The organism is uncultured Winogradskyella sp. (assembly GCF_937958655.1).
Lineage (GTDB): Bacteria > Bacteroidota > Bacteroidia > Flavobacteriales > Flavobacteriaceae > Winogradskyella.
Genome location: NZ_CALGNH010000025.1, coordinates 115,343 through 173,013, shown reverse-complemented (window position 1 = coordinate 173,013; position 57,671 = coordinate 115,343). Strand labels below are relative to the sequence as shown.

Genomic DNA, 57,671 nt, shown 5'->3' with positions numbered 1-57,671 from the left:
AAATACTGCTGTAAGGTCATTTTTTGAATCAAAGAATTCATTAGAACTAAGGTTTTTAAAAACCAAATTCTTAAAGCTTCTATTATTATCAAATAATAAACTATCGATTGTTTTAATTGACAGTTTTTTCAATAATTTATTAGGTGGACATTGCGCACTTAGCTTATATGATATTTCTTCGACTGTTATGATTCTATTTTTTTTAATAAAAAAGATAAAAGAAGGGTATAAAATAACAGCTTCTTTGGTCAAATCAGAAATATAATAAATATTGGATTCGTTTATAGAATACTTTTTATTTGAATATTCAAGATATTCCTCTTTGTCTGAAAATTCAATACTGCTTTGTCCATAAAAATTTATCATAAAAGAAAGACAAAGCAGTAAAGTGAATATAAATTTAATTCTCATAAATATACGGTACATCATACTTAAAATAGGCGCCATCAACAATCTTTGGATATGAACCACCAGTTAGTTTATAATTGTTACTTATGTAAACACCATCTTCTACAACAAAAATGTCAAAATCAGAAGGTATATTATCTGACGAATTAATAACATCACTACTAAAATAGAAAGTTATTTTTTTGTCTTTTAAATTTTCAACTGCAACTACGTCAATTTCATTTCCGTCAGAGTTAAATTTTATAGCATTAGAGTCAGGTGTATTATTAATAGTGTTTCTTACACAATCAAAAGTAAATACCGCATCAAGGCCAAAACAGAAACCAAAACCTTTATTACAAAATGGTTTAGGCTTTTTAAATAACCTTATAGGAGTATCTGTTAATGCCCATTCCAAATGATAACCAGGCCCGCAGAAAAAGTCTTTTGCTTGTATTATCTCATTTGATGATTCTTCTTCTATCGTATTAAAGTCCTTTTCTTCTTGTGAACAAGAAGACAAAGCAAATACAATAATAAATATTCCCAATAATTTCTTCATAATTTTAAAGTTTAAAACTATCTATATTTTTCAGATAGGTAGATTAATAATTGTCTTAGTGCTAACCAAGACTTTCAAAAAGGAAACTGTTTAATAGAAGCTATTTATGTATTTTATGTAAGGGAAAAAGAAACGGAAACTAATCTTGGAAGCTGTTTGTGCGCTATTATTCTTAAGGGATTAAAAAATAAAAAGCTTGCGCAAGCTGCATGTTTAAACATTTTGTTAATTACAATATCACAAGTAGCTTCCATACATCTTGATCATATTGTAAAGAACAATATAAAATTACTAAAAAAAAAAGCGAAATCAGCAAAGTCTTTTGGCACCAAGCCTGTTAAATATCTGTTAACTGTGGAAAAACCGTAATTAGCACTTCTGTTCATATAATTTTTAACACTTATAGAGCTATTTTACAAGCAGTATTTGATTTTCAACAAAAAACCTATATTTACACTATGAAACCATTTTGGCAAAACATAAAACTTCATCTACATTTCCTTATAAAAAGGAACCAGAGTGATATCTATCATCCTGAACTTGTTTCATGATCTTTTTCATCATTAACTATCATTTTTTGTAACTTTAAGCGGTATTCGATTTATACAAAATAAACGATTATATCATTCAAAAATTAAACAAACTAAAAATGCCATTTTATCATAAACTTGGAAATATACCACCAAAGCGCCACACGCAATTTAAAAAACCTGATGGTAACTTTTATTACGAGCAATTGTTTGGTACTATTGGTTTTGACGGCATGTCAACAAATAGTTACCACGAACAACGACCGACTCAGGTGAAAGAAATAAAAAGACAATACAGTGTTTCGCCAAGGGTTGCAAAAGCTAATAACATGCAATCCTATCGTTTGCATGGTTTTAAAGTAAAATCTGAAAACGATTATTTAAAGAGCCGAAAAATAGTATTAACAAATAGCGACTGTAATATTATTCTTGCTGCACCGCAATTATCAACGGAAGATTATTTTTATAAAAATACGGATGCGGACGAGCTAATTTTTATTCATAAGGGTACTGGTAAATTAAGAACGCATCTAGGAAATTTAGATTTTAAGTATGGTGACTATTTATTAGTCCCAAGAGGTATCATCTATAAACTAGATTTTGACACAGAAGACAATAGATTGTTTATTGTAGAATCCTACAGACCAATCTATACACCAAAACGTTACAGGAATTGGTTTGGGCAGTTGTTAGAGCATTCACCGTTTTGTGAGCGTGATTTAAGGCAGCCACAAGAGTTAGAAACTTATAACGAGTCAGGAGATTTTTTAATTAAAATAAAGAAGCAGGACGAAATTTTTGATATGGTCTATGCGTCGCATCCTTTTGACGTCGTTGGGTATGATGGCTATAATTATCCGTATGCGTTTTCAATCCATGATTTTGAACCTATTACAGGTCGTGTGCACCAGCCACCACCAGTACACCAAACCTTTGAGACTGATGCCTTTGTGGTGTGTAGTTTTGTGCCACGTTTGTACGATTACCATCCATTAGCAGTACCAGCACCTTACAATCATAGTAACATAGATAGCGATGAGGTGTTGTATTATGTAGATGGTGACTTTATGAGCAGAAATGACATTGAAGCAGGTCACATTTCTTTGCATCCAGCAGGTATTCCACATGGACCACATCCTGGCGCCATGGAGCGCAGTATTGGTAAAGTAAAAACCGACGAACTAGCCGTAATGGTAGATACTTTTAAGCCCTTAAAAGTTACGGAAGAAGCAATGAAAATTGCAGATGAAGATTATTACAGGTCGTGGTGCCCATCCTAATCTTCCCAGAGGGAAGGAACAAATGAGGGTAAAAAAATGAATTAATTATAAAACAAACTCTTTTAGCCTAATACTAAGAGTTCTTCTTCTTAGGGGAAGTTAGAAGGGACTTCTTTTAATTATGAGCAAGATAGAATCAGTAAATTACGGACTAGAAAAAATATTTGAAGGAGCGCAAGACTTTTTGCCACTTCTAGGAACAGATTATGTAGAATTTTATGTAGGCAATGCCAAACAAGCAGCGCACTTTTACAAAACCGCATTTGGTTTTCAATCGCATGCGTATCGTGGATTAGAAACTGGGTCTACGGATTCTGTGAGTTACGTCTTAACGCAAGATAAAATTAAGTTGATGCTTACAACACCATTAAACAGTAAATCACCAATAAACGATCATATCGTAAAGCATGGAGATGGTGTAAAAATAGTGGCGTTGTGGGTAGATGATGCTAAACAGGCTTATAAAGAAACAACCTCTCGTGGTGCAAAATCTTATATGGAACCAAAAGTAGAAACAGACGAGTTTGGGGAAGTGGTACGCTCTGGCATCTACACTTACGGAGAAACAGTACATTTATTTGTAGAACGTAAAAACTATAATGGAGCATTTTTACCAGGGTTTGTAAAATGGGAATCCGATTACAATCCGCCAGCAGCAGGATTAAAGTATATTGACCACATGGTTGGTAATGTAGGTTGGAATCAAATGAACACTTGGGTAAAATGGTACGAAGATGTTATGGGTTTTGAGAACTTTTTATCTTTTGATGACAAACAGATTCATACAGAATATTCTGCATTAATGAGTAAAGTAATGTCTAATGGTAATGGTAGAATTAAATTTCCTATAAACGAACCTGCAGAAGGAAAAAAACGGTCTCAAATAGAAGAATATCTAGACTTTTATGAAGGTGCTGGTGTGCAACATATTGCCGTAGCAACTGATGATATAATAAAAACAGTATCACAATTGCGTAAAAATGGTGTAGAATTCTTATCTACACCACCAGAAGAATATTACAGAGCTGTACCAGGACGATTAGAAGAATTTAGCCACGAGCTAATAGAGGATATCGAAACACTAAAACGTTTAGGTATAATGATTGATGCTGATGAGGAAGGTTATTTATTACAGATTTTCACCAAGCCCGTAGAAGATAGACCAACCTTATTTTTTGAGATTATTCAGCGTATGGGAGCCCGTGGTTTTGGAGCTGGTAATTTTAAGGCTTTGTTTGAAAGTATTGAACGCGAGCAAGCAAAACGAGGCACCTTATAGTATTGATTTACAATATTTTAATTATATTTAACAAACTAAATCCGTTATTATGAAGTTAAAATTATTTTACCGTTTCTCTCTCTCTCTCTCTCTCTCTCTCTCTCTCGACTCAATGTAATTTTTCTATTTTCTTTTTTGTTTATGACCTCATGTTATGATGAACCCATTGATGAATCATTAAAAAATGGTGCTAATCAAAATCGTTATGAAGGTGGTATTCAATTAGAAAACCCTTATGCCACTGTAAATATGAAAATAGCCTTAGACACTATCAAGGCCAAAGTAGAAAGAGGTATTTAATTTTTAAATGCAGATGGAGGACAATTTAGAAAAAATTCTAACATTGTAGATCAGCTAAATATAAGAACCACTCATAAATACATAAAATTTATGCCTCAAACAGAAGAAGAATTGGCACTGTTAAAACAAGATTCTACACTAATATTATCTGATCATCCGTTAGATTATGAATTTGATGATGCATTTCATGATACTAGACCACAATTAAGTGAAGGGCAGATACCCGAGTACTTTACTACCGTACCAATAGCTCAATCTTTACCTAGTGTGAACCATGAAGAATTGGCTCAATTGTATATACCAGAGGAAGATATATTTTTTAATCCCCCAATAGAAAAACCAGTTACTACAAAGACACAGATAAATAATGAAGAAGATTTACTTCATCATCTTTTATTTGAAGCTTATGTATTGGTGGGTAAAGAGCAAGAGTTGTTAAGTGAGAATGGGGAAATCATAGACCCAAATACCTCTCAGGCAAAATGGATTTTTGGTCGTAAATGGAGGCCTTCGGGCACTATAACGCTATGGGATGGTATTGCTGGCACTACACCAGGAGGCCAATTTTGTCAATATACAGTAGTTGAGGTTGATTATTCGGGTTGCACAGACAATGATGGTACATTTACAGATTGCCCAGAATATGTATATGGTACAGTATGCATTGACCTGGATGATATCCAAGGGTCTTATGTTCCATTACGTGGTGCACAAGTATTAATGAGGCAATGGTTTACTGTAAGGCAAGGTATCACAGACGCTAATGGTAATTTCTCAACAAAATCCTTGCGAGGTAGAGCAAGGTATGTAATTCAATGGGAGCGTTACCATTATAGCATAAGAAAAGGGTCTCTATTTCAGGCTGAAACAAGAGGGCCTAAAGTAAAAGATAGGCCTTGGTTTAAAAATATAAGAGGAGATGATGATGAATACCACGGGATGATACACACAGCCGCACATGATTATTATTACGGTGATAGATTCGGTCTTTTTACACCACCTGAGAATGGTGGACTATTTGTTCCGCAATTAAAAATTGCAGCAAGAGAGACAGCTCCTTGGGGAGTGCCATCTTCTTTTTCTCATATTAGGGCAGAACTGACATTTGGTTTATTAGCACAGATTCATATAAAGGCCTATGGAAGAGATTCGGATGAGATCTATGGCACTACAATACATGAATTAGCACATGCCGCTCATTGGTATTTAGACCCAATTAATTACGATGATATTGTACAAGATTCATTTTTAGGTTTTACGGATTTAGGTTTTACAGAGGGTGTAAGGGACAATAATAGAAGATTGTTAGAAACATGGACTACAACTGTGGAAACACTTTTCACAAGAAGGCGCTATTTGCAGCAGTTTAATGTAGCTACCTATGCATATAGGGGTGATAACTTACAAAATCAAACTTTAGCAGAAGAGCACTATACATCAGCAGGTATAGATATGGTAGAAGGGAATTATGGACTACCAATTAATAATCAAAGTTTATTTCTCCCGCAGAGCCCTATCGATAGAGTTAATGGATATACTTTAAATCAACTTGAAGATGCATTAAATGGTTCAAATTCTTGGGGTGACTGGAGAAATAGGATATTTAACATAGATCTAAATAATCCAACACGCAATAATCTTGTTGAACTCTTTAATAACTGGCAATAATGAAGATTCGTAATAAAATTTTATTGTTAGCATTTTTTGCATTGATGAGTTGTCCGTCCGAGTCTGAGATGTGGGAAAGAACTTATCAGGTAAGAAACGATACAGTTTATGTAGTAACTATCCGTGCCTTTGAGAGCTTCGAGGGTATAGGCTTCTTTGAAGATGTGAGTTTATCAAACAATGAGATATATGCGGGCAACAAAGCTTTTGGCTCAAATTTCAGTATATTAAATGACTCAAATAATGTTATCCCAGCTTCATCTTTTGGTCGTTCTAGATTTATTGTCGTATTTGATGATGAGAGATTCATGATTCATTCATTGAATTTAGATGAAAATGGAAATACTGTTTTTTCGGAACCAATTAACAGAAACCTATTAAGAGGAGGAAGCTATACCCACATAGGCAACGATTTCTTCGAGTTTGTATTAACCGAAGAAGACTACAATAACGCCATACCTTGTAATGGTAATTGTTTAGATTAATAGCTCTACGGGGATTTTTATCCTCATGCATATAAGTACAAAAACCGTTTGAAACTTTTTATAATTGGTAATATGAAAATTAATAAAACAGTTCTATTTATATCATTTTTTGTATTAATGAGTTGTCCATCTGAGTCACCAATGTGGGAAAGAACTTATCAGATAAGAAATGATTCTGGATTTGATACTGTAATTAGGTTTTATGATATCTTTAATAATGAAATATTCCAAGATATTATCGTTCTTGATAATCAGTTTTTTAGAGGAGATACAATTGAAGGAAGCAATTTTGATGCTTTAAATGATACTGAGAGCATAAGACCTGGTCAATCATACGCATCATTTAGACTTATTATTGTATATGAAAATGAAAGAAAAATGGAGTACACACGCATTGATAGCGATGATGACGACATTCCAGACTCATTTTCAGGGCCAATTAACGGAAACCTTTTAAGAAGTGGCAACTATACGAATATTGGCAATAACATCTTCGAATTTGTATTAACTGATGAAGACTACAATAACGCCATACCATGCAACGGTAATTGTTTAGATTAAAAGTCCATTTAACAAGAAAATGACGTTATTTCTTGCAATAATCTGTCTAAGCGTTTTTAAGCAAATTAATAGCCAAGAATTTAATAATTGAGAAGTAAAATGTTTAAATAATTTTGGTATTGTATTAAGTGATTATAATCTCAAAAGCTTAGAGGTTAAAACTGATTTTAAAGATATATTGTATGATTACAAAATGTGTGTAGCCAAAACAGTTGTCATTATTTTACCTTGCTATCGGCAACTTTAATTACCTTAGGCATATATGATAAACATTATAAATCTTAAGAAATTAGTTAAAGTATAACTTTAACGATAAGTCTTTGGTGTTAATAATGCTAGTGAAAGTATGATATATAACCTAAGAGTGCACAAAATCAGAAGAAGGGAGGTTTGAAACTTTCAGACTATTAAAAATTAAAATAGAATTAAAATGAAAAAAATTAATGTATTATATCTGTTACTTTTTGTAATTATTACATCTTGTGATTCAGACGACGGTGATAATGTAATCACAGATAGTATAATTGGACAATGGCAATTAAATAGCATAGTTTTTGGCCTTGGGCCAGATGAGGAACCGTTAGATGAATGTGAGCACTTACAGATTTATGAGTTTAAACAAAACAATACATTAAATCTGTTTTTTGATCCATCTACGTTTTGCGATACCAATACAATTACTCTTAATTATGCCTTAGATGGTAATATTTTAACCACTGAAAATGACTTAGGAGGTGAAACCTATTCTGTAACAAATAATATACAGATACTCAACAGTACTACGTTAAAATTTATAGCTGTTTCTAATAATATTGATGGTGATTTACCACCTTCCAATAGAGTGACTTTTACATATACTAGACTAGAATAAGTTAGCCACAAGCTAAGAGAGGATATCCAAACACTAAAACGTTTAGGTATAATGATTGATGCTGACGAGGAAGGTTACTTATTGCAGATTTTCACCAAGCCCGTAGAAGATAGACCAACCTTATTTTTTGAGATTATTCAGCGTATGGGCGCCCGTGGTTTTGGGGCTGGTAATTTTAAGGCTTTGTTTGAAAGTATTGAACGCGAGCAGGTAAAAAGAGGTACCTTATAAGATAAAAGCGCGTTTGGCTCCCAAGTTCTAACCACGCTAACAAAAAAACCAACCTTTATTCATGGCAATCTAAGCCTATTGTGTAAGTAAAAAATTGTTTTGCCGATTAATACCATTATACCATCAGTAAGTTTTTAGAATGTGAGCAGTCAGTGATAAAAAAATAAAATGAGTATGCTTTTTTCAGTTTGTGTTTTCATGTTTTAATACATTTGGAATAGTAATTGTATTTAAGATAATTGTAACAAAGATTTTACGTTATATTATTTACTTTTACGACAAGGATTATGAAACAGATATTTACTATATTAACTTTATTAATAGGTTTTCAGGCTTCGGATACTAAAACAGATACAGCCTTTAAGGATGGGGAATGGTTTGAGTTTGAAATGAGCTACAGTGGTTGGCTAAAGGCTGGCGAAGCTACATTAAAAGTCAATGAAAAAAAATTAAACGATAAACCAGTTTACCATGTTGTTGGAAAAGGAAAAACAACAGGTGCGGTAAACTTATTCTTTAAGGTTAGAGACAGATACGAAAGCTATTTTGATAAACAGACTGGTGCACCCTATAAATTTATAAGAAAGATAGATGAAGGTGGCCATACCAAGGATATAGAAATAGATTTTAATCACCAGAACCAAACGGCTGTTGTTAACAACAAAAAGCACAAAAAGGTAAAAACATTTTCTACTGAGAAAGATGTTCAAGATATGGTGTCTATGTACTATTATCTAAGAAATAGCATAGATGTAGCATCACTAAAAAAAGGTGATGAAATACAAACAAACATGTTTTTTGATGAAGAAAATTTTGGGTTTAAACTAAAGTATCTTGGTAAGGAGACTATTAAAACCAAAATCAACGGATCTAGAGTAAAAATAAAAACACTTAAGTTTAGACCTTATGTTATGGCTGGTCGTGTTTTTAAAGAGGAAGAAAGTTTAACATTATGGGTAAGTGCAGATAAAAATAGGATTCCATTAAAAATTAAAGCAGATTTAGCTGTAGGATCTCTGCGTGCAGACCTTGTAAAATACAAAGGATTAAAACATTCTTTAAAATTAGTTTTTGACGATTAAAAATTCATGCCTAAAAAAATAGATTATCACAATATTATTGAACAACTTCAAGACAAGTATGCTCAAATAGACCAAGATACGGACGATCATTTATACGGCTTGCTATATAGTAAGCCGATTACATATTGGGACTATATACAGACCGATGCGTTGTTAAATCTTCAGATACAACGAACAACGCTGCCAGACGAGATGGTTTTTATAGCCTATCATCAAATTAATGAGCTCATATTTAAGATGATACTCTGGGAAATCTCCCAAGTTGCTGAAAAAGAAGACTTAGATGCTGTTTTTTTTGAAACTAAAATAATGCGTATTAGTCGTTATTTTGATATGCTTACAACCTCTTTTAATATTATGAGAGAAGGCATGGAGGTAGAGCAGTATATGAAGTTTCGTTACACACTTACACCAGCAAGTGGATTTCAGAGCGCGCAATACAGACTTATAGAGTTTGCCTCTACAGAACTCATTAATTTAATTGACTATAGGTTTAGAAAAGATATTGATAGAAATACTCCTTACTTACATGCTTTTGAGCATTTATATTGGCAAGCAGCAGGAAAAGACCATAAAACAGGAAAAAAATCAACGCTTTTGGTTAATTTTGAAAAACGATACAAAGATGAATTCTTAAGATTTATGGAAACCTATAATACTAAGAATTTATGGACGCGCTTTAAGGAGTTGCCAATTGAAGATCAAAAAGATAAAGATTTGATAAAGGCCATGCGCCATTTTGATTATACGGTTAATGTTACTTGGGTTATGGCACATTACAATGCTGCCGTACATTATATAGAAAGTGGTATGGGTGATGGTGAAGCAACGGGAGGTAGCGATTGGAAAAAGTATATGCATCCAAAGTATCAGAAACGTATTTTCTTTCCAGATTTATGGACAGAACAAGAATTAAAAAATTGGTGAAATAATATATAATTAGTAGCATTAATGCCGTTAAAACGACTAGGAGTACTTATATTAATATTAGCACTTACATTTGCATGTAAGGAAGATAATTCAGTAGAGAAAGCTTATGAAAAAAAGATTACTGAAATTGTAGAAGAGGAAAAAATCCTAGAGTTTGGGTTTGACCTTAAAAATTACGAATTCAAAAGAGATACTGTAAAAAAAGGTGACACTTTTGGTATTATCTTAGAGCGAAATAATATCGAGTATCCGGCGATTTATCAAATAGCAGAAAAGGCGAAAGATACCTTTGACATTGCTACAAGATTGCAAGTTGGTAAACCTTATACCTTATTGTTTTCAAAAGAAAATAAAGAAGACAGCATTCAAAAACCTACAACGTTTATTTACCAGCAGAATTTAGAAGACTATGTAGTGATAGATTTCAAAGATTCTATACAAGCATACAAAAGAACAAAACCAATAACGTATATTGAGAAAACAGCTACTGGTGTTATTGAAAATAATATTTCTTTAACTTTAGAGGAAAAAGGACTGAGCCAAGTATTGGCAAATAAATTAGCAGATGACATCTTCGCTTGGACCATAGATTTTAGAAGGCTTCAACCAGGAGATAGATTTAAGGTTATTTATACAGATAAGTATATAAATGATACTGTTTATGCAGGAGTACATGATGTAAAAGCGGCTTATTTTGAGCATAACGGAGATTCACTCTATGCGTTTAGATTTCAAACAGATTCTTTAAAAAATATTGTAGATTATTTTAATGAAGATGCTAAAAATTTGCGTAGAGCATTTTTAAAGATGCCAGTAAAATTTGGCAGATTATCATCTCGGTACAATCTTAAAAGACGTATTGCGTATTATGGCTATAAGCTAAGGCCACATAAAGGTACCGATTTTGCTGCACCTGTTGGTACGCCTATTATGGCAACTGCAAATGGTACTGTAGTAGAATCTACACGTCGTGGAGGTAATGGAAAGTATGTAAAGATAAGGCACAATGATACCTACACAACACAGTACTTGCACATGAGCAGGCAGGCTGTAAAAAAAGGACAATTTGTTAAGCAGGGTGATGTTATTGGTTATGTGGGTATGACTGGTAATTCTGGCGGACCACATGTATGCTATCGTTTTTGGAAAAATGGTAGACAAGTAGACCCTTTTAAACAAAAGCTTCCTGAAGCAAAACCAATTTCAGATAGTCTAAAAGGAGATTATTTAGAATATATGAAGCCTGTTAAGCAAAGATTAGATAATATTTTCTTTCTTGAAGCAGAACCAATAAATGTAGAGAACACAATAACTGAGGACCGAAATACAGACATACAATAATGGCATTAAAAGCAACCAACCCAACTAAAACCCAAACTTGGGAGCAACTTACATCACATTTTAATTCAATTAAGGATAAACATTTAAATGAGTTATTTAACTCAAATAAATTAAGAGCAGAACAACTTTCTTTAAAATGGGACGACTTTTATGTGGATTTTTCAAAAAATAGAATTACACAAGAAACTTTAGATTTATTGATTCAACTGGCTAATGAGGTAGATCTTAAAGATGCAATTTCTAAATACTTTAGTGGAGATATTATTAATGCTACAGAAAAAAGAGCTGTTTTACACACAGCCTTACGAGCTCCAAAAGATGCAGAGGTTTTTGTGGATGGTGTTAATGTAATTCCAGGAATTGAGGATGTAAAGCAAAAAATTAGAAATTTCACAGATCGTATAGTTGGAGGAGAACACAAAGGGTATACAGATAAGGCTATAACAACGGTCGTAAACATAGGAATTGGTGGGTCCGATTTAGGGCCTGCAATGGTTGTAGATGCGCTTCAGTATTATAAAAATCACCTTAAGACCTATTTTGTAAGTAATGTAGATGGTGATCATTACCAAGAAATAATTAAGAACCTTAATCCAGAGACCACACTATTTGTTATTGTTTCAAAGACGTTTACGACACAAGAGACGTTGTCCAATGCCAAGTCAATTAGAGCTTGGTTCTTAGAGAGTTTACCAAAAGAAGCGGTTTCTAAACACTTTGTGGCGGTATCTACTAACATTGAAAGTGTAAAGACTTTTGGTATAGATGAGCAAAATATTTTCCCTATGAAGGATTGGGTAGGTGGGCGCTTTTCGCTTTGGAGTGCTGTAGGATTATCTATTAGTTTGGCTGTGGGTTATGCCAATTTTGAAAATTTACTTAAAGGTGCAGGTAAAATGGATGCCCATTTTAAATCCACCAGTTTTGATAAAAATATACCTGTTATATCAGCACTTTTAACCATTTGGTATAATAACTTTTTTGATGCTGAAAGTGAAGCGATTATTCCTTATACACAGTACCTTAATCAATTTGCAACATACCTTCAGCAAGGCATTATGGAAAGTAATGGTAAGTTTATTGATAGGGCAGGAGATAAAGTTAATTACCAAACTGGGACTATAATTTGGGGAGAACCAGGCACCAATTCACAACATGCTTTTTTTCAATTAATACACCAAGGGACTAAATTAATACCTGCAGATTTTATAGGTTTTGTTAAATCCTTACATGGTAATAAAGACCACCACGATAAATTAATGTCTAACTATTTTGCGCAAACAGAAGCCTTAATGAACGGAAAGACTAAAAAGGTGGTATTAGCTGAACTTAAGTCTCAATCCATGTCTGATGCAGATATAGAGACTTTACTGCCATTTAAGGTCTTTGAAGGTAATAAGCCTACAACGTCTATACTTATTCAAAAGTTAACACCAGAGAGTTTAGGAAAGTTAATTGCCATGTACGAGCATAAAATATTTGTTCAAGGTATTATTTGGAATATTTTTAGTTATGACCAATTTGGTGTAGAATTAGGTAAGCAACTGGCTAAGACAATACTTGGTGAGTTAAATTCTGAAAAACCATCGGTAATACATGATGAGTCTACGCAGCGCTTAGTAGATTATTATAAGGAAAATCGTTAAAATAAATTAGCTGATTGTTATTTACCGTTAAATAAATTCATAGTATTACTTACACCTGCTAATACAAATGATTTTATAAGATCTACGGACACGTTTAGGCGTTCGTCTAGTTTTGTGCTTTCTTCAGCATTCCATTTACCAAGCACATAATCTACTTGCCTGCCTTTACTAAATGAAGCACTTATGCCAAATCTAAAACGATTGTATTTGGTGGTTTGTAATTTATTCTGAATGTCTTTTAATCCGTTATGGCCACCATCACTACCTTTAGTTTTTAGTCGTAACGCACCAAAAGGTAAATTGAGATCGTCGGTAACAATTAAAAGATTATCTAAAGGAATTTTTTCTTTATCCAGCCAATATTTAACGGCTTTACCACTAAGGTTCATGTAAGTACTGGGCTTAAGGAGAATTAATGTTCTTCCTTTTAGTTTTAGGGTTGTAATATCACCAAGCTTTGCGGTTTCAAAAGTAATGTCTTGTTTTTTGGCTAAGAAATCAAGGATTTTAAAACCAATATTATGTCTGGTGTCGGTATAGTCATCACCAATATTTCCTAGTCCAACAATTAAAAATTTTTTCATTTGATCTTCGTCATTTTGTAAAGTTTCTTTGCTAAAACCAAGCCATTTTTTTAAAAATCCAAACATCCTTTTGTATTTATGTAAAAATAAAAAAAGCATCCTTATTAGTGGATGCTTTTAATTATTTGAAATACGTTAATTTATTCTTGAACCGCTTCTGGTGCTGCATCTGCTCCACCTTCTACTGCTTCATCTTCATCTTCATCTTCGTCATCAACAACTGCTAGTCTACTACGTCTTACTTGGCAAACTACGGTGTTATCAGGATGTAAGAATTTATAATCTTCATTTTCTAACTCAGTAATATAAAGTTTACTACCTATTTTTAAAGGAGTAATATCTACCTCTATAAAATCTGGTAATTTAGAAGGGATGGCTTTTACTTTTAGTTTACGGTAAGGTCTTCTTAAAACACCACCGTTTAAGACACCTTTAGAAGTACCTACAACTTGTACAGGTATTTCCATAGTAATTTCTTTGTCTTCAAACGTTTGATAGAAGTCGATGTGTAATATTCTATCCGTTACTGGGTGAAATTGAATATCTTGCATAACTGCATTGTAAGTTTCACCATTATCTAAGGCAATCACAACTGTATGCGCATTGGGCGTGTATACAAGTTTAGAAAATGCCAACTCAGGTGCTGAGAAATGCAATGACTTGTCTCCTCCGTATATAACGCAAGGAACCTGGCCAGCATTACGTAAGGTTTTAGTCGAAGACTTACCTACGCTTTCTCTTTGAGATCCGTTGATTGTAATTGATTTCATTTTTTTGAAATTGTTTAAATTATTTTTAATGACCTCATTTTGAGGCTTTATCCTTTTAAGCATAATTTTGCCTTAAAGGGCTGCAAATTTAAACATATAATAGAAAAATACTAGCCTTTTGAGACTATTTTTTGAGCCTAGGGTAATTTAAGACGTTGATTTGGGTTTTAATTTACGTACAAGGAATGGGTTGTAGGTTAGAGTAGCCTTAATTACATTACAAATTTATTGCTTATAGATTGGTTATGGTGCACGTTATGCATTACCTCAGCAAAAAGTTCAGCGCAGCTTAGAACCCGTAATTTTTCACTTTTTTGTTTTAGAGGAATAGAATTGGTTACAATAAGTTCTTCGAGTTTAGATTTTTCTAAACGTTTATAGGCACTACCAGATAAGATAGGATGTGTACAAATGGCTCTAACACTTTTTGCACCACGTTCTATCATTAAATCGGCAGCTTTAGTTAATGTTCCGGCTGTATCAACCATATCATCTACTAAAACCACGTTTTTACCTGTAACGTCACCAATAAGCTCCATATGCGAAATTACATTAGCTTTTGCACGTTGTTTATAGCAGATTACGACATCGCTCCCTAGAGCTTTAGAATAAGCATAAGCACGCTTAGAGCCACCCATATCTGGCGAAGCAATAGTAAGATTATCTAAGTTTAAGCTTTTTAAATAAGGTAAAAAGATGGTAGATGCAAAGAGATGATCAACAGGTTTTTCAAAGAATCCTTGGATTTGGTCAGCATGCAAATCCATAGTTATAATACGAGTAGCACCTGCAGCCTCCAACATTTTTGCTATAAGTTTAGCCGCAATAGGTACTCTCGGTTTGTCTTTTCGGTCTTGTCTTGCCCATCCAAAATAAGGCATCACAGCAGTTATATGTCTTGCAGAAGCACGTTTAGCAGCATCTATCATTAATAACATCTCCATTAGGTTTCTAGGTTCAGGATGCGTAGATCCTATAATAAATATACGTTTACCTCTAATAGATTCTTCATAAGACGGTTGAAATTCCCCATCGCTATACGTAGAGGTTATAACCTTTCCTAATTCTACTCCATACGCAGCAGCAATTTTTTCTGCTAAATCTTTGCTTTGAGTACAGGTAAAAATTTTAGCTTCTGGTATATTATTGGACATAGGAATAAAAATTAATTAAGGTTGTATAGTTGTGCTTTAGACCGTGTCAAATTTAGAAAAATATTTAATCGCAAAAGTATAAAACCTATGTATTTTTGGTGTGTTGGCAAAAAATATTTTCTATTTTTGTTGTCCATTATTGCTCAAGTGGCGGAATTGGTAGACCTGTCTGCCGACAGGCAGGCGCGCAGGGAAGATTAAGTTCTTAATATGTTTTATGTTTACGCGATTTCAAGTCTAAAACGAAACTATATCTATGTTGGTATGACAGAGAACATTGATGATAGAGTTTTAAGACATCATTCAGGTAGAGAAAAAACAACTAGAGCGTATAGACCTTTTGAACTGATTTATAGTGAAACTATAAAAGGATCTAGGCAAGACGCAAGATCGAGAGAGAAATATTGGAAATCTGGAATTGGTAAGGAGAAACTAAGACAGATTAGAGATAATAAATAAGCCTTGGTGGCGGAATTGGTAGACGCGCTGGATTCAAAATCCAGTTTCTTCGGAAGTGTGGGTTCGATTCCCACCCAAGGTACTAACCTAACGGCATTGTTTTTTTTATAAGTAAGAGTTAAGCTAATGCGTGTAGACCTGTCTGTCGACAGGCAGGCGTGCTGGATTCAAAATCCAGTTTCTTCGGAAGTGTGGGCCAGCCTACCGTCAGGCAGGTTCGATTCCCACCCAAGGTACTAACCCAACATTACTGTTGGGTTTTGTTTTATCAAAGAAATATTTAGAGTATTAATTATGGTCTGAGTTCTGCTGACTTAACGATATCAACTTTAGCACAGAAAATTAAATAGCAAGCGAAATTAAAAACGCTTGCTTTTTTTGTTTTGGTGCGTTTGCGTTTTAAGGATTTGGTATATTTTTTGTGGCTTTAAGAGGGTTAACTAACTGTAAATCAAATTTATTATGACTCAAAAGTTATCCTTGTTATATCTAATGTTAATTCTTGGCCTTAGCACAATTTGTGCTCAAAAGGAGATGGAATGTAAAACCAAACTTTCACTATTACACCAAGATGTAAAAGTGAAAAACTATGATAAGGCCTATGAGCCTTGGCTTTTTGTGTATAAAAATTGCCCAGAGTTAAATAGAGCTATTTATGCCGATGGAGAGAAAATACTGGAGCATAAAATTAAATCTACTAAGGGCGATGTAAAATTAGACTTTATTAATATGCTATTAGAGTTATGGGAGAAAAGAAAGCGTCATTTCTCAGATACTACACCAAGCGGTGAATATGCGGCTAAGGCTTGTCAATTATTATATCAACATAAGGATAAATTGCAAACAAATGAAACAGCTTTATACAACTGCTTTGATATAGCTTTTAAAAATGATTCTCAAACCTTTACGCATCCTAAAAGCCTCTACACCTATTTTTCATTGATTATTGATTTGTTTGATGAAGGTAAAAAAACAGGTTCAGAATTATTTAATAGTTATGATGATATTAATGACAAAATTGATAGTGAAATTCAGAACTATTCAGAAAAGCTTAATGCTATAATAAGAGAATTTGAAAAGACAGGAAGTCTAAATAAAAGCGAGCAAAATAAAAAAAGAGCCTACGAAAGTTATCTTAAAAATTATACGCTTATCCAAAACAATATTAAGGCTTTAGTGGATAAAAGAGCTAATTGTAGTAATTTAATTCCGCTTTACACTAAAGACTTAGATGCATATCAAAATGATTCTATTTGGTTAAAGCGTTCAGTGAGTAGATTATATCATAAAAAATGTACAGAAAATGAGCTTTATGAAAAACTTGTAAGACAATACGATGAGGTTTCACCTTCAGCTGATACCAAGCTCTTTGTAGCTACAGTATTATTCCAAAAGGGAAAAGATGAGGAGGCTTTCAAATATTTAGAAGAAGCTTACGAATTAGAAACTAGACCTTACAAAAAATCGAATATGGCTATTCGTATTGCTGATATTTATAAAGATAAAGGCAGATATTCTGCGGCAAGAAAATATTTACTACAAGCCTTAAGGTTAAATCCATCCAATGGTAAACCTCATATAGTGATCAGTCAGATGTATGCTAAAAGTGCTAAAGACTGTGGTAAAGACAACTACCACAAAAGAGCAGTATTTTGGTTAGCGGCTAAAGAGGTAAAAAAAGCATCTAAAGTTGATCCTACACTCCAAGAAATAGCCAACCAGTATGAAGCTAATTATTTAGCCAAAGCACCATCAAAAGAGAAAGGATTCATCTTGGGTACCATTGGAAAAACCATTAAAATAGAATGTTGGATTAACCGATCTATCGTGGTTCCAGATTAAATAATTTATAGTTTTGTTAAAAAATAGCTTACAGAACTAATACGGTTTTTTTTGATATTTAATCGTAACTTTGAGACATCCCAAATGATTTAATTATGTTTGAAAACTTTTGGTTTAATGTAGAATATGGCATTAACCACGTCCTAGACCCAAAGGCTTACGATCACGTACTTTTTTTAATGATTTTAGCTGTTCCTTATGTGTTTAAAGATTGGAAACGTGTACTTCTCTTAGTTTCTATGTTTACTTTAGGGCACACCTTGTCTTTAGTTTTAGCAGCGTACGGTGTTGTAAATGTAAATGGAAAGCTTGTAGAATTTTTAATTCCTGTAACCATCCTAATAGCGGCAATTTATAACGTATTTACGGCTGGCAAAAAGGATAGAGGTCAAAAGGTAGGCTTATTATTTTTTGCAACCCTGTTTTTTGGAATTATACATGGACTGGGATTTGCCAGAGCGTTTAAAATGTTTGCTGGCCAATCTGAAAATATATTAGAAATACTAATTGAATTTGCACTAGGTATTGAAATAGCACAAGTTGTTATTGTATTTATAGTTTTATTTTTAGGCTTCTTGTTTCAAACACTATTTAGATTTTCACGTAGAGATTGGGTTATGGTACTTTCTGCAATAGTTATTGGTTTAGTAATACCTATGGTTATGGCTAGCAATCTGTTAAGCGTTTCCTAAATTTGTAAAACTTTAATGGCAAGTAAATTGCTTATACAATTCTATCGGTTTATATTCGTTACTTACTTTGTACAATAAGTTTTAATGGCTAATAAAAAACAATTACGGTATGATAAAGCCTACCTCCGTATGGCAGAAGAGTGGGGAAAATTATCACATTGTAAACGCAAACAAGTAGGAGCTATTATTGTTAAAGATCGTATGATTATTTCAGACGGTTACAATGGGACGCCTACAGGTTTTGATAATTATTGCGAGGATGATGAGGGTTATACAAAGTGGTACGTTTTGCACGCAGAAGCTAATGCTATTTTAAAAGTTGCAGCTTCAACACAATCTTGCAAAGGAGCTACACTATACATAACACTATCTCCATGTAAGGAGTGTAGTAAACTAATTCACCAAGCGGGTATCGTTAGAGTTGTTTATTCACAAGCTTATAAAGACAATTCTGGCCTAGATTTTTTAAACAAAGCTGGTATTAAATTAGATTTTATTGAAGATTTAAAGGCTTAAAACTAAACGCCTTATTTCTGTAAAAATAGCATGGCAACAAAAAATAAATACATACCGTTAATCATAGGAACTGCAATTGCGGTAGGTGTTGCTATAGGTGGAAAATTAAATTTCACCGATACATCGGATAATTTATTCTCAACAAACAGTAAAAAAGATAAACTCAACAGATTAATTGATTACATAGATTATGAGTATGTAGACGATGTGGACACTGATAGTATTGTAGATGTAACCGTTAATGGTATTTTAGATAATTTAGACCCACATTCTACTTATATTCCAAAAGAAGATTTGCAAAGAATTACCGAAAACATGAAAGGTGATTTTGTTGGTATTGGTATTAATTATTATCCGTATAGAGATAGCATAGCCGTAATAAAACCAACAGAGGACGGGCCCAGTGAACGTGCTGGGATTATTGGTGGAGACCGAATTCTATTGGCTGATGGCGATACTATTTTTGGAAAACAAATTACTACAGACCTCATTTCAAAAAAGCTAAAGGGAGATAAAAACACTAAAGTTAAATTAACCGTTTATAGAAGAGGTGATGATGAGCTGTTAGAGTTTGAAGTAAAGCGTAAAGACATACCAATTAAAAGTGTTGAATCCGCCTATATGCTTACAGACGATTTAGGCTATATAAAAATGAATCGCTTTGCAGAATCTAGTTACAAGGAGTTTAAATCTGCTCTAGATTTATTGCAAGACCAAGGTGCCACGAAGTTAGCCTTAGATTTAAGAGATAATCCAGGGGGATTTTTAGGAGTTGCAGAACAAATAGCTGATGAATTTTTAGAAGACGATAAACTTATTTTATTTACTAAGGATAAAAAAGGGCGAGAGGAACATACCTATGCTACACGGCGTGGAGATTTTGAAGATGGCGAAATTTATGTTTTAATAAATGAGAGCTCAGCCTCTGCAAGTGAGGTGATTGCAGGTGCTTTACAAGATAACGACAAAGGAACCATAATAGGAAGACGATCCTATGGTAAAGGTTTAGTGCAAAGAGAAATGGCCTTAGGAGATGGAAGTGCCGTCCGTTTAACGGTGTCTCGTTATTATACACCAACTGGGCGTTCCATACAAAAGCCCTATGCCAATGGGGATAACAAATCGTATTATAATGATTATTACAAGCGCTTACGAACTGGCGAATTAGTAGATGAAGATAACATACAGGTTGACGATTCCTTAAAATTTACAACACCTAAAGGAAAAGTGGTTTATGGTGGTGGTGGTATTATACCAGATATTTTTGTACCAGTTGATCGCTCTTTTGATAACGAAACTATAAATTACCTGCGTAGACGAGGGCATTTTGGTTACTTTGTTTTTGAAGAACTAGATAAGGATAGAACTATTTATAATACTATTGCAAAGTATGATTTTATAAATAATTTTGAAGTTAGTGATGATATTGTAATTCGCTTTCAAGATTATGTAAATGTAAAAGAGCGAACCAATATTACATTTGTGGCTTACAATGATCAAATAAAGCGATTGATTAAGGCAACTTTAGCCAAACAATTATTTGATGATAATGCTTTTGAAGAAATACTTAATAAGGACGATGTTATGGTACAAGAAGTTATTTTATTAAGCACTCAGTATTCAGATGCTAAACAGTAATCTTGTCGTGTACCTTAGTGTGTTTACCATTATTCCAACGGGTTAAAATATCGGTTGCCACATGAGACCCACTGCCACAAGCAATAGCAAACTGACTACGCCAGCCCGCTAAAGTACCAGCAACATATAAATTAGCTTCTATGAGGTGATCATTGTTTTTTAACCAAATTCTATCTTTTTCAATAGCTGCTCTTGGGTGAGGCTCTATAAATTTTTCGAGACCTTTAATAGTCATAAGACTCGTGTAGCCGACAGCAATCACAACGATTTTAGCTTGGTATTTATTTTTGTTGGTTAAAACAGTATAACCACTTGCCAGAGGCTTTACACAAGTTGCTTTTTCTTTGTCAATTTGTGTAATATGAGGATAAAGTGTTTTAAGTTGTTTTGTGCCTTGTATTAAAATATCTCGTCCTAGAGTGCCTGGTTTTAATCCCAATACATTATTAAATAATGCGTTTTGTAGATGCGATGTTTTTTGATGTGTTAATATACCAATAGACTTAGTTTTAGCAAAGGGTTTGTCTATTGCGGAACCCAATACCAAGGCACAAGATAGACCTGCGGCACCACCACCTATAATTAAAACATCAAAACTCATTACTGTTTTTTGCTAAGTGTGTCTATTTTTTTAGATAGTCTCAGAATTTGTAATAAAATAATTGCACACAAACCAGCAATAATGGTAAGTACGGCACTATAACTTTCGCCTTTAAATAAGGCGTTAAAATCTAGTTTGGTAGCATTGTAAATAACAAGTCCAACGGCAATAATAGTAAGAATCCAAGTGAAAATTTTCATAGTGAATCTATTTTAAATAAGTAAAGCTTTAATATTGGTAGCAAATAATTTAACAGCTATTGCAAGCAAAATTACGCCAAAAACTTTTCTTATAATATTAATACCATTAGAACCTAAAATACGTTCTATTCGTGTAGATGTTTTTAAGACTATGTAAATAAAAATAACATTACAAATAATGGCTACAATAATATTTTCTGTAGCAAACTCTGCACGCAAAGATAATAGGGTAGTTAAGCTACCAGGACCTGCAATTAAAGGAAAGGCTAAAGGAAAAACGGAAGCTGTTATTGCGTTGCTATCTTCTTGCTTATATAAGGTAATACCCAAAATCATTTCTAAAGCAATAAAAAATAAGATAAATGCACCAGCAACTGCAAAAGAATTAACATCAATACCAATAAGATTTAGTAAACTCTTACCAACAAATAAAAATACAATCATAATAACACCTGCAATAAGTGCAGCCTTTTCGCTTTGGATATGACCAACTTTTTTACGAAGATCAATAATAATAGGGATGTTGCCAATAATATCAATTACAGCAAAAAGAACCATAAAAGCAGTGAAAATATCTTTAAAAACTAATTGCATAACACTTATTCTTTAAATTTCACGGCAAAGGTGAGATTTAATTAGGAATTTTCAATATTAAATTACTGTAAAGTTTAACTATTTTTGTGCTATGTTTCAACTAGGAAAAACAATAGTTTCAGAGGATATTATAGATAAAGATTTTGTCTGTAATTTATCTGCATGTAAAGGCGCTTGTTGTGTAGAAGGTGATGCAGGTGCGCCATTAGAGAAAGAGGAGGTAAAAATTCTTGAGGACATCTATCCTAAGGTTAAACCATTTTTAAGAAAAGAGGGTGTCGAGGTTATAGAAGCAGCAGGTACGTCTGTAAAAACAGCTTTTGGTGATTTAGAGACACCTTTAATAAATGGGGCTGAGTGTGCGTATGTTATTTTTGATAAAAAAAATACAGCGCTCTGTGGTATAGAAGAAGCTTACAACCAAGGCGAGATAAATTGGAAAAAACCCGTGTCTTGCCATCTTTACCCAATACGAGTTAAGGACTATTCTGAATTTTCTGGAGTAAATTATGAAAACTGGGACATCTGTGATGATGCCTGTGCTCTTGGTAAAGAATTACAAGTTCCTGTTTATAAATTTGTAAAGGAAGCACTGATAAGAAAATTTGGTGAAGACTGGTATGCGGAGTTAGAGAAGGTGGCACAACAAAATTTTGGTAAATAAAAGGCTAAACCGGAATGTTGAGCGTAACACTTGTGCCACTAGGTGTCTCACCATCGTATAAATCATCAATAGTTAGTGTATAAGAATTTTCAAATGCTTTAGAAAAATTAGCAAGGCGCGCTTTGGTAATACCAATACCTAGAGATTTTCGCTTTAGCTTTTTACTATCGTTAATTCTCTTTGAGGCAAGTCTGCCTATGCCGTTATCAACAATTTCTACGGTGATATAATCATCGGAATATTTTAACACATTAAGGTTTATTTTTTTGTTTTTCTTTTTTGAAGATAAACCATGCCAAAGTGCATTTTCTAAAAAGGGTTGGAGTATTAAAGACGGTACTTTTTTTACTTCTGTATTAATCGTTTTATCAATATGAATTGTAAAATCTATCTGATTGTCAAATCTAATATTTTCTATATTCATGTATAACTTCATGGTCTCTAATTCGTCTTTGAGGGTGGTTTCCTTTTCTTTTGAAGCAATTAAAATTTTACGAATTAATTTTGAAAATTTATTGAGATAATACACTGCATTTTCCTTGTCATTGTTAATTATATAAAGTTTTATAGAATTAAGAGAGTTGAAAATAAAATGCGGATTCATTTGGCTTTGCAGCATGTCTTGCTCTAGCGTTAGAATATGTTTATCGCGTTTAAGGGTTCTATTTCTGTTGAGAATAAATAATGTAATACCTGTGGTGACCAATGCTACTAAGGAGTACCAAAAAATGCGTTTGTTTCGCTCTAAGCGCTGTCTAACTTTTTCATTTTCAGAAAACAAAGCCTTTATTTGGTTGTTTTTGTTTTCGTTTTCATACTCTATGACAATATCATTTACATACTGTAGATTTTTTTCTGTGAGAATGGTGTTTTCTATAGCTACAGCATTTTGATAATACGCTAATGCAACTTTATAATTTTCTTTTTTAGCATAGATTTCGGAGAGTAATTTGCTTGCAGAAGCAATCGATGATTTTAGACTGTAGGTGTTGGCGACTTCTAGCCCTTTATTAAGATTTTTTTCGGCATCAGAATTCTGATTAAGCGCTAATTCTAATTGGCCTAAATTGATGTATGAAGACGCTATGTAGAACTGATCATTTAGTGTTAGCGCCTTTTTTAATGCGTCTCTAATTATAGGTTCGGCCTTTTGGTAGTCTTCTTTTTTAAGGTAGATACTACCTATACTATTGGCACATATCATTCTGCCAATTTCAGAATCTATAGCTTCATTATACTGTAATGATTTTTTATAGTTAGTTAGCGCCAAATCTAAATTTCCTTTACCTTCTTCTGCATAACCAATGTTGTGGTAGTTGATGGCTAAACCTAGTTTGTTGTCTGTTTCTTCTTCAATCTTCAGTGATTTTTTAAACTGAATTAGAGCAACATCGTACTGATTTAGAGCTAAATAAATATTACCAATGCTATTTTGTGATACGGCTATATTATAACTTATGGTGGGTGATGGATTTTTAACTTCATAAGCAATTTTTAGAGCTTGTGTGTGGTGGTCTAGTGCATATTTTATTACATCCATGCGTCGGTAGGCTACGCCTATCATATTTAAACTTATAATTCTAAGCTCATCATTATTGGCTTTATCTGCATAGATTTTAGCTTCTTTATGAAGTTTAATAGACTTTTGGTAATTAGAGAAGTTTCTATTTATAATGCCGAGGGAGTTATAAGTATAGCTCACCCCTTCATTCAATGCATTTAGTTTTAGAGCTTCTAAGACCCGTTTCATTTTTGTACTATCCTTTTTAAACGGCTTTAAAATACTATCGATACCAGTATAGGTATTAGGTCTATTAAGGGTTAGTTGGTTAATGGCATTTTTAAGATCTAAATCTTGAGCATTGCACGTTATACTTGCTAACAGAAGTATAAAAAATGTAGTAAACCGGTATGTGATTTTTAAATCCAACGCTTTATTATAATTTTTCTAAAAAATCTGATTTTCGTTGGCGAGCTACGGGTATTTTATGGTTGCTATCCATTACAACATAGCCTTCATTTTTTATAAAAGCTTTTATTTTATTAAGGTTAATAATGTATGAATTATGTATTCTAAAAAAATAATGCTCTGGTAAAATAGCGTCAACTTCTTTTAATTTTTTAGTTACTACTATTTTTTTCTGATCTTTAAGAAATAAAGTACTATAGTTACCATCAGATGCTACATAAATAACATCATCTACGTCTAAAAATAATAGTTTTCCATCGGTATTTATTGTAATCCGTTTTTTATCAAACTTAGAATTAAAATTTAATAAAATACTTTCTAATTGAGCGGTGGTTATTTGCCGATTACCATATTTTTTAATTTTAGCAATTGTATCTCTTAAGTCGTCAGAATCTATTGGTTTTAATAGATAATCTATAGCGTCATGTTTTAGGGCTTTTATGGCATACTCATCGTAAGCTGTTGTTATAATTACGGCAAAATTAATATCGTTTAGACGTTCTAAAAACTGAAATCCGCCAATAGTGGGCATTTGTATATCTAAAAACAGACAATCTGGTGTTGTGTCTGCTAGATATTTTAGAGCATCTTCAGGACTTGTAAATGACTTAATAACTTCAATTTCTTCTTTAAAATTACTAAGCTCCCAAATTAAGCTTTGTATGGCCTTTGGCTCATCGTCTACAATTACAGCTTTTAACATAAATAAAATAATTAATTATAAATATATGTATAACTTAAATGGGTTGTAAATTATATTGTATAGCATGTTGTTTTTTTTGTGTAAAATGCTAAACTCATATATTTCGTTTTTTTCCGATTATACAATTTTTAGTGCCAACCATACATGGCTCAATCTATCGGTCAAATAAATACTGATATTTAATGTATAAAAAGATCATTAATACTGTAAATAGGGGGTTTACATTTATGATCTAAACTATTAAATAAGGTAGAATTTTATTTGTTAATTGTTTCGATAGAATTCTAAAGTTAATTTGTTACTAGCAATTTATCTAGCTTATTCATTATTTAGTTAGTTATTAGGAAGAAAAGAGTGCTGAAGGCACTCTTTTTTTGTGATACTATTTTGTCAATAGGTACAGCTTAAATCTTCAATAAATACGCTTGCTAGCTATATTTTTCATAAGACAATACTTACAAGTAATTTTTCAGAAAATTTCATTAAACACCTTATAATCAATAATATAGGTCTAAAAAACCCATAAGTAGTAGGTTTTATAGGCTATACAGGTATTTGTTAAAAACTTGTTGATATTGTTTATTATGAAGGCTTTTTATTTTAATAACAATTATCAATCTTTGTTCAGGGCGAAGTAAAAAATAGAATTTAATAGCGGCTTTTTACATCCCATTTAAGAGCCTCTGTTTTTTAGAAGATTTCAGGTCCTTTTTTATCCTAGCATTAATTAGGAAACACAACACAATTATAGCATTAGCTAAATAAGTTTAGAGTAATTATTTAATTATTCTCTAGCCTTCTTAGCCTCAAAACTAAAGATATATTATGGAAACACAACAGTTAGAGATTACAGAAATTATTAAAAGAGATTATGAAACAAATCCGTTTGTTTTAAATAAAATTTCTAATGCTGTAGAAAAGGCAATGATGTCTGTTGGTAATGGCACCAAAGAAGATGCTAATACAATTGCCGTAAATGTAATGCAAGAATTATTAGATAGAAAAGGCAAGGATTATAGATATGTGCCAACTGTAGAAGAAGTGCAAGATCTTGTTGAAATTAAATTAATGGATAGCCAGTTTTTAGATGTTGCTAAAGCGTACATCCTTTACAGAGACGAGCAGGCTAGAAGCAGAAAGACTAACATTTTTGAAAAACGAATTAATTTAAAACCCTACGAGTACCCAGCGTTGAATGAATATGTAGATGCTATTAGACACTCGTATTGGATTCATTCAGAATTTAACTTTACAAGTGATATACAAGATTTTAAAACCAAGCTTACCATCGTAGAACAAAATGCTATAAAAAATACAATGCTTGCAATTTCTCAAATTGAAGTTGCTGTAAAATCATTTTGGGGAGACATCTATCAGAAAATGCCAAAACCAGAAATAGGATCTGTAGGAGCAACATTTGCAGAAAGTGAAGTGCGCCACCACGATGCGTATTCACACTTATTAGAAATTCTAGGTCTTAATAATGAATTTAAGAGACTAAAGAAGAACCCTGTAATAATGAGAAGAGTTCATTATTTAGAGACCGCTTTAAAAAATGCAAAGAGCGACGATAAGAAAGAATATGCAGAATCTATTTTATTATTCTCTCTCTTTATAGAGCATGTGTCATTATTCTCGCAATTTTTAATCATAATGGCATTTAATAAACATAAGAACATGCTAAAAGGTATTTCTAATGTTGTTGAAGCTACCTCTAAGGAAGAGCAAATACATGGCGATTTTGGTATTGATGTTATTAAAATTATTAAAGCCGAAAATCCAACATGGTTTGGTGAAGAGCACCACACCATTGTAAAAGTGATGTGTGAAGAAGCCTTTGAATCTGAAAGTAAAATTATCGACTGGATTTTTGAAGCCGGTGAGTTAGATTTTCTTCCAAAGAATGTTATAAATGAATTTATAAAAAACAGATTTAATAATTCCCTCGAAAGTATTGGCATCGATAAGATTTTTGATGTTGATCATAGCTTACTAGAGCAGACCGAATGGTTTGATGATGAAATCATCGGTACTAAGCACGGAGATTTCTTTGTAAAGCGCTCAATTAACTACAGCAAAAGAACTAAAAGTATAACCAGCGACGACTTATTTTAAACCATGAACAACGAAACTAAATTTAACCTCGAAAATCAAGTAGTAAACCCTCAAACTGCAAAAACTTCACCACAAGATGAATTAATAAAAGCCAGAAAAGAAGCCATTAAAGAGGTTAATAAAGAGCCAGAAATTAAATGGTTAACCGAACATAGTCGTAAATTTTTATCCTCTGGTTACCTTACAGAAGGCGCAACACCAGAAGCAAGAATTAGAGAAATTGCTGATAATGCTGAGAAAATTTTAAAGATTTCAGGTTTTGCTGATAAGTTTTATGGCTACATGGCAGAAGGCTTTTACTCTTTAGCATCGCCAGTTTGGTCTAATTTTGGTAAAAAGCGAGGTTTACCAATTAGTTGTTTTGGTTCTCACATTTCTGATGATATGGGAGATATTCTCTACACACAGTCCGAAGTTGGGATGATGTCTAAGCTAGGTGGTGGTACATCGGGTTATTTTGGTAAGCTGCGTCATAGAGGAGCGCCAGTAAAAAATAATGGAGAGTCTTCAGGAGCTGTACATATTATGCAATTGTTTGAAAAAATGGTTGATGTCGTAAGCCAAGGTTCTGTGAGACGTGGTCGTTTTTCCCCTTACCTACCTATAGAACATAATGATATAAACGAATTTTTAGAGATCGGTACAGAAGGTAATCCAATACAAGAGTTAACCCATGGTGTAACTGTTGGCAACGAGTGGATGCAAGAAATGATTGATGGCGATACCGATAAAAGAGCTATATGGGCAAAAGTATTACAACGCAGAGGGGAAATAGGTTACCCTTACATCTTCTTTAGAGATAATGCTAATAATACAGCACCAGAAGTTTACCAAGAGAACAAGCACGAAATTTATGCAAGTAATCTGTGCTCTGAGATTATGTTACCAACTAATGACAGATGGTCGTTTGTTTGCGTATTATCTTCAATCAACTTATTACACTATGATAAGTGGAAGGATACAGATGCCGTAGAAACAATGGTCTATTTCTTAGACGCTGTATTAGAAGAATTTGTAACAAAGTTAGAAGTTTACAGAGACTCTCCAGATAGAGATGATAGACAAACATTTATGTTTATGGAGAAGGCGTATAACTTCGCTAAAGAAAATAGAGCCTTAGGAATGGGAGCTTTAGGATGGCACTCATTACTGCAATCTAAGATGTTACCGTTTGATAGTGCAGAAGCGTTCAACTTAAATAGTGAAATCTTTAAGACGATTAAAGAGAAATCGGTTAAGGCATCAGAGGAATTAGCAGAAAAATTTGGTGAGCCAGAAGTACTAAAAGGTTACGGAAGACGTAATGCTACCTTAAATGCAGTAGCGCCAACAACATCGTCTGCGTTTATCTTAGGACAAGTATCGCAAGGTATTGAGCCAATTTGGTCTAACAGTTATGTTAAGGATATAGCCAAAATAAAGACCACAATAAAAAATCCTTTCTTAAAAGCATTGTTAGTAGAAAAAGGAATGGATACACCAGAAATTTGGAAAAGTATCCGAGATTATGATGGTTCTGTACAACACTTAGAAGGATTAACAGACTTAGAAAAAGATGTCTTTAAGACCTATTCTGAAATTGACCAAATGACACTTATTTATCAAGCAGCAAATAGACAAAACCATATTGACCAAGGACAATCCTTAAACATTATGGTACATCCAGATATGCCAGTTAAGGAGATTAATAAAATATACGTTACGGCTTGGCAATTAGGTGTAAAGTCATTGTACTATCAACATAGTATGAATGCAGCACAGAAATTTAAACAAAAGAAAGAATGTGCTAGTTGTGAAGGTTAAAATTCCTGTGAAGCCAATAATCTTTATAGAACAAAAAAGCACCTCAGAAATGAGGTGCTTTTTTTATTTCTCAATCAAAGTATCTGTACCCAAATATTGATTAGCTTTATTATAATACCAAGCTCGTACTTTTGGCATTTTTATACCATTAACTAGAGTTTCTTCAGATAATAAAATATACTCTCCTGATTCTGGTTTTATGTTACCGTTTTCATCGGTTTTATAAAACTGATAGACTTCCATAGCATAGCTGGTTGGATTAAAGTAAAAATACCAAACATCGCTTCCTACAGCTTCATCATACATAACTTTTAAAACTAAATACTCTTTACCTTTAAATGTTTTAAGTTCTATCGTTTCGTTAAGGTTGGTGCCAGGATCTTTCAGCTTCATGGGTAAACCGTAGAGATAAGTATAGTAGTTTTTATAGAGTTTGGCTCTGTCGCAAGACATATTGTGTGTTGAAGCAACGATGCTATCTACACTTTTACCATTATATGCCATTATACAATTGTCTTTGTCAATGGTATATGTTGTAGTAACAGTATCTCTTTTTGCACTAACGCTAAAATATTTATTGAGTAAATTAATTTTAATAGCACTTATTCGCTTTGGTGAGTTAGGTGTAGTCATTACAACAGTAAATTGTCCATCAAATGCGGACCAATTTCCATCTGGATCGTGATAGGCTATGGTCTTTTGTAAAAGCTCCTCAGCAGTTATATTTTGAGCCGAACAGGGAAAAGCTACAAGCAATAGACTAATTATAAATAGATGTTTCATACCAGATGTATTTGTTTAAAAATACAACTAAAAAGAAAAAGAAAAGCACCCAATCCCTAACTGCAAGGGTGGGTGCTTTTTTATTTAATATAAGAGATGGATTACTTAGCGTCCATCAGTGCAAAAAACTTATCAATGTTTGGCATTAAAATTATACGAGTTCTTCTGTTTTTAGAGCGGTTTTCTCTACTGTTATTATCAACTAATGGTTGGTAGCTACTACGACCAGATGCAATTAATTGTTCTGGCGCTACGTTGTATTTGTTTTGTAATTTTCTTACTACAGATGTTGCTCTCAATACACTTAGGTCCCAGTTATCAGCGATTTTTTCGGTATTAATGGTTCTAGAATCTGTATGGCCTTCTACCATTACGTTAATACTTTCTTCCGAGTTAATAACGTCTGCTAATTTTTGAAGTATATTATTTGCTTTATTACTTATTCTATAACTTCCTGTATTAAATAACATCTTATCAGAAATAGAAATCATTACCACGGTTTCGTTAATGTTTACAGCGATGTCTTCATCTTCATTTAAATCAGACGTATCCATAGTTTTAGCGAGGTTATACTGCACTGCTAAGTTCATGGAATCCTTTAAGGTTTTAGCTTCTGCTAATTTTGCAGGATCTACCTGTTGTAAAGTCGCTAACATTTTACGTTTAGCTTCATTAGATATTACTGATCCATCTGCATTAACATCTAATTTAATGTCGTTTTCTACTTTAAGACCCTCTACATTTTCATTTAAAGCATTTATTTTCTTATTATAACGATCTACTCTAGCTTGTATTTGTGCAAACTTATTTTCTAAATCTTCTTTTGCTACTTGGGTTTTGGTTAGTTGACTTTTAATTTCACCATTTTCTTGTTCTAACGCTATATATTTCTTCTTAGAGACACATGCCGTCAGTAGAAGTGTGGTTACTAAAAGAATTGAAATTTTTTTCATGTTTTAATTTTTTTGGATGTTATTAATCAATTATATCTTCATATACGGCAAAATTAGAGCCTTGGATTATCTATGTATGATTTAATTACTATTTTGTTTAACTCAAAAAAAAATCCTCAAAGTGATTTGAGGATTTGGATATAATCTTAAGTAGTTGATATCTAAATTATTCATCTTGTTCAATGGTAGTCTGAGCTGGTGTAATAGAGCTGTCATGTGCGTGGAAATATTCTTCCAACAAATTCATCATATTTGTTAAAAGATCTTTTGTTTCTACTAATAAATTAAAATAGAGGGTTGTATTTTTTGGACTAGACTCTTCACTCCGTGTTCGTTCTACTTGTTTCTGAATTTTTTCTCTAACCAAATCAAAGATTTTTGACTTATTGGCTAACACAGCACCAATTTGTTCAAAAGAACGCGATTCAAAAGCTGTTTGTGTTGTTTTAAATAGATCTTCTAAATTATCGTCCAAATCTTTGAGTTCTTTAATTTGGCTAAATTTTAATTTCCTGTGATTGTTGTTAATATGTTTATGGCTCGCTTTAGAAATATAGGCTAACGATTGCGCCATATCTTGTAAATGCCCTAAAATATTGATGTAAAAGTTACTGGCTGAGACACTAGGTTCTTCTAGGTTTCTTATAAAATAGAAGATATTATCCTTTAGATCATCAATCTCATCAGATAATTTATCAACTTGTTTACGATTTTTCTTAAGTACTTTTAAATCCTGTACAGCCAAGCCGTTAATTGCAGAAGTGTATATTCTATTCCCACGACTAATTACGTTGGCAATATTTGATGCACTTTCATGAATTACACCTTGTGTAGAATTACTCTCGGCACGTTCAAGTTTATCTTCTTCGCGCATAATTTTTGAACTCTTACGGTGCAACAAGTAATTTCTAATTAATAATACCATAGCAAGAATTAAAAGTCCTGTAAGCGCATAACCACCTCCATGATATAAAATGTAAGCCATTATTGCTGCAGCTACAAAAGCACTAAATGCCGTAAAAAACCACCCTCCAATAACGTTAAGTACACCCGCAACTCTATAAACAGCACTTTCACTGCCCCAAGCTCTATCTGCTAAAGAGGTTCCCATAGCAACCATAAACGTAACATAAGTTGTAGAAAGTGGAAGCTTCATTGAGGTTGCAACAGAAATAAGCACACTAGCTACCATTAAATTAACTGAAGCACGGACAAGGTCAAAGGCTGGTTTATCTTGAATTTTTATAACACGTTTAGGTTCAACAAATCGATCATTAGACCACTTTTTAAAAGTATTAGGTAATATTTTATTAACACTATCATTAAGTCCAATTGTGAGACGTACAATGTTTCTAGATAAAAAATTAGGTTCAAAACGTTCTTTAACTTCATCTTGCCTAGATAGATCTACTGAAGTTTTTACAACGGCCTTAGCCTTACTGCTAAACCATAATGTAAGCACCATAATTAATCCAGCAATTAACAAAAGGCAGAGCTCTGTTCGTACAGGTTCTCCGAGAGCAACCATTGCGTAATTGGTTGCTTCTATTCCGCTGGTAGACCAAACCTCATAAGAATTATAAGCCGCAATAGGTACACCGATAAAATTAACCAAATCATTACCTGCAAATGCAACAGCTAGTGCAAATGTTCCTACAATGATTATAATAGTATAAATCTTTGCATTGAGCAATTTAATGGCGAGTAATGATAAAATGGTAAATGCTACAAAGCTCAGTGCAATAAACGTAACCGGATTATTACTCAAAAACTCTTTAACAGACGGAGGCATAAAGGCCGCATTCTTTAATCCTTTTACTATTATAAAATACATAATCGAAGTAATCGCAAAACCACTAAAGATAGACCCATACCAATCTGGTTTTTCCTGAAAATTAAAGGATAATAACAATCGCGATACATACTGTACTATAGCGCCAATTGTAAAGGCGACTACTACTGAGAGCAGTATGCCTAGTATAATTTCTATAGCCTTTTCATTATTTATATAATTAGTAAGGTCTGTAATGGATTGGGTGTTATCTCCGTAAATTTTTATTAAGGCTACAGCGACTGATGCACCTAATAATTCAAAAACAATTGAAACTGTTGTAGAAGTTGGTAAACCTAAGGTGTTAAAGAAATCTAAGAGGAGTATATCTGTGAGCATTACGGCCATAAAAATCACCATAATCTCATTAAACATAAATTGGCTAGGATTAAAAATACCTTTACGAGCCACTTCCATCATACCACTAGAGGTCATTGCACCAACTGCTACTCCTAAACTAGCAACAATCATTATGGTTTTAAATGAAACGGCTTTAGAGCCAATGGCAGAATTTAAAAAGTTTACGGCATCATTACTTACACCAACTACTAAATCTGCAACAGCTAAAAATGCCAAAGCAGCAAGCATATAGATATAAAGATTTTCCATGTACGTGGGTAGCTAATAATTGAATGCAAATTAATTTAATTATTTTTAATCTGACGTTATTTAGAGGTTATTTATTTTTTGCTCAAACCGCTTATAATCTAACTATAAAGCTTAATTATACTCTTAAAATTAATCCACTTAGAATAAAAAGTTTCTGTTCAGTGCTATTGTTAATGGCTTCAAATCGATACTCTAAGCCTAATTGTAGTTTTAAAGCTTCAGAAAGAAGCCATCCCAGATGTGAGGTGGTACGGTGATCTAGCTCTGGTTGATTTACTTTGCTATGGCTAAGTAATGCTTCCATAGCACATATTAAGTAGAGCTCACCACCATTAAGTTTTTCTCCTTTAAGAGGAATGTCTAAGGCAAATCGGTATCGCGATCTAAGAATTGTAACATCTTCTAAAATACGTTGTTCAAATCTTAAACGGTGTCCAAAACGCATGGCTCCATTAGTCTTTGTATAATTAAATTGTTGAGTTAGTCGTAATTCGTTAGTTCCTCCATCTATAACTTCCCTAAATCTATACTGAATACCTAAACCGAGACTATGATTGTAATCTAGGTTAAGAGTTGAAAAATGTACAACATCTAATTGTCTATTTTCAAAATTGAAATTACTATCTTGATACATAAAATAGCGAGATCTTACCGAGAAGTTAATTTTATATTTACTATTTATCTTATGGTTTAAAGTTAAACTTGTTTCACCCAAACCTTCAAAGTCCTGTTGTGCAAAAAGGAATGAGCTTACCACGCTTAAGCCTATGATTATAATGAGCTTAGTAAAGGACATACTCATATGATGTGGGTTTAATAACTCTAAAGTTTATAAATGCTCCGTTTTGATTAAACGTAAATTCTCGCATCTCACGACTTTTCTCTGTTTTAACCTCTGCTATAATTTCATAATTTACAATGGTACCATTGTCATGATTTAGGATATTTGTTATAAAACCCTCTACGTTTGAGTTTTGATCAAAAACAAATTGTTTTTGGACTTTTATGAGTTTGTATTTTAAGTATTTAGTATTAAAATAGTTCTCTATTTTTATTTTTGTAGGACTATTAATGGTTTTTATTGTAATGATAACTTCGAGATCTTCAATACGACCGTTAGGTGAAAATTCTAAACTAAACCACTGTCTATTATATTTAAACTTGGTTTCAAAACTTTGCTTGTTTCCATCCGTTTCCTTGTAATATTTTATACGCTTACAGTCTTTAGGTAAATAATTAAGAATGTTTTGAGCTTTAACAGGAAAATGAGATCGTTTTATCCGTTGTTCTTTTTCTTTTTTGGTTTGACTAACAATATATTGTGAACAGACTATAAAAATTAAAGTCGTTATAAGTATTCTAACGTTCATAGGTTTAAAATGTACAAAGCAAAAATAAGACATATACCCATCATTTAGTTTAATGTATTGTAAAAAGAGGTTTCAATGTTACTAAATTGAATTAATTTAAAATACTGCAAATCAAATATTTACAGGTTCAATGTTAATTTAATGTTACGTAAGTGTTGTTTAAATGTAAAAAAAGTATTAAGTTTGTTACGTAATCATTAATAATACCCAAATAGATATGAAAAAGTTAGTTACCATCTTATTAGTATTGACAGTAAGTCTTACCTATGCTCAAAAGGAAAGAGAATTAAAATTAAATAAAGATAAAAACCTAATTGAAGTTACTTATTATTATGATAATGGTGAAGTTAGCCAAACTGGTTATTACACTGTTGACGGTAAGTTGCATGGTGAGTGGTTAAGTTTTTGTGAAGAAGGTAATAAATTAGTATCGGCTAAGTATGATGAAGGGAAGAAAGTAGGTAAATGGTTTTATTGGAGTGGTAATACTTTAAAAGAGGTGGATTATTCTAATAATGCTATTACAAGTGTTAACCAATGGACAAGTTCTGACGCTAAGGTGGCCTCTAACAAATAAAAATAAAACAGTATTAAATAGAAAAAAGCATCTTCAATGACGAAGATGCTTTTTTTATATTCTATGTTTTCTAGTTTATATAGAATTCATTAGTTTCTTGTCCAACCAGCGTTCCAAGTATTGTATTCTGCGCCAGTACCATTACCAATACCAGAGAAGAACGTGTCTTCATTAAACTGCGCGTCAGTATCATTTTTTAAGCTTAAAACGATATCATCAAAAGAGATGTCTGTTACGTTTGTGTCACCAGCTAGTACACCATTGCCTGTTTCACTATCATCCAAATCATAAGCCTCTTCAAAACCTTCAATAAAAACGTTATTAAAAATAGCTCTTGTACCTGCTCTTAATCTAATAGCCTCATTACCGTTGCTTGATCCTAAACCATTAATGGTAAGATTGTTTATTGTAGGTGCACTCCAAAATATAGGACTAGAGTTATTACCGATATCTGTATTAAATCCGTCACCTTCAATACCTTTATCATGAGATTGTCTGTGTTCTATGTAAACATCTGTAAGTGTACCTGTGAAACCTTCGGTCCAATCAACAGAGTCATCTTGAGCACCAACAACAGAGATGTGAGATGCGTTTACCGTACCTCCAAAAAATTCTACACCATCGTCAGCACCTTCAAACGCCTGAATAAAATCTATGGTGGTCCCATTACCTACACCGTAAAAAGAGAATCCGTTATTTTCTGAAGCAGCATCAGCAGCACCACCAGAATATTCTATACGTAGATATCTGATGATTCCTGAATTGTCGTTAACATCGCTACCGCCATAAGGTAAACCACCTATTTCAGATGTAGAAGTAGCATCACCACCAACTACAGAGTTTATTGGAGCACGTCCTAAAACGATAAGTCCTCCCCAATCACCAGGGTTTGGTGTAGCAGAATTAGACGTAAAGACAATAGGGTTAGACGATGTACCTTCTGCCATAATCATACCGCCTTGTTTTATAGCAACATAAACATCAGAACCCGTAGTTGCTTTTACTACAACTCCCGGCTCAATAGTTAAAACTAAACCTGTTGGCACTATAAGTGCACTTGATAAAATATATTCTGTACCAGTAACAAGCGTAAGGTTAGAAGTAAGCGTCCCACCTATTTCCAAGTCAGAAGGGTCAACTGTGCCAGCTCCGTTGTCACCCTGGTTAATAGTAATATCTGCCGTGTCATCAGCAGCACAACTTGTGGCTAATATAGAAACCACTGTTAAGAATCCTAAAAGTAATTTGTTTGTTTTCATGTTTGTTTAAAAATTAATTTTAAAAAGGTTTTTTTGGTTAAAATTTATATTTAAATTGTAGGCTAGCATTAACGCCTCTTTTATAACTCGATAGTGCAAATTCAGATAAATTAGGATTTACACCCAGATCACTAGCTAAAACAGGATCAAAAGATACATTCTCACGAACACGCTCAATGGTTGGGTTAAGAATGTTCTTTACACTAGCATTAATTTCAAAATTTTTGTTGATGGTATTCTTCCAGACAAAGTCTAAAGTAGGCACACCTTTTTCAATAATATTTCCAAGTTGCCCTGCTCCTAAGGCATCAATACGGTCCGAGAAATAAGAAAACACCAAGTTAGCTACGGGTTTGTACTCGCCAAATGTTGGGCTATAGCTTACATCTGCGTTAATTAACCATGGCGATGCTCCTTGTAATTCGTCAGAATCTCTATTAAAGTTGGTGCCAAAAGTACCTGTAACCGTTTTTAAATCTTGCTTGGTTGTGGTGTAGGTAATATTCATCCCAGCAGCTAAAATGCTTTTGTCATCTTCATCTTTAATAAGTTTTTTTCTAGCTTCAACTTCTACTCCAAATACATCAGCCCTATCTCCTGTTCTAAAGAAACGTTGTGTACCTGTAGCATCGTTAGCAGATACTAAGTTAACAGGGTCATTAATGGTTTTATTAAAGACTCCTAATGATAAAATTTCACCACTATTTATAAACCATTCGTACTTAAAATCTAAGTTTACTATAGTAGAAAACGCAGGGTCATTTAATAAATCTGGATTACCACCAATACGATCAATTACATTTTCGTAAACAAATGGCGCTACTTCTTTAAACTCTGGGTTAGATACCGTTCTACTGGCCGAAACACGTAGATTTTGATCTTCGGTTAGCGCATATTTTATATTTAAACTTGGAAGGAAAAATGTCTCATTAGCTTCATTACTGCCAGGATTATTAAACGATAGATTAATTACGTTATAACTAATTTCTTGATTAAAACGCTCAACTCTTACGCCAGGGACGAAGGTCCATTTTTCGCCAGCTTTATAAATAGCATCAGTATATAACGCATGCACACTAAGGTTACCTTGGTACGTATTTTCTAATTGGCCTGGTAAGTTTTCTCTGCCTAACCCGTTTGCAGGATCTAGCGGACGGAAAACACTGGTATTATAAAGTACTCCTAAATTTTCGCGTGTAAAAAAGGCATCAAAATTATTGACATCTGCAATCTCTGTAAATGGATTAATAATGTCATAACCATAGCGTTGATTGTTAAAAGTACGTTCTTTAGAACGACCATTATATCCAAAATTAAATATTAAATCTTCAGAGGTTTCATAAATTAAATTTAAACGCGCATTAATCTCGTTATCTTCGATATTTTGGAAATAGCGTTGGTTATCAAATTCAACATTTCTAAAAAAGATTGCATTGGTATTAGGGTCGTTATCTAGTGTGTTTTCAAAACGCTCTAAAGCAATACGCTTACGGTCTGGTTGGCGCGCTAAAACAGCATTGTACCCAACACCGTAGTCTAATTTTAATTTTTCACTAAAATTACTTGTTCCTAAGATTTGATTCACAAAGATCATATCTTGCTCAAACTGTACGTTTTGCGTAAAAAAACCAAAATCATCGTTATCTGCTATAGTGTTACGATTATAACCACGACCATCAATACCAAAACGACCAACTTCGTCCGTAGCAGCATTAATAAATAACGAATTGTATTTTATTTTATGGTCATTGTTTATTCTGTAAACTATGTTAGCCATAGCTGTAGTGGTACGCGAAAACTCAAATTCCTCTGAATCCTGAAATATGGTATTTGCCGCTGCTGTAACATTGGCTGCTTGGCCTCTTCGGTATTCAAAACTACTACCAAAAGAAGCTGTTGTAAAAAGACTTAAGCGAGATTCTTCACCAATATTCCAAGATTTTCCACCAGAAAAACTACCTTCTAAACCTACCGTTCCGTCTATACCTTGTGGGTCCACACCATGCGATAATACTACAGCGTAAGGGTTGTTTCTGTACCTGTTGTAAAAACCAAAATAGCCTGTACCTTCACTTTTAACAAAGTTTTCTCCTATGGCATTAGAGTTAAAGTTAGAGCCTAAATTAACATCTAAAAAGAAGTCACCTGTATATTCTTTGGCAACAACATCTACATTACCAGCAGCAAAGTCACCATAAAAATTAGCAGCATAGGTTTTACTGACACCAACATTTTGTATAACATCTGAAGAAAAAAGATTAAGATCCATATTTTTCTTTTCAATATTGTTAGCAGGTAATGTTAAACCATTATAAGTAGTGTTTAAGTAACGATCTCCTAAACCTCTTACATAGACATTGCCTCCACCTTCTTGTTTTGAAATACCTGATATTTTAGTTACAGCACCAGCAGCATCGCTAACTCCTTTGCGAGAGAGCTCAACAGCACCTATACTTTGTTTAATGGTAACCGCTTTCTTTTGATCTAATAAAAGAGCGCTTTCACTTTCTTTTCTAGCGGTAACAGGTGTTAATACAACTTCATCTAAGACAGCTGCTGAAGCTCCCATAGAGACATTAAGTGTTGTTTTTTGACCTGCTGTTACTTGAGTAACAATTTCTTGTGTCTCATAACCAACAAAACTAAATACAAGTGTGTAAGCGCCTGGTTCTAATTCATCAAAAATATACAAGCCATCAATATCAGAGGTTGTACCCGTAGATGTGCCTTTTATAACAACATTAGCAAAAGGTAATGGGTCGTCATTAAAGTCTTTATCGGTAAGTTTTCCGGTAATAGACCCAGTTTCTTGTGCATAAGAAAATAGAGCGAAAATAAGGGTAACTAAAAGGTTGAATCTTTTCATCGTTTATATAAAAAATTGCTGATGCAAAGAAACGGCTGTATTCGCTTTTTAAGGTTAATCAAAAATTAAAGATTTGTAATCATAAGGTTAGCTTAGTGTTAGATTAATATTAATAACTTTTTACAAATGGAAACAATTTGTTAACATTGAAAGTTGCTAGAATCTGTAGATAATTTTAAAGTTTATTCTATACCAATTTATATCTTGCACACTCTAAATAAAATGTTATGAATTGGGAACAGTTACTATCCTTAAAACGTTTTGGCGACACTAATAAAAGACTGCGAAAAGAACAAGATGAAACCCGTTTAGGTTTTGAAGTTGATTACGATCGTATTATATTTTCTTCGGAGTTTCGAAGTCTTCAAGATAAAACACAGGTGGTACCGCTGTCTAAGACAGATTTTGTACATACGCGGTTAACACATAGTTTAGAAGTGAGTGTTGTAGGTAGGTCACTTGGTAGAAAAGTTGGAAATTTATTATTGGCTAAATATCCGCATTTAAGAAGCGTACTAGGTTATCAAATGAATGATTTTGGGGCCATAGTAGCTGCGGCAGCTTTAGCGCATGATATCGGTAATCCACCCTTTGGACATTCTGGTGAAAAAGCTATAGGCGCTTATTTTAAAGCCGGTAAAGGAAAAGTTTTTAAAGACTTAATGACCGATGCAGAATACCAAGATTTATGTGATTTTGAAGGCAATGCTAACGGCTTTAAAATTTTAACAGAAAGTAGAGAAGGTAGATTGGGTGGCTTACGCTTAAGCTACGCAACACTTGGTGCATTTATAAAATATCCTAAAGCGTCTCTACCTAAAAAACCATCGTCTCATATTGTAGATAAAAAATATGGGTTTTTTCAGAGCGAAAAAGATATGTTCTTAGACGTGGTGACTGAATTAGGTTTAATAAAACGGAGTACTAATTATTTGAGTTATAACAGGCATCCTTTGGCTTTTTTAGTTGAAGCCGCAGATGATATTTGTTACACAATCATAGATTTTGAAGATGGTATTAATTTAGGCTTAATACAAGAAGAATATGCACTAGAATACCTTACCAATTTGGTAAGACCAAAGATTAAAACTGAAAATTATAATGCGCTTAAAACAACGGCAGACCGCGTAAGTTATTTGCGTGCGTTAGCAATAAGTACTTTAATTGACGAATCTGTAGACATTTTTATGGAGCACGAGGAAGCTATTTTAGAAGGTAAATTTGAAACAGCACTTTTAGATGTTAGTCAATACAAAGCACAGATTAAGGATATTATTAATCTCAGTGTAAAGAATATCTATAATTCAGAAGAGGTTTTAAATAAAGAAATTGCGGGTTATGAGATTTTAAATCAATTACTAAATGCTTACGGAACATTGGCTCAAAACTATTTTGATGAAAATCTTACTAGCTACGATAATTTATTGCTCAACCTCCTGCCCGAAACGGTTAAACTAACACATACATCACTGTATCAAAATTTGATAAGTATTTGTTTATACCTCTCTAAATTATCGGACACCAACGCCATGTTATTGTATAAAAAACTCAAAGGAGTAATGTTATAAAACATGCATTTCGTCGAATAAATTTGTTTTTTAACGATGTAATTGGTTTATTGTTCGTCCTTAATACTTTTAATAAACACCTACTTATGAGAAACAATATTCTAGGCGGCTTGGTCATTTTCGTTGTTGTAATGGCATGCCTTTTAATGTTAGACGATATTACAAACACACCACAAGAACACATAATAAATAAAACGGAAAGTATACAAACTAAAGATGATGAAACATCTAAAGAACTTGCAACACTAGGGTACCGAGAGTAGACTTTTAATTTTTTCTCTTACGGAATATACATCTAAATGTTCTAACTGCTGTAACTCGGACACCTTACCATGGCTAATAAACTTATCCCTAATGCCAAGTACAGTAATTGGCTGTTTATAGTTATGTGTATTTGCAAAATTTAAAATAGAACTACCAAAACCACCAATGGTAGTTCCATCTTCTATGGTAACTATAATAGTATGCTTATTAAAAACCTTATGTAATAATTGTTTATCTAACGGTTTTACAAATTGCATATCGTAATGAGAAACTTCTAAGTCTAAGGTAGCATATTCAATAGTCTTAGCCATAGTGCCAATAGAGAGTATAGCTAATTTTTTTCCTTTCTTTAAGCAAATGCCTTTGCCAATTTCTATAGGCTTAAATGGTCTTTTCCAGTCTAAAATATGACCTCTACCTCTAGGGTAACGTATCACTAACGGGAAATTTATACCAAGCTGGGCCGTATACATTATATTACGAAGTGCAATGGCATCTTTTGGTGCAAAAATTACAAGATTGGGAATACAGTTAAGATAAGCCAAATCAAAAACACCATGATGTGTAGCTCCATCTTCGCCAACTAAACCAGCACGATCAAGACAAAAAATAACAGGTAAATTTTGTAAAGCAACATCATGTATAACTTGGTCGTAAGCACGCTGTAAAAATGTAGAATAAACGTTGCAAAACGGAATTAAACTCTGAGTGGACATGCCAGCAGCTAAAGTCACAGCATGTTGCTCTGCAATGCCAACGTCAAATGCACGGTCAGGAATTTTATCCATCATATATTTTAAAGAACTGCCTGTAGGCATCGCTGGTGTTATACCAATAATATTTTTATTTTTTAAGGCAAGCTCAACAATGGTCTCGCCAAATACGTCTTGATATTTTGGTGGATGACTAGAGCTAGACTTAGCAAGAAGTTCTCCAGTGTTTGCATTAAACCTTCCAGGTGCATGGTATGTTACCTGATTTTCTTCGGCTTGTTTTAAACCTTTACCCTTTGTTGTTATCACATGCAAAAATTTAGGACCTTTTACGTGTTTTAGGCGCTGTAATTCTAAAAGTAATAGTGGTAAATTATGGCCATCAATAGGGCCAGAGTAATCAAAATTTAAGGCTTCAAAAATATTATCTTGCTTTTCCGTACCTTTTTTTACATTGGTTAAATATTGTTTTAGTGCACCAACGCTTGGGTCAATACCTATAGAGTTATCATTTAAAATGACCAATACATTAGCATCGGTAACGCCTGCATGATTAAGGCCTTCAAAAGCCATTCCGCTTGCAATAGAAGCATCTCCAATTACAGCAATATGTTGTTTGTCTTCTCCTTTAAGTTGTGATGCTATAGCCATACCTAATATAGCAGAAATTGAAGTGGACGAATGCCCAACACCAAAAGCGTCATAGATGCTTTCATTTCTATTAGGAAAACCACTAATACCTCCAAGTTGCCTGTTGGTATCAAATATTGCTTTGCGGCCAGTTAGTATTTTATGGACATAAGCCTGGTGCCCAACATCCCATATTAATAAATCTTTTGGTGTATTAAATACATAATGCAATGCAATTGTTAATTCTACAACACCTAAACTTGCACCTAAGTGACCTTCTTTAGTCGCTACAATATTGATGATAAATCTACGTAGTTCTTTAGCCAAATGAGGCAAATCCTCTGGTTTAAGTTCACGAAGATCTTTGGGGAGGTTTATATGGTTTAAAAACGATGATTCCATTGAACTACAAATGTACCATTTTGCAATTGTATTTTTTATTCAAATAGAATCGTATTTTTACAACTATGATTAATCCATTTGACGATACTTATTTTATGCGAAAAGCACTTCAGGAAGCAGAGGTGGCTTTTGAAAAAGGTGAAATCCCTGTTGGTGCCATTATTGTGGTACAAGATAGGATTATAGCTAGAACACATAATCTTACAGAGCTATTAAATGATGTTACTGCACATGCCGAAATGCAAGCTATTACATCTGCCGCAAATTTTTTGGGTGGTAAATATTTAACCAATTGCACTTTGTATGTTACCTTAGAGCCATGCCAAATGTGTGCAGGTGCATTGTACTGGAGTCAAATATCTAAAATTGTTTATGCAGCTTCAGACGAGCAACGTGGATTTATGGCTATGGGTTCTAAACTTCACCCTAAGACAAAAGTGGTTAGCGGCATACTTGCAGAAGAAGCTTCTCAACTTTTGAAACGATTTTTTATTGAAAAACGAAATTTAAATTAAAGCTTAATGAAGATGCTATACAAAGTATTGGGACTATGTATGTTCCTAGTTGTGCTAAACTGTAAATCCATACAAAACCAGAATAAATTAGAAAAAGAAGATAGTTTCTTAATAGGTAAGGGTAATTTATATGGATCTGGTGCTGAGGGTCTTGCAAAGCAAAACTTAGTTATTACAGACTCAAATCAATGGAATGACCTTTTGAAAAAGATAAATGCTATTAATAATGTCTCTGATGGTTTTTCTGAAACTAAAATTAATTTTTCAAAGTACACGCTTATAGCTGTTTTTGGCGATGTTAAAGGTACAGGAGGTCATAGTATAGAATTAGAAGTAAAATCTAATTTAGACAATATTGAGGTGTATGTATACTCTAAAGGACCAGATGGTATGGCTAGTAGTGTAATGACTCAGCCGTTTATCATTGTTAGAATTGCAAAGTCTGAGTTTCCGATTGTATTCAAATAAAAAACGCCCAACCAAAGGTTGAGCGTTGAAACTGCTTTAAAGTATGTTTTAAAGGACGCTTACATTAGCAGCAACCAATCCTTTTCTTCCTTCTTCTTCTGTGTACTCTACATTGTCACCTTCGCGTAATTCTACGCCATCAAGGTTTGATACGTGTACGAAGATGTCTTTTCCTGTTTCTTCGTTTGTAATGAATCCATATCCTTTGGAATCATTGAAAAATTTAACTGTTCCAGTCATTATAAATAAATAAAAATTAAAGTACAAAGGTAAGACTAATTATTACACAATTAGAAAATAATGTGTTTTATTTCAAAAAGTTACAATTTATTAATACCTATTGCGCTTTTGATTTTCTCGCATTTTGTCTAAATTTTCTTTGGTAAGCATGTATTCATTAACGTCTTTACCTTTCCATCTGTAGTAAGAAAATAATGGAAAAACGATTAGAAATAAACCCATTACACCAAATCCAATTAATTTTTGAGAATACGTTACATTTAAAATAAAACCGCATACAATACTGGTTATTGAAGCTATAAATGCAATGAGTGTTATATAATGAATGGGTTTCATAAAAATGATGATCTTAAATCTAATCTGGTTAGCGTACTCTTTAGGATGTAAAATTAATCAATTCGTGCCGATAAGCGGTTAATAGTTTAGATTTTGAAACAAAGCCATAATACTTTTGATCCTTAATTACTGGTAGATTCCAGGCTTTAGTCCTCTGAAATTTCTTCATTACCTCTTCCATAGAATCATGCTCATAATAAATAATTTCTGGTGGTTTTTGCATAAAGGTTTCAACAGTGGTAGAGTTGTAAAGACTTTGGTCAAACATTACAGAACGAATGTTGTCGAGTAAAATTATACCAATAAAATTTTGTGACAAATCCGTTACAGGAAACAGATTTCTGTTTGATTTTGAAACACCATTTTTAAGCATTTCACCTAGGGTCATATCGGGATGTAATAGCACAAAGTTTTGCTCTATAACGGAATCTAATTTCATTACTGTGAGTACATTTTTATCCTTGTTTTGGGTTAATAATGCCCCTTTTTCTAATAATTCTTTGGTGTAAATAGTGTGGTCTAATCCGTTTTTATTGATAATAAAGGACATAGAGGCCGTTATCATTAACGGTACAAACAATTGGTAACCACCTGTAATTTCTGCAATTAGAAAAATAGCGGTTAAAGGAGCATGTAATACACCAGCAATTAAACCAGCCATTCCAATTAGAGTAAAATTAGCCTCAGATACATGGAAGCCTAAACCACAGTTATTAATGATCTTGGCAACAACATTGCCTAAAGCACTTCCCATAACTAAGGTCGGAATTATAATTCCGCCAGTGCCGCCAGCGGCAAAAGTAGTAGACATGGCAATGGCTTTAAAAAGTGTAATGCCAAAGAGTAAACCAATAACAATCCAAATATTATCTAAATATGCATCAAAAGGAGTTGTGCCAAGCGCTTTAATATCATTACCCAACATAAGATTATTTATAAATCCAAAACCTTCACCATAGAGTGGTGGAATAAAAAATAACATTACACCGATAGCCAAGCCACCAATTATTAATTTTTGTCTTGCAGATTTAAAGCGATTAAAAAAAGTGGTAATACCAAAGTGTATTTTTGAAAAATATATGGATGCAGTTCCCGTTCCAACACCTAGTAAAATATAAAAGAGTGTGTCTTTTATGGCAAATTTATCGGTAACATTAAAGTCAAATAAAACACTATCTCCCATAAAAAAATAGGATGTAATTACAGAAGAGACGGAAGCAATGAGTAAGGGTAATAATGAAGCAAAGGTTAGATCTAAACTAAACACTTCTACAGCAAAAATTATAGCGGCAATAGGCGATTTAAAAATGGAAGCTATAGCACCAGCAGCTGCACAAGCTATTAATAAACTTCTTGTTTTTCGGTCTATATGTAGAAGTCTACCTAAGTTAGAGCTCAGGGCAGATGCAGATAAGATAGCTGGGCCTAGTAGCCCTACAGAACCACCAAAACCAACGGTTAATGGTGCAGTAATGAGTGGTAAATATACTTTGCGTTTTTCTATAATGCCATCGCGTTTAGATAGGGCATATAAAATAGATGGTATAGCGTGTTTACTTGGTTTTTTTGAAACATATTTCACAAATAAGTAAACAAAAAAAAGACCTATCATAGGAAGAATAAAGTAAATGCTATTTTTAGACAGAATAACACTTTTTTCAAAAACAGCTTCAATGGCAAAGGTGATGTTTTTAATGAAAACTGAGATTAGTCCTGCTAGTAATCCAATAATTAAGCTTAAAACAAAGACAAAGTTTTTCTCAGAAACGTACTTATACCTCCAGATAATTAAATTTCTAAAAAAACTAGATTTAGTTGGCATAGCCTAAATCTAATAAATTATAGTAAAAAAACTAGAACGTTTTAATTTCTTCTTTCTTTAAAAAGTTCTAATTTCACTACAGACCAATCAAAAGCATCTTCTAAATCATCAAAAACATTTACTTTAAATTTGAAAAATAACTTTTCTATATCTATTGAAGATATATGTGTATTTTTATTTTTAACAATACAATAGGCAACGATTTCTGGAAAAAAATTAACAAATTTTTGATAACCAATAGGATCTATGGACTAGGAATTAACACGATTAGAAATGTATACGATGAGTTTTTTATCGTATACGTCGCTAATAAGTTTAACGAGATTATTAAATTCCATCGTAAAACCTTCACTTATTTCACCAATTAATTTTTGATTTTTTTCAACTAACACAACTACTCTAGTTTTAAAATTTAAGAGCTTATAGTCTGGTGTTTTAAAATAAAATTACACCCTTGAAGATTAATCTAACGTTAAAGTAAAAATCTAAATTTTAATTCAATCTTAGATTTAATTCGGTGAGTTGCGCTTTGTCAATTGGTGCAGGTGCGTCAATCATAACATCTCGGCCAGAATTATTTTTTGGAAAGGCGATAAAATCTCTAATCGTTTCTTGTCCGCCCAAAATAGCAACTAATCTATCGAGGCCAAAGGCAATACCTCCGTGAGGTGGTGCGCCATATTCAAAAGCATCCATTAAAAATCCAAATTGCGCTCGTGCTTCTTCATCGGTAAACCCTAAATGTTTTAACATAATGGCTTGCGTAGCTTTATCGTGTATACGAATTGAGCCACCACCAATTTCATTGCCGTTTAAAACCAAATCGTAAGCATTGGCTTTAACTTCACCTGGTTTTGAGTCTAATAATTCTAACTGGCCAGGTTTTGGTGAGGTAAATGGATGGTGCATGGCGTGGTAGCGCTCAGTCTCTTCGTCCCATTCTAGAAGCGGGAAATCCATAACCCATAGTGGCGCAAATTCATCTGGCTTGCGTAAACCTAAGCGCTCAGCTAATTCCATGCGGAGAGCACTTAATTGAGCTCTTACTTTATTAATATCACCAGAAAGTACACAGATTAAATCACCAGCTTTAGCACCAGTAACCTCTGCCCATTTTGCTAAATCGTTTTGGTCGTAGAATTTGTCTACTGAAGATTTAAAAGTACCATCATCATTACAGCGGCAATACACCATACCTAAAGCACCAACTTGTGGGCGTTTTACCCAATCAATGAGTTTATCTATTTCTTTTCTGGTATATTTATTTCCGCCAGGTACTGCTATGCCTACAACTAATTCAGCAGAATTAAATACATTGAAATCTTTGTGCTGAGCAACTTCATTAAGTTCGCCAAACTCCATTCCAAAACGGATGTCTGGTTTGTCATTTCCGTACAAGCGCATGGCATCGTCATACAGCATACGCGGAAATTTTTCAACCTCAACACCATTTATTTCTTTAAGTAATTGACGTGTTAATCCTTCAAACGTATTTAAAATATCTTCTTGCTCAACAAATGCCATTTCGCAATCTATTTGCGTAAATTCTGGCTGTCTATCTGCACGTAGATCTTCATCTCTAAAACACTTTACTATCTGAAAATATTTATCCATACCGCCTACCATAAGTAGTTGCTTAAAGGTTTGTGGAGATTGTGGTAAGGCATAAAATTGGCCTTCATTCATACGAGAAGGCACCACAAAATCACGTGCTCCTTCTGGTGTCGACTTAATTAAATATGGTGTTTCAACCTCTATAAAATCTTGTTTAGACAAATAGTTTCTAACGGCTTGCGCCACCTTATGCCTAAAAATTAAATTTTCTTTTACAGGATTACGACGAATATCTAAGTAGCGATATTTCATGCGTAGATCATCTCCACCATCAGTTTCATCTTCAATAGTAAACGGTGGTACTAAAGAATGATTTAAAACGGTTAATTCTGAAACTAAAACTTCAATATCTCCTGTTGGTATATTTGGATTTTTAGAGGCACGTTCTTGTACTTTGCCTGTTATTTGTATTACAAATTCTCTACCTAGTTTCTGTGCTTTTTCTAAAATAGCTTTAGAAGTCTGTTCTTCATCAAAATACAGTTGTGTAATACCGTAGCGGTCTCGTACGTCTACATACACCATAAACCCTTTATCTCTTACACCTTGAACCCAACCAGCTAAAGTAACTTCTGTATTGTTGTGTGCAGCTCGTAACTCGCCACAATTATGACTTCTATACATATTAAAAATATTAAGGCTGCAAATTTAAGGAAGTTATAAGACTATCAATAAAAAATCCGAAGACATTGCTTCGGATTTTTATAATTTTACTTACTTTATTTATCTAAAGCAAGTTGTGTATCTCTTTCGTTTAAGGCCTTTTGCGCATTAAAATCTATAGTAGAAGTTCTTTTTCGTCTCATCCACATTTTTAAACGCATACTCAAATAAAAGAATATTGGTACTACGATTAATGTTAAGAACGTGGCAATTAATAACCCATAAATTACAGTCCACGCTAATGGTCCCCAAAAAATAACATTATCACCACCCATGTAAATGTTTGGATTAAAATCAGCAAACAACGTAAAGAAATTAATGTTAAGGCCAATAGCTAAAGGAATTAAACCTAAAATAGTTGTAATTGCTGTTAAAAGTACAGGTCTTAAACGTGCTTTACCAGCTTTAACGATGGCATGGAATAGATCATCATGCTCTAGATAATCTGATTTTTCTAAGCCTAACTCATTCTTTTTTCTATCAATTAAAAGTTGCGCATAATCTAATAATACCACACCATTGTTTACCACAATTCCTGCAAGTGAAATAATACCAACCATGGTCATCATAATTACAAAAGCACTGCCCGAAATTACCAATCCGCCAAATACGCCAATGAGACTCAATAAAATCGCCAGCATAATAATTGTAGGTTTAGAAATTGAATTAAATTGAAAGATTAAGATGAAGAAAATTAGTAATAAACCAAAACCAAAAGCACCCATTAAGAATGCCATTTGTTTGTTTTGTTCTTCAATTTGTCCTGTGTAATCAATTTTAATATCTGCAGGTAATTTGCGGAAACTTGCCATTTCATTCTGAATCTTAGCTACCACAGCACCAGCATCTGTTTCACCAGGTGATAATGCTGAGTATACTGTAACTACACGTTTAGTGTCTTTGTGCTTAATGGCACTAAAACCAGAGTTATTTTTCTGTATAGCAACGGTAGATAATGGTATTTCTTTTATTTGACCAGTATTATCTCTAAATGTAATATTCTGATTAAATAGAGCACTTGTGTTATATCTTATATCTTGGTCAAAACGCACATAGATATCAAAATCATCACCGTTTTCTTTATAAATCCCAGCTTTTGCACCAAAAATAGAGTTACGTAATTGTGTCCCAATCTGTGCAGCACTAATACCAAGTTCTCCTGCCTTTTTACGGTCAATCTCAACCTGCATTGTTGGTTTGTCTTTATTAACATCAATTTTAAGCTCATCTACACCTGTAATATTTTTTGCGTTAATAAACTCGCGCATTTCTTCTGCTGTAGCAATAAGCTCGTTGTAATCGTTACCTTCAATTTCGATATTAATAGGTGCACCAGCTGGAGGACCATTGGCATCTTTTTCAACCGAAATTAAAACACCTGGATAGATGCCAACTAAAGCTTCTTGTACTTTTTGACGTAAAATTTCGCTATCCTCACCACGACGGTATTTGTACTCTCGCATAGATGCCGTTATTTTGGCCTTATGTGGCATCTCTGCAGAAGAACCACCATCGGTTTGTGGATTACCAGCACCTTCACCTACTTGAGAAACAGCACTTTCTACCAAGAAATTTTTACCATTGTCCATGTATTGACTTTGGTTAATAACATCGTAAACGCGCTTTTCAATTTGATTGGTGATGGCATTTGTCTTTTCTATAGCAGTACCTTCGGGATACTCAATGTAAACAATAATTTGATTGGGTTTATTATCTGGAAAAAATTCAATTTTTGTACGTTGTGATGCCACAGAAACCCCAAAAGCCATAAAGGCAGCAATGAGCAATAAAAACGTAATACCACTTAAAATATAAGGGCGCTTTTTTGACAGCGCGCCATTAAGCATACGCTCGTACCAGTTTTCTAGCTTTACTAAAGATTTGTTCTGAAAGTTATTTGCGGCTTTCCGAATTACAAAACGGTATGCCCAAAGCATAATAGCTGTAAAGATCATAACGGTTCCTAAGCCACGGTAAGCACCGCCAAAAAATAAAATGAGTAGTCCAATACCTGCAATAATTATAGTGGTTCTTATAATTTGATTAAGCGGCATTTCTTTGTCTTCAATTTTCATAAATTGAGATACTAAAACCGAATTAAAAAAGATAGCTACAAATAATGACGACCCTAAAACAATAGATAATGTTATGGGTAGAATTTTCATAAACTCACCCATAATACCTGGCCAAAATGCTAATGGTACAAAGGCGGCAACCGTTGTAAGGGTAGAAATTATGATAGGAAAAGCAATTTCACCAATCCCTTTTTTGGCGGCTTGTAGCCGTGTTAGCCCCTCTTCTTCCATAAGGCGATAAACATTTTCAACAACTACAATGCCATTGTCTACCAACATTCCAAGTCCCATAATGAGCCCAAAAAGCACCATAGTATTAAGACTGTAACCAATAATATTTAAGATCATTAAAGACATAAACATAGACATTGGTATAGCAAAACCTACAAAGAGTGCATTTTTAAATCCTAAAAAGAACATTAAAACCGTTACAACCAGTATAACACCAAAAATGATATTGTTGACCAAGTCGTCTACCTGACCGATAGTTACCGAAGACTGATCGTTGGTTATGGTAACTTCTAAGTCTTGTGGAAAAACATTTTTAATGGCGTTGTTTGTAAGTACTTCAATCTGCTCTGAGGCTGCAACCATGTTTTTACCTGCTCGTTTTTTTACATCGAGCATTACAACTGGTTTTCCAGACTTACGAGCAAATGTGGTTTTATCCTCTTCATGAAACGTTACTTTTGCAATATCTTTAAGGTAAATAGAATTGCCTTTTTCTGTTTTAACTACAAAGTCTTCTAGCTCTTTTGGTGACTCAATTTCACCAATAATTCTAATGGTGCGTCGTTGCCCTGAAGCTTTTAAATTTCCGGCAGATTGGGTAACATTTCCGTTGCCAATAGCACCCAAAATATCATTGAATGTGACTTGCGCAGCCATCATTTTATAGATGTCAACTTCTACTTCAACCTCCCTATCTTGTGCGCCACGAATATCTGCCTTTTTAATTTCTGGTAAATCTTCTATTTCGTCTTGAAGATACTCTGCATATTCCTTTAATTTTTCGATAGGGTAATCGCCCGAAATATTAATATTTAAAATTGGCATTTCTTCAGAAAGGCTTAATTCAAACACATTGGGTTCTACCTTTGCGCCATTAAATGTTGGCCAATCTTCGCTAGAGGTTTCAGAATCTATTTCGTCTTTAACCTTTTGCTTGGCTTGCTCAACGGTAATGTTTTCATCAAATTCCGCGATTAAAATAGAATAATCTTCTTGAGATGTTGAGGTTAATTCTACCAAATTACTTACCGTTTTTAGTTTGTCTTCTAATGGGTCGGTAACTAGTTTTTCTATATCCTCCGCGGTATTTCCTGGAAAGACTGTACTCACATAAATTTTAGTTTCATTCACTTCTGGAAAATTCTCGCGAGGCATGCTAAAAAAGGCAGAAATTCCCATAAAGAAAAATACTGCAATGAGCACGTATATCGTCGTTTTATTATTAATTGCCCACGATGATAATGTAAATTCCTTATCTATACTTTGTTTTTTGTTCTTACGCTCCATCGTTATCTTCTTTATAGTTAATAACTTCTACTGTTTGCCCATTTCTTACACTACGCGCACCTTCTTTTATAATTTCAGAATTTCCGTTAAGGCCTTCTAAAACTTCAATAACATCTCCTTGTGTTTTTCCGGTAGTAATTATAACACGTTTGGCTTCTCCTTCGTTATCTGAATTTTTGTTGGTGATTATATAAACATATTGCTCTCCTTCAGCATTTTCTGATATAATACTTTGAGGTATTAAAATGGCGTTTTGGTTTGTGTAATCATTAATTTTTAGACGTGCCGTTAAATTAGGTTTTATGCTTTTGTCTTTATTTGGTACTGCAATTTCTACATTAAATGTTCTGTTGGTAGGATTTATAAAATTACCTGCTTGGCGCACCTGAGCTTCAATTTTTTTATTGAGAACAGGAAACACAACCTCTACATTTTTCCCTTCAGTAACATCTGTAATATAGCGTTCTGGAACAGCAGTTTCAATATACATATCATTTAAGTTTACAATACGTAATATTGGTGATTGTCCGGCACCAACAACACTACCCTGTTCGGTAATAACGTCGTCAATAGTTCCCGAAAATGGCGCTCTAACATAGGTTTTGCCAATTTGTTGTTTTAATTGGTTAATCGCTTGTATTTGCGCTTCGTAGTTAGATTTTGCTTGTAAGTATTGTATCTCACTACCAATTTTTTGATTCCATAGACGCTCTTGTCTATCAAAAGTAGTTTTGGCTAAATTCGCCTTAATTTCTAACTGCGCTAATTGTTGGCTTAATCCGCCATCATCAATCTTAGCAAGTGTCTGTCCTTTACTTACGTTTTGCCCCTCTTTAACGTACACACGTGTTAAAATCCCAGAGAATTCTGGATATAGTACCAAGTTGTTTTTTGTACTTACACTGCCTTGCAATTCTACATAATGTGTAAAAACTTCTTTTTGAGCTTTAAAGCTCGTTACAAGCGGTATGTTTTTGGTGGTGTCTAAACTTGTTATTTTTTCATCTAAACGCTTTAATTGTGCTGCAATTTCTTGCTGTTTATTTACAATTTCTTCGCGTTTTTTTCTTATGTCTTCTAGACTATTACTTTCAATAACGCTGTCTACAGTTTGTTTTTTATCACCATTGCAAGCAAGGAATAATAAGGAAACAAGGGTTAGTTTTAGTATGTTTTTCATTTTAAAAATGTTTTAATTTTTGATTGATTAGTTGGCTGAAATGTTGTTAGTTATTGTTTCTAGCTCTGCTTTAGAATTTACGACATCTAACAAGGCTTGTAATAATTCTTGTTGCGCAGCGTAGAGTTGCGTTTGTGCTTGTCTTAACTCAAAACTTGAACCTATGCCTTCAAAAAATTTGGTCTGATTTTTAGATTCAATACGTTCTGCCAAAGCAAGATTTTCTTTTTTATTATTGTAGTCTTCAGTAGCAAACTTGTAGTTGCTTTTTGCAGTTTCAATCTGTAGTTTTAACATCTGCTCGGTTTCTGTAAGATTGTCTATAGATTTTTCGAGATTAATTTTGGCACGTTGGGTGGCTGCATTTCTGCCACCAGAGCTAAAAATTGGGATGTCTATATTTAAACCAAAAGCAGAAAATCCTGCCCAGTTTTGATTGCGATTAAAAAATGTAAACGCGTCACTAAAACCTAAATAACCACCATTTAAAAAGGCACTTAATCTTGGTAGTGCTTTACTTTTTTCTAACTTTAGTAGTAACGCTTTTGCCGTTTTATCATTTGCGGCAATTTTATAATCTATAGTGTTGGCAACGTCATTGTCTTGCTCTAAAACGTTTAAGGCAATATTTTTTTGTGCAAGTTGCTCAAGATTTTCTGCTAAAGTAACATTGGTATTGTAGTCTATACCTATAGTGATATTAAACATTTGGTATGCTATGCTTCTTAGGCGTACGGCATTATTAAAACCGCTTTTTACGTTAGATAAGGTGATTTGAAGTTGTTCTATACTTTCTTCTTCACCCAAACCGTTTTCATAAATCTTTGTGGTTTCGTCTAGGTTTTTTTCTAAAATAGAAATGTTCTTTTCAAAGATTTTTATACTTTCCTCAGCGAGTAAAACATTGCCATAAGCATTAATTACCGCCTTTCTAACCTGTAAATCTGTTTTGTTTTTGGCGTTTTCAGAGATTTCTAAAAACACTTTGGCAGATTGTAAGCCAACCAAATAGGAACCATCGAAAAGTAATTGACTAAGTGTGGCTGTAGCATTTACATTTTGTTGGGTGCCAAAAATAACTTCGGCAAATTCACCTGGTTCACCACCAAAGAATTCTGCTGGTACTAAAGAAATCTGTTGTTTTAAAAAGTTTTGATAATTAATACTCGCGTTAAGTTGTGGTAAACCTGTAGCGGTTGTTTCCCATTTTTGCTTTTTAGCAGCTTCAATATCGCGAGCTGCATTTTTAGCGGTTCTGTTGTTTTTTAAGGCGTAGTCTATAGCTTCTTGCAATGTGAAACTAGTTGGTGTGTCTTGGCTATAGCTAAAACTGAAACACATTAAAAAAATGAAAATTAATAGGTTTTTCATTGGTTGCTTATGATTGATTGTTTGTTATAAATTGATTTAATATCTTAAAGCCCTTCTCTGTGACAATGGCACGTAAGTGATATTCTAAATAACTTTCCATAAGGTATGCCATCTGAAACTCTTCTGGTGGAAAAAACATATTATCCTTAATACCTGTCATGCCTGTAAAGTACATTCTAGAAATAAAGTTAATGTCTATGTTGTCCCTAAAGACACCTGTTTCAACCCCTTGTTGTAAACTCTCTTGTACCGAACCGTGCATTTTTTCAAATTGCTTAAACTTTAGTTGATTATGTATCTGAGGATAATATTTTTTTAGCTGATATTGAGGCGAGGTCTTTTCATCTTTTAAATGTTGCATCACAAACATTTTAATAGAATACAACTCTTCAATTGGGTCAGGTGCATTTTCGCAAATGGTATCAATACCGTCACAAATAGTATCAAAAAGATGAAATGTTACAGCTTCAACGAGTTTAGTTTTATTGCTAAAATGAACATAAATGGTCTTTTTAGACATACCTAGTTCATTGGCAATATCGTCCATAGTTACACTTTTAAAGCCCAGTGTAAGAAATAGCTCTGTGGATTTTAGTATAATTTTTTCTCTCATATTAACGGTCCTCGTAAACGGACATCTCATTTTCTTTTAGAAATAGTATAACTTATTATTTAGGCTGCAAATGTATATTTGGAAACTTTAAAAACAAAAAAAGTTTCCAAAGTTTTAATATTTATTTAACATTCTACTTAAAGACCTGTGAGGTTTTTAAAACCTTGTAGGTCTTTAAGCAGAATTCAACTATTTTTGCTTTATGCAAAACATTGAAGCTTACCAAAAATCTTTTATAACATATCTAAGAGATTTTGCAGTTGAAAAAGAACCTAAAAATCTATACCAACCGGTTAATTATATTTTAAAACTTGGTGGAAAACGCCTAAGGCCAGTATTAACTTTAATGACTGCTGAAATTTTTGACGGAAACGCCAAAGACGCTATGAATGCGGCATTATCTGTAGAGGTGTTTCATAATTTTTCTCTGATTCATGACGATATTATGGATGATGCACCATTGCGACGAGGTAAAGCAACGGTTCATGAAAAATGGGACGTAAACACAGGGATACTTTCGGGAGATGCTATGCTCATTTTAGCTTATCAGTTATTAGAAAATTATGAACCAACGACTTTTAAAGCCTTAGCAAAATTATTTAGTAAAATCGCTTTAGAGGTTTGTGAAGGCCAGCAATACGACATTGATTTTGAAACCCGAAACAATGTTGCCATACCAGACTATCTTAAAATGATAGAATACAAAACAGCTGTTTTAGTTGGTGCAGCAATGAAAATGGGTGCCATTGTAGCCAAGGCTTCGGTAGAGAATCAAAATGCTATTTATGATTTTGGACGCTATTTAGGTATTGCCTTTCAATTACAAGACGATTATCTTGATGCTTTTGGAAATCCTGAAACTTTTGGAAAACAAGTTGGTGGTGACATACTAGAACATAAAAAGACATATCTGTACATTAAAACCTTAGAATTAGGAACTGAATTGCAACAACAAAATTTAGTAAGTACTATTACCAATAATGCACTCTCAAGTGATGATAAGGTTAAAAAGGTTAAAGCACTTTTTATTGATTCTGGTGCATCAGAAGCGACTAAAAATGCTGTTGAAGCTTATACTAAAAAAGCATTTTTGGTTTTAGAAACCTTAAATATTTCTGAAGATAAAAAGCAAGTGTTAAAAACATTTGGTCAACAACTAATGAATAGACCGGTGTAATGCTACCTAATAATTTTGAAGATCTTATTGCCGAAGCAAACCAACTTCAACTATATAAAAAACTGATTCTTCAACTTAATAAAGATATGTATTTAGCAAATATTGATTTAGAATTTAATAAAGAAACCTTGCCAACAAGTCTAAAGCTGGTATTGCAAGAGACTGTATTTCATCTTATTCTAAATAAATTTTCTGATTATTTAAACCTACTATATCAGGTTGACCTACCAGAAGTAAAAGTACGTGCTTTAAAGACTGAGAATACCGCAAGATTATCTGAGGATGTTACCTTTTTAATTTTGCAACGCGAGTGGCAAAAGGTGTGGTATAAAGCCCATCCCTAACCCTTTCTAGAGGTAAGGGAAAGCATTACTTAATAAGTGATTTATAGATAACACGACCAAATATTTCAAAATAATCGTTTTAAGGATAACATCCGAGTTAGGGTTCCTTCCCTCTAGGAAGGCTAGGATGGGCTGCCTAAAACCAAAACCTAACAAAAGGCATAAAAGGATCGGCATAAATACTTTTGTCTTCATCATATAAGACATCATAACGAATTCCGAAAATAACATTTCCAGATCTGTAACCGACGCCTAAGAATAAAGCATTAGCCCAAAAATTATTATCGGCATTGCTAACAAATTGCGAATCAAAATTGGTATTAACGTTAACCTGTTCAAACTCTGCAGAGAGCTGAACTTGAGAATAAGGGTTTGCAAGCGCAAGTACATTTCCACCTAAAATCGTAGATTTAAAAAAATTACGCTGGCTACTATAACTTCCGGTAAGCCCTA

53 protein-coding genes, 1 tRNA gene and 1 pseudogene (2 of these 55 running past the window's edge) are annotated in these 57,671 nt (G+C 33.5%); 28 read left to right on the top strand and 27 right to left on the bottom strand.

Annotation, left to right across the window (positions count from 1 at the left end; translation table 11 throughout):
• Positions 1-447, bottom strand: partial view of a hypothetical protein gene (locus Q0800_RS05730; RefSeq protein ID WP_299128270.1) — the 5' portion only. Its footprint begins 165 nt before the window's first position; the window shows 447 of its 612 coding nt (coding positions 1-447); it begins with the start codon at positions 445-447; its stop codon lies beyond the left edge, outside the window.
• Entirely contained in the window at positions 401-949 is a 549-nt protein-coding gene (locus tag Q0800_RS05725) for a hypothetical protein (protein ID WP_299128269.1), read from the bottom strand. Before Q0800_RS05725 ends, Q0800_RS05730 begins: the two co-directional genes overlap by 47 nt.
• Before the next feature lie 649 nt (positions 950-1,598).
• Here Q0800_RS05725 and Q0800_RS05720 point away from each other — a divergent pair.
• The 12 genes and pseudogenes from Q0800_RS05720 to pgi all read left to right on the top strand — a co-directional run bounded on the left by Q0800_RS05720 (position 1,599) and on the right by pgi (position 13,153).
• Positions 1,599-2,759, top strand: a complete 1,161-nt coding sequence (locus tag Q0800_RS05720) for a homogentisate 1,2-dioxygenase (protein WP_299128267.1) — start codon at positions 1,599-1,601, stop codon at positions 2,757-2,759.
• Between the two features lie 121 nt (positions 2,760-2,880).
• On the top strand, positions 2,881-4,038 hold the full coding sequence (gene hppD, locus Q0800_RS05715) for a 4-hydroxyphenylpyruvate dioxygenase (RefSeq protein WP_299128264.1): 1,158 nt from the start codon (positions 2,881-2,883) through the stop codon (positions 4,036-4,038).
• Positions 4,039-4,179: 141 nt separating this feature from the next.
• Complete coding sequence (locus tag Q0800_RS05710; protein ID WP_299128262.1) at positions 4,180-4,338, top strand: hypothetical protein; 159 nt, start codon at positions 4,180-4,182, stop codon at positions 4,336-4,338.
• 90 nt (positions 4,339-4,428) lie between these two features.
• Positions 4,429-6,006: a hypothetical protein gene (locus Q0800_RS05705; protein WP_299128260.1), complete on the top strand. Its 1,578-nt coding sequence runs from the start codon at positions 4,429-4,431 to the stop codon at positions 6,004-6,006.
• Complete coding sequence (locus tag Q0800_RS05700; protein WP_299128259.1) at positions 6,006-6,491, top strand: hypothetical protein; 486 nt, start codon at positions 6,006-6,008, stop codon at positions 6,489-6,491. Before Q0800_RS05705 ends, Q0800_RS05700 begins: the two co-directional genes overlap by 1 nt.
• A gap of 72 nt (positions 6,492-6,563) precedes the next feature.
• Positions 6,564-7,052, top strand: coding sequence for a hypothetical protein (locus Q0800_RS05695; RefSeq protein WP_299128258.1), 489 nt, complete (start codon positions 6,564-6,566; stop codon positions 7,050-7,052).
• Between the two features lie 430 nt (positions 7,053-7,482).
• Positions 7,483-7,923, top strand: coding sequence for a lipocalin family protein (locus tag Q0800_RS05690; RefSeq protein ID WP_299128256.1), 441 nt, complete (start codon positions 7,483-7,485; stop codon positions 7,921-7,923).
• Positions 7,924-7,935: 12 nt separating this feature from the next.
• Positions 7,936-8,154 (top strand): annotated as a pseudogene (locus Q0800_RS05685) (4-hydroxyphenylpyruvate dioxygenase); the annotation flags it as partial.
• A 287-nt stretch (positions 8,155-8,441) separates the two neighbouring features.
• Positions 8,442-9,236, top strand: coding sequence for a DUF3108 domain-containing protein (locus Q0800_RS05680; protein ID WP_299128255.1), 795 nt, complete (start codon positions 8,442-8,444; stop codon positions 9,234-9,236).
• A gap of 6 nt (positions 9,237-9,242) precedes the next feature.
• Positions 9,243-10,163, top strand: coding sequence for a tryptophan 2,3-dioxygenase family protein (locus Q0800_RS05675; protein ID WP_299128253.1), 921 nt, complete (start codon positions 9,243-9,245; stop codon positions 10,161-10,163).
• Positions 10,164-10,187: 24 nt separating this feature from the next.
• On the top strand, positions 10,188-11,507 hold the full coding sequence (locus tag Q0800_RS05670) for a peptidoglycan DD-metalloendopeptidase family protein (protein WP_299128252.1): 1,320 nt from the start codon (positions 10,188-10,190) through the stop codon (positions 11,505-11,507).
• The gene (gene pgi / locus Q0800_RS05665; RefSeq protein ID WP_299128251.1) at positions 11,507-13,153 is read left to right on the top strand and encodes a glucose-6-phosphate isomerase; all 1,647 of its coding nucleotides are present in this window, start codon (positions 11,507-11,509) and stop codon (positions 13,151-13,153) included. The genes Q0800_RS05670 and pgi overlap by 1 nt, the downstream gene beginning before the upstream one ends.
• Before the next feature lie 17 nt (positions 13,154-13,170).
• Here the strand turns inward: pgi and pth are convergent, their stop codons facing one another.
• The 3 genes from pth to Q0800_RS05650 all read right to left on the bottom strand — a co-directional run bounded on the left by pth (position 13,171) and on the right by Q0800_RS05650 (position 15,661).
• On the bottom strand, positions 13,171-13,803 hold the full coding sequence (pth, locus tag Q0800_RS05660; RefSeq protein ID WP_299128250.1) for an aminoacyl-tRNA hydrolase: 633 nt from the start codon (positions 13,801-13,803) through the stop codon (positions 13,171-13,173).
• A 74-nt stretch (positions 13,804-13,877) separates the two neighbouring features.
• Positions 13,878-14,507, bottom strand: a complete 630-nt coding sequence (locus tag Q0800_RS05655; protein ID WP_299128249.1) for a 50S ribosomal protein L25/general stress protein Ctc — start codon at positions 14,505-14,507, stop codon at positions 13,878-13,880.
• Between the two features lie 212 nt (positions 14,508-14,719).
• Positions 14,720-15,661 carry a ribose-phosphate pyrophosphokinase gene (locus Q0800_RS05650; RefSeq protein WP_299128248.1) on the bottom strand — a complete coding sequence of 314 codons (942 nt, stop codon included), beginning with the start codon at positions 15,659-15,661 and terminating at the stop codon, positions 14,720-14,722.
• A gap of 210 nt (positions 15,662-15,871) precedes the next feature.
• Between Q0800_RS05650 and Q0800_RS05645 the strand changes: the two genes are divergently transcribed.
• The 6 genes from Q0800_RS05645 to Q0800_RS05620 all read left to right on the top strand — a co-directional run bounded on the left by Q0800_RS05645 (position 15,872) and on the right by Q0800_RS05620 (position 20,808).
• Complete coding sequence (locus tag Q0800_RS05645; RefSeq protein ID WP_299128247.1) at positions 15,872-16,120, top strand: GIY-YIG nuclease family protein; 249 nt, start codon at positions 15,872-15,874, stop codon at positions 16,118-16,120.
• Positions 16,121-16,202: transfer RNA gene (locus Q0800_RS05640), tRNA-Leu, on the top strand. It begins immediately after the preceding gene.
• A gap of 380 nt (positions 16,203-16,582) precedes the next feature.
• On the top strand, positions 16,583-17,962 hold the full coding sequence (locus tag Q0800_RS05635; RefSeq protein ID WP_299128246.1) for a tetratricopeptide repeat protein: 1,380 nt from the start codon (positions 16,583-16,585) through the stop codon (positions 17,960-17,962).
• A 95-nt stretch (positions 17,963-18,057) separates the two neighbouring features.
• Complete coding sequence (locus Q0800_RS05630; protein WP_299128245.1) at positions 18,058-18,654, top strand: HupE/UreJ family protein; 597 nt, start codon at positions 18,058-18,060, stop codon at positions 18,652-18,654.
• Between the two features lie 84 nt (positions 18,655-18,738).
• Entirely contained in the window at positions 18,739-19,170 is a 432-nt protein-coding gene (locus Q0800_RS05625; protein WP_299128244.1) for a dCMP deaminase family protein, read from the top strand.
• 30 nt (positions 19,171-19,200) lie between these two features.
• The gene (locus Q0800_RS05620) at positions 19,201-20,808 is read left to right on the top strand and encodes a S41 family peptidase (RefSeq protein WP_299128242.1); all 1,608 of its coding nucleotides are present in this window, start codon (positions 19,201-19,203) and stop codon (positions 20,806-20,808) included.
• On the opposite strand, the gene Q0800_RS05615 is transcribed toward Q0800_RS05620, so the two are convergent.
• The 3 genes from Q0800_RS05615 to Q0800_RS05605 are packed head-to-tail and all read right to left on the bottom strand — an operon-like array spanning position 20,798 to position 22,203.
• Positions 20,798-21,409, bottom strand: coding sequence for an FAD-dependent oxidoreductase (locus Q0800_RS05615; protein ID WP_299128240.1), 612 nt, complete (start codon positions 21,407-21,409; stop codon positions 20,798-20,800). The two genes, Q0800_RS05620 and Q0800_RS05615, sit on opposite strands and share 11 nt — an antisense overlap.
• Entirely contained in the window at positions 21,409-21,609 is a 201-nt protein-coding gene (locus Q0800_RS05610) for a hypothetical protein (RefSeq protein WP_299128239.1), read from the bottom strand. The genes Q0800_RS05615 and Q0800_RS05610 overlap by 1 nt, the downstream gene beginning before the upstream one ends.
• 12 nt (positions 21,610-21,621) lie before the next feature.
• Complete coding sequence (locus Q0800_RS05605; protein ID WP_299128238.1) at positions 21,622-22,203, bottom strand: MarC family protein; 582 nt, start codon at positions 22,201-22,203, stop codon at positions 21,622-21,624.
• Between the two features lie 91 nt (positions 22,204-22,294).
• Between Q0800_RS05605 and Q0800_RS05600 the strand changes: the two genes are divergently transcribed.
• Positions 22,295-22,867, top strand: a complete 573-nt coding sequence (locus Q0800_RS05600; RefSeq protein WP_299128237.1) for a DUF3109 family protein — start codon at positions 22,295-22,297, stop codon at positions 22,865-22,867.
• Positions 22,868-22,871: 4 nt separating this feature from the next.
• Here Q0800_RS05600 and Q0800_RS05595 read toward each other — a convergent pair whose 3' ends face one another.
• Positions 22,872-24,797: a tetratricopeptide repeat protein gene (locus tag Q0800_RS05595; protein WP_299128236.1), complete on the bottom strand. Its 1,926-nt coding sequence runs from the start codon at positions 24,795-24,797 to the stop codon at positions 22,872-22,874.
• A 7-nt stretch (positions 24,798-24,804) separates the two neighbouring features.
• Positions 24,805-25,539 carry a LytTR family DNA-binding domain-containing protein gene (locus tag Q0800_RS05590; protein WP_299128235.1) on the bottom strand — a complete coding sequence of 245 codons (735 nt, stop codon included), beginning with the start codon at positions 25,537-25,539 and terminating at the stop codon, positions 24,805-24,807.
• An 825-nt stretch (positions 25,540-26,364) separates the two neighbouring features.
• On the opposite strand from Q0800_RS05590, the gene Q0800_RS05585 reads away from it, so the two are divergent.
• Together Q0800_RS05585 and Q0800_RS05580 are read left to right on the top strand one after the other, a co-directional pair.
• Positions 26,365-27,654 carry a ribonucleotide-diphosphate reductase subunit beta gene (locus tag Q0800_RS05585; protein ID WP_299128234.1) on the top strand — a complete coding sequence of 430 codons (1,290 nt, stop codon included), beginning with the start codon at positions 26,365-26,367 and terminating at the stop codon, positions 27,652-27,654.
• A 3-nt stretch (positions 27,655-27,657) separates the two neighbouring features.
• The gene (locus tag Q0800_RS05580) at positions 27,658-29,457 is read left to right on the top strand and encodes a ribonucleoside-diphosphate reductase subunit alpha (RefSeq protein ID WP_299128233.1); all 1,800 of its coding nucleotides are present in this window, start codon (positions 27,658-27,660) and stop codon (positions 29,455-29,457) included.
• Between the two features lie 63 nt (positions 29,458-29,520).
• Here Q0800_RS05580 and Q0800_RS05575 read toward each other — a convergent pair whose 3' ends face one another.
• The 5 genes from Q0800_RS05575 to Q0800_RS05555 form a co-directional block, all read right to left on the bottom strand.
• Positions 29,521-30,240, bottom strand: a complete 720-nt coding sequence (locus tag Q0800_RS05575) for a DUF6503 family protein (protein ID WP_299128231.1) — start codon at positions 30,238-30,240, stop codon at positions 29,521-29,523.
• Between the two features lie 101 nt (positions 30,241-30,341).
• Positions 30,342-31,193, bottom strand: a complete 852-nt coding sequence (locus Q0800_RS05570) for an OmpA family protein (protein WP_299128229.1) — start codon at positions 31,191-31,193, stop codon at positions 30,342-30,344.
• A 166-nt stretch (positions 31,194-31,359) separates the two neighbouring features.
• Positions 31,360-33,633 carry an inorganic phosphate transporter gene (locus Q0800_RS05565; protein ID WP_299128227.1) on the bottom strand — a complete coding sequence of 758 codons (2,274 nt, stop codon included), beginning with the start codon at positions 33,631-33,633 and terminating at the stop codon, positions 31,360-31,362.
• Positions 33,634-33,748: 115 nt separating this feature from the next.
• Positions 33,749-34,435, bottom strand: a complete 687-nt coding sequence (locus Q0800_RS05560) for a DUF2490 domain-containing protein (protein WP_299128226.1) — start codon at positions 34,433-34,435, stop codon at positions 33,749-33,751.
• Positions 34,416-35,003 (bottom strand): hypothetical protein, encoded by a 588-nt coding sequence (locus Q0800_RS05555; RefSeq protein ID WP_299128225.1) that lies wholly within the window; start codon positions 35,001-35,003, stop codon positions 34,416-34,418. Before Q0800_RS05555 ends, Q0800_RS05560 begins: the two co-directional genes overlap by 20 nt.
• Before the next feature lie 217 nt (positions 35,004-35,220).
• Between Q0800_RS05555 and Q0800_RS05550 the strand changes: the two genes are divergently transcribed.
• Positions 35,221-35,580: a nicotinic acid mononucleotide adenyltransferase gene (locus Q0800_RS05550; RefSeq protein ID WP_299128224.1), complete on the top strand. Its 360-nt coding sequence runs from the start codon at positions 35,221-35,223 to the stop codon at positions 35,578-35,580.
• Between the two features lie 89 nt (positions 35,581-35,669).
• Here Q0800_RS05550 and Q0800_RS05545 read toward each other — a convergent pair whose 3' ends face one another.
• Both Q0800_RS05545 and Q0800_RS05540 read right to left on the bottom strand, forming a co-directional pair.
• Positions 35,670-36,839, bottom strand: a complete 1,170-nt coding sequence (locus tag Q0800_RS05545) for a multidrug transporter (protein WP_299128223.1) — start codon at positions 36,837-36,839, stop codon at positions 35,670-35,672.
• A 37-nt stretch (positions 36,840-36,876) separates the two neighbouring features.
• Positions 36,877-39,705: a TonB-dependent receptor gene (locus Q0800_RS05540; protein WP_299128222.1), complete on the bottom strand. Its 2,829-nt coding sequence runs from the start codon at positions 39,703-39,705 to the stop codon at positions 36,877-36,879.
• A gap of 227 nt (positions 39,706-39,932) precedes the next feature.
• Between Q0800_RS05540 and dgt the strand changes: the two genes are divergently transcribed.
• Both dgt and Q0800_RS05530 read left to right on the top strand, forming a co-directional pair.
• Entirely contained in the window at positions 39,933-41,273 is a 1,341-nt protein-coding gene (dgt, locus tag Q0800_RS05535) for a dGTP triphosphohydrolase (RefSeq protein ID WP_299128221.1), read from the top strand.
• An 86-nt stretch (positions 41,274-41,359) separates the two neighbouring features.
• Complete coding sequence (locus Q0800_RS05530) at positions 41,360-41,536, top strand: hypothetical protein (protein WP_299128220.1); 177 nt, start codon at positions 41,360-41,362, stop codon at positions 41,534-41,536.
• On the opposite strand, the gene Q0800_RS05525 is transcribed toward Q0800_RS05530, so the two are convergent.
• Entirely contained in the window at positions 41,519-43,282 is a 1,764-nt protein-coding gene (locus Q0800_RS05525) for a 1-deoxy-D-xylulose-5-phosphate synthase (protein WP_299128219.1), read from the bottom strand. The two genes, Q0800_RS05530 and Q0800_RS05525, sit on opposite strands and share 18 nt — an antisense overlap.
• A 65-nt stretch (positions 43,283-43,347) precedes the next feature.
• On the opposite strand from Q0800_RS05525, the gene Q0800_RS05520 reads away from it, so the two are divergent.
• Both Q0800_RS05520 and Q0800_RS05515 read left to right on the top strand, forming a co-directional pair.
• Positions 43,348-43,797: a nucleoside deaminase gene (locus Q0800_RS05520; RefSeq protein ID WP_299128217.1), complete on the top strand. Its 450-nt coding sequence runs from the start codon at positions 43,348-43,350 to the stop codon at positions 43,795-43,797.
• A 6-nt stretch (positions 43,798-43,803) separates the two neighbouring features.
• Positions 43,804-44,265: a protease complex subunit PrcB family protein gene (locus Q0800_RS05515; protein ID WP_299128215.1), complete on the top strand. Its 462-nt coding sequence runs from the start codon at positions 43,804-43,806 to the stop codon at positions 44,263-44,265.
• 48 nt (positions 44,266-44,313) lie between these two features.
• On the opposite strand, the gene Q0800_RS05510 is transcribed toward Q0800_RS05515, so the two are convergent.
• The 8 genes from Q0800_RS05510 to Q0800_RS05475 form a co-directional block, all read right to left on the bottom strand.
• Positions 44,314-44,505: a cold-shock protein gene (locus Q0800_RS05510; protein WP_299128214.1), complete on the bottom strand. Its 192-nt coding sequence runs from the start codon at positions 44,503-44,505 to the stop codon at positions 44,314-44,316.
• Between the two features lie 90 nt (positions 44,506-44,595).
• A complete protein-coding gene (locus Q0800_RS05505; RefSeq protein ID WP_299128213.1) occupies positions 44,596-44,841 on the bottom strand; it encodes a hypothetical protein in 246 nt (81 codons plus the stop codon).
• Positions 44,842-44,881: 40 nt separating this feature from the next.
• A complete protein-coding gene (locus Q0800_RS05500) occupies positions 44,882-46,663 on the bottom strand; it encodes a chloride channel protein (RefSeq protein ID WP_299128212.1) in 1,782 nt (593 codons plus the stop codon).
• A gap of 492 nt (positions 46,664-47,155) precedes the next feature.
• Positions 47,156-48,901, bottom strand: a complete 1,746-nt coding sequence (gene aspS / locus Q0800_RS05495; protein WP_299128211.1) for an aspartate--tRNA ligase — start codon at positions 48,899-48,901, stop codon at positions 47,156-47,158.
• 95 nt (positions 48,902-48,996) lie between these two features.
• A complete protein-coding gene (locus Q0800_RS05490; RefSeq protein WP_299128210.1) occupies positions 48,997-52,533 on the bottom strand; it encodes an efflux RND transporter permease subunit in 3,537 nt (1,178 codons plus the stop codon).
• Entirely contained in the window at positions 52,523-53,713 is a 1,191-nt protein-coding gene (locus Q0800_RS05485; RefSeq protein WP_299128209.1) for an efflux RND transporter periplasmic adaptor subunit, read from the bottom strand. The genes Q0800_RS05490 and Q0800_RS05485 overlap by 11 nt, the downstream gene beginning before the upstream one ends.
• Positions 53,714-53,740: 27 nt before the next feature.
• Positions 53,741-55,084, bottom strand: a complete 1,344-nt coding sequence (locus Q0800_RS05480; protein ID WP_299128208.1) for a TolC family protein — start codon at positions 55,082-55,084, stop codon at positions 53,741-53,743.
• A gap of 7 nt (positions 55,085-55,091) precedes the next feature.
• Positions 55,092-55,697: a TetR/AcrR family transcriptional regulator gene (locus Q0800_RS05475; RefSeq protein ID WP_299128207.1), complete on the bottom strand. Its 606-nt coding sequence runs from the start codon at positions 55,695-55,697 to the stop codon at positions 55,092-55,094.
• A 202-nt stretch (positions 55,698-55,899) separates the two neighbouring features.
• On the opposite strand from Q0800_RS05475, the gene Q0800_RS05470 reads away from it, so the two are divergent.
• Together Q0800_RS05470 and Q0800_RS05465 are read left to right on the top strand one after the other, a co-directional pair.
• Positions 55,900-56,874, top strand: coding sequence for a polyprenyl synthetase family protein (locus tag Q0800_RS05470; RefSeq protein ID WP_299128206.1), 975 nt, complete (start codon positions 55,900-55,902; stop codon positions 56,872-56,874).
• Entirely contained in the window at positions 56,874-57,218 is a 345-nt protein-coding gene (locus Q0800_RS05465; protein ID WP_299128205.1) for a hypothetical protein, read from the top strand. The genes Q0800_RS05470 and Q0800_RS05465 overlap by 1 nt, the downstream gene beginning before the upstream one ends.
• 136 nt (positions 57,219-57,354) lie before the next feature.
• Here Q0800_RS05465 and Q0800_RS05460 read toward each other — a convergent pair whose 3' ends face one another.
• Positions 57,355-57,671, bottom strand: partial view of an alpha-ketoglutarate decarboxylase gene (locus tag Q0800_RS05460; protein WP_299128204.1) — the 3' portion only. 229 nt of this gene lie beyond the right edge of the window; 317 of the gene's 546 nt are visible here — the last part of the coding sequence; the start codon falls outside the window, past its right edge — the gene reads right to left on this strand; it ends in the stop codon at positions 57,355-57,357.

Coding starts and splice junctions, on each gene's coding strand:
- Q0800_RS05465 (WP_299128205.1), top strand. CDS start 56,874: ATGCTACCTAATAATTTTGAAGATCTTATTGCCGAAGCAAACCAACTT.
- Q0800_RS05590 (WP_299128235.1), bottom strand. CDS start 25,539: ATGTTAAAAGCTGTAATTGTAGACGATGAGCCAAAGGCCATACAAAGC.
- Q0800_RS05540 (WP_299128222.1), bottom strand. CDS start 39,705: ATGAAAAGATTCAACCTTTTAGTTACCCTTATTTTCGCTCTATTTTCT.
- Q0800_RS05575 (WP_299128231.1), bottom strand. CDS start 30,240: ATGAAACATCTATTTATAATTAGTCTATTGCTTGTAGCTTTTCCCTGT.
- Q0800_RS05720 (WP_299128267.1), top strand. CDS start 1,599: ATGCCATTTTATCATAAACTTGGAAATATACCACCAAAGCGCCACACG.
- Q0800_RS05625 (WP_299128244.1), top strand. CDS start 18,739: ATGGCTAATAAAAAACAATTACGGTATGATAAAGCCTACCTCCGTATG.
- Q0800_RS05585 (WP_299128234.1), top strand. CDS start 26,365: ATGGAAACACAACAGTTAGAGATTACAGAAATTATTAAAAGAGATTAT.
- Q0800_RS05500 (WP_299128212.1), bottom strand. CDS start 46,663: ATGCCAACTAAATCTAGTTTTTTTAGAAATTTAATTATCTGGAGGTAT.
- Q0800_RS05725 (WP_299128269.1), bottom strand. CDS start 949: ATGAAGAAATTATTGGGAATATTTATTATTGTATTTGCTTTGTCTTCT.
- Q0800_RS05525 (WP_299128219.1), bottom strand. CDS start 43,282: ATGGAATCATCGTTTTTAAACCATATAAACCTCCCCAAAGATCTTCGT.
- Q0800_RS05490 (WP_299128210.1), bottom strand. CDS start 52,533: ATGGAGCGTAAGAACAAAAAACAAAGTATAGATAAGGAATTTACATTA.
- Q0800_RS05510 (WP_299128214.1), bottom strand. CDS start 44,505: ATGACTGGAACAGTTAAATTTTTCAATGATTCCAAAGGATATGGATTC.
- Q0800_RS05670 (WP_299128252.1), top strand. CDS start 10,188: ATGCCGTTAAAACGACTAGGAGTACTTATATTAATATTAGCACTTACA.
- Q0800_RS05600 (WP_299128237.1), top strand. CDS start 22,295: ATGTTTCAACTAGGAAAAACAATAGTTTCAGAGGATATTATAGATAAA.
- Q0800_RS05570 (WP_299128229.1), bottom strand. CDS start 31,193: ATGAAAAAAATTTCAATTCTTTTAGTAACCACACTTCTACTGACGGCA.
- Q0800_RS05515 (WP_299128215.1), top strand. CDS start 43,804: ATGAAGATGCTATACAAAGTATTGGGACTATGTATGTTCCTAGTTGTG.
- Q0800_RS05700 (WP_299128259.1), top strand. CDS start 6,006: ATGAAGATTCGTAATAAAATTTTATTGTTAGCATTTTTTGCATTGATG.
- Q0800_RS05615 (WP_299128240.1), bottom strand. CDS start 21,409: ATGAGTTTTGATGTTTTAATTATAGGTGGTGGTGCCGCAGGTCTATCT.
- Q0800_RS05695 (WP_299128258.1), top strand. CDS start 6,564: ATGAAAATTAATAAAACAGTTCTATTTATATCATTTTTTGTATTAATG.
- Q0800_RS05690 (WP_299128256.1), top strand. CDS start 7,483: ATGAAAAAAATTAATGTATTATATCTGTTACTTTTTGTAATTATTACA.
- Q0800_RS05555 (WP_299128225.1), bottom strand. CDS start 35,003: ATGAACGTTAGAATACTTATAACGACTTTAATTTTTATAGTCTGTTCA.
- pgi (WP_299128251.1), top strand. CDS start 11,507: ATGGCATTAAAAGCAACCAACCCAACTAAAACCCAAACTTGGGAGCAA.
- Q0800_RS05650 (WP_299128248.1), bottom strand. CDS start 15,661: ATGTCCAATAATATACCAGAAGCTAAAATTTTTACCTGTACTCAAAGC.
- Q0800_RS05710 (WP_299128262.1), top strand. CDS start 4,180: ATGACCTCATGTTATGATGAACCCATTGATGAATCATTAAAAAATGGT.
- Q0800_RS05485 (WP_299128209.1), bottom strand. CDS start 53,713: ATGAAAAACATACTAAAACTAACCCTTGTTTCCTTATTATTCCTTGCT.
- hppD (WP_299128264.1), top strand. CDS start 2,881: ATGAGCAAGATAGAATCAGTAAATTACGGACTAGAAAAAATATTTGAA.
- Q0800_RS05580 (WP_299128233.1), top strand. CDS start 27,658: ATGAACAACGAAACTAAATTTAACCTCGAAAATCAAGTAGTAAACCCT.
- Q0800_RS05565 (WP_299128227.1), bottom strand. CDS start 33,633: ATGGAAAATCTTTATATCTATATGCTTGCTGCTTTGGCATTTTTAGCT.
- Q0800_RS05645 (WP_299128247.1), top strand. CDS start 15,872: ATGTTTTATGTTTACGCGATTTCAAGTCTAAAACGAAACTATATCTAT.
- Q0800_RS05680 (WP_299128255.1), top strand. CDS start 8,442: ATGAAACAGATATTTACTATATTAACTTTATTAATAGGTTTTCAGGCT.
- Q0800_RS05635 (WP_299128246.1), top strand. CDS start 16,583: ATGACTCAAAAGTTATCCTTGTTATATCTAATGTTAATTCTTGGCCTT.
- Q0800_RS05480 (WP_299128208.1), bottom strand. CDS start 55,084: ATGAAAAACCTATTAATTTTCATTTTTTTAATGTGTTTCAGTTTTAGC.
- pth (WP_299128250.1), bottom strand. CDS start 13,803: ATGTTTGGATTTTTAAAAAAATGGCTTGGTTTTAGCAAAGAAACTTTA.
- Q0800_RS05560 (WP_299128226.1), bottom strand. CDS start 34,435: ATGAGTATGTCCTTTACTAAGCTCATTATAATCATAGGCTTAAGCGTG.
- Q0800_RS05705 (WP_299128260.1), top strand. CDS start 4,429: ATGCCTCAAACAGAAGAAGAATTGGCACTGTTAAAACAAGATTCTACA.
- Q0800_RS05610 (WP_299128239.1), bottom strand. CDS start 21,609: ATGAAAATTTTCACTTGGATTCTTACTATTATTGCCGTTGGACTTGTT.
- Q0800_RS05545 (WP_299128223.1), bottom strand. CDS start 36,839: ATGAAAACAAACAAATTACTTTTAGGATTCTTAACAGTGGTTTCTATA.
- Q0800_RS05630 (WP_299128245.1), top strand. CDS start 18,058: ATGTTTGAAAACTTTTGGTTTAATGTAGAATATGGCATTAACCACGTC.
- Q0800_RS05520 (WP_299128217.1), top strand. CDS start 43,348: ATGATTAATCCATTTGACGATACTTATTTTATGCGAAAAGCACTTCAG.
- dgt (WP_299128221.1), top strand. CDS start 39,933: ATGAATTGGGAACAGTTACTATCCTTAAAACGTTTTGGCGACACTAAT.
- Q0800_RS05470 (WP_299128206.1), top strand. CDS start 55,900: ATGCAAAACATTGAAGCTTACCAAAAATCTTTTATAACATATCTAAGA.
- Q0800_RS05550 (WP_299128224.1), top strand. CDS start 35,221: ATGAAAAAGTTAGTTACCATCTTATTAGTATTGACAGTAAGTCTTACC.
- Q0800_RS05605 (WP_299128238.1), bottom strand. CDS start 22,203: ATGCAATTAGTTTTTAAAGATATTTTCACTGCTTTTATGGTTCTTTTT.
- Q0800_RS05620 (WP_299128242.1), top strand. CDS start 19,201: ATGGCAACAAAAAATAAATACATACCGTTAATCATAGGAACTGCAATT.
- Q0800_RS05475 (WP_299128207.1), bottom strand. CDS start 55,697: ATGAGAGAAAAAATTATACTAAAATCCACAGAGCTATTTCTTACACTG.
- Q0800_RS05675 (WP_299128253.1), top strand. CDS start 9,243: ATGCCTAAAAAAATAGATTATCACAATATTATTGAACAACTTCAAGAC.
- aspS (WP_299128211.1), bottom strand. CDS start 48,901: ATGTATAGAAGTCATAATTGTGGCGAGTTACGAGCTGCACACAACAAT.
- Q0800_RS05505 (WP_299128213.1), bottom strand. CDS start 44,841: ATGAAACCCATTCATTATATAACACTCATTGCATTTATAGCTTCAATA.
- Q0800_RS05655 (WP_299128249.1), bottom strand. CDS start 14,507: ATGAAATCAATTACAATCAACGGATCTCAAAGAGAAAGCGTAGGTAAG.
- Q0800_RS05530 (WP_299128220.1), top strand. CDS start 41,360: ATGAGAAACAATATTCTAGGCGGCTTGGTCATTTTCGTTGTTGTAATG.